This is a genomic window from Hymenobacter amundsenii (genome assembly GCF_002204745.1).
Classification (GTDB): Bacteria; Bacteroidota; Bacteroidia; order Cytophagales; family Hymenobacteraceae; genus Hymenobacter; species Hymenobacter amundsenii.
On record NZ_NIRR01000030.1, the window covers coordinates 1 to 50,774 of the forward strand.

At 61.0% G+C, this 50,774-nt stretch carries 44 protein-coding genes and 2 pseudogenes; 25 read left to right on the plus strand and 21 right to left on the minus strand.

Annotated features, from left to right (window positions below):
* Nucleotides 1-494 precede the first annotated feature (494 nt).
* The gene (locus CDA63_RS15295; RefSeq protein ID WP_165768328.1) at nt 495-2,981 is read left to right on the plus strand and encodes a T9SS type A sorting domain-containing protein; all 2,487 of its coding nucleotides are present in this window, start codon (nt 495-497) and stop codon (nt 2,979-2,981) included.
* Between the two features lie 357 nt (nt 2,982-3,338).
* Here CDA63_RS15295 and CDA63_RS15300 read toward each other — a convergent pair whose 3' ends face one another.
* A complete protein-coding gene (locus CDA63_RS15300; RefSeq protein WP_165768329.1) occupies nt 3,339-4,586 on the minus strand; it encodes an LTA synthase family protein in 1,248 nt (415 codons plus the stop codon).
* Nucleotides 4,559-5,203: an LTA synthase family protein gene (locus tag CDA63_RS20930; RefSeq protein WP_165768330.1), complete on the minus strand. Its 645-nt coding sequence runs from the start codon at nt 5,201-5,203 to the stop codon at nt 4,559-4,561. The genes CDA63_RS15300 and CDA63_RS20930 overlap by 28 nt, the downstream gene beginning before the upstream one ends.
* A gap of 281 nt (nt 5,204-5,484) precedes the next feature.
* Here CDA63_RS20930 and CDA63_RS15305 point away from each other — a divergent pair, with 281 nt between their 5' ends.
* Entirely contained in the window at nt 5,485-7,674 is a 2,190-nt protein-coding gene (locus CDA63_RS15305) for a glutamine synthetase III family protein (RefSeq protein WP_088465335.1), read from the plus strand.
* Between the two features lie 149 nt (nt 7,675-7,823).
* On the opposite strand, the gene CDA63_RS20565 is transcribed toward CDA63_RS15305, so the two are convergent.
* The 5 genes from CDA63_RS20565 to CDA63_RS15325 all read right to left on the minus strand — a co-directional run bounded on the left by CDA63_RS20565 (nt 7,824) and on the right by CDA63_RS15325 (nt 10,445).
* Nucleotides 7,824-8,252: a hypothetical protein gene (locus tag CDA63_RS20565; RefSeq protein WP_126546895.1), complete on the minus strand. Its 429-nt coding sequence runs from the start codon at nt 8,250-8,252 to the stop codon at nt 7,824-7,826.
* Between the two features lie 32 nt (nt 8,253-8,284).
* The gene (locus CDA63_RS15310) at nt 8,285-8,704 is read right to left on the minus strand and encodes an STAS/SEC14 domain-containing protein (protein ID WP_088465336.1); all 420 of its coding nucleotides are present in this window, start codon (nt 8,702-8,704) and stop codon (nt 8,285-8,287) included.
* 81 nt (nt 8,705-8,785) lie between these two features.
* Complete coding sequence (locus CDA63_RS15315) at nt 8,786-9,337, minus strand: hypothetical protein (RefSeq protein ID WP_088465337.1); 552 nt, start codon at nt 9,335-9,337, stop codon at nt 8,786-8,788.
* Nucleotides 9,338-9,461: 124 nt separating this feature from the next.
* Nucleotides 9,462-9,824: a hypothetical protein gene (locus CDA63_RS15320; protein ID WP_088465338.1), complete on the minus strand. Its 363-nt coding sequence runs from the start codon at nt 9,822-9,824 to the stop codon at nt 9,462-9,464.
* Nucleotides 9,825-9,944: 120 nt separating this feature from the next.
* A complete protein-coding gene (locus CDA63_RS15325; RefSeq protein WP_088465339.1) occupies nt 9,945-10,445 on the minus strand; it encodes a hypothetical protein in 501 nt (166 codons plus the stop codon).
* A gap of 156 nt (nt 10,446-10,601) precedes the next feature.
* Between CDA63_RS15325 and CDA63_RS15330 the strand changes: the two genes are divergently transcribed.
* Both CDA63_RS15330 and CDA63_RS15335 read left to right on the plus strand, forming a co-directional pair.
* On the plus strand, nt 10,602-11,576 hold the full coding sequence (locus CDA63_RS15330; protein ID WP_088465369.1) for an NAD(P)H-quinone oxidoreductase: 975 nt from the start codon (nt 10,602-10,604) through the stop codon (nt 11,574-11,576).
* Between the two features lie 108 nt (nt 11,577-11,684).
* Nucleotides 11,685-12,341, plus strand: coding sequence for an NAD(P)H-binding protein (locus CDA63_RS15335; protein WP_242434695.1), 657 nt, complete (start codon nt 11,685-11,687; stop codon nt 12,339-12,341).
* 27 nt (nt 12,342-12,368) lie between these two features.
* On the opposite strand, the pseudogene CDA63_RS21900 reads toward CDA63_RS15335, so the two are convergent.
* A pseudogene (locus CDA63_RS21900) lies at nt 12,369-13,564 on the minus strand (lactonase family protein).
* Nucleotides 13,565-13,755: 191 nt separating this feature from the next.
* On the opposite strand from CDA63_RS21900, the gene ispG reads away from it, so the two are divergent.
* Genes ispG through CDA63_RS15360 form a run of 3 tightly spaced genes read left to right on the plus strand, consistent with a single transcriptional unit; the run spans nt 13,756 to nt 17,083 of the window.
* The gene (ispG, locus tag CDA63_RS15350; protein ID WP_088465342.1) at nt 13,756-15,822 is read left to right on the plus strand and encodes a (E)-4-hydroxy-3-methylbut-2-enyl-diphosphate synthase; all 2,067 of its coding nucleotides are present in this window, start codon (nt 13,756-13,758) and stop codon (nt 15,820-15,822) included.
* Between the two features lie 21 nt (nt 15,823-15,843).
* Nucleotides 15,844-16,359: a hypothetical protein gene (locus CDA63_RS15355; protein ID WP_126546896.1), complete on the plus strand. Its 516-nt coding sequence runs from the start codon at nt 15,844-15,846 to the stop codon at nt 16,357-16,359.
* Nucleotides 16,360-16,417: 58 nt separating this feature from the next.
* Nucleotides 16,418-17,083 carry a Rossmann-fold NAD(P)-binding domain-containing protein gene (locus tag CDA63_RS15360; RefSeq protein ID WP_088465344.1) on the plus strand — a complete coding sequence of 222 codons (666 nt, stop codon included), beginning with the start codon at nt 16,418-16,420 and terminating at the stop codon, nt 17,081-17,083.
* Nucleotides 17,084-17,108: 25 nt separating this feature from the next.
* Here CDA63_RS15360 and CDA63_RS15365 read toward each other — a convergent pair whose 3' ends face one another.
* Complete coding sequence (locus tag CDA63_RS15365; protein ID WP_088465345.1) at nt 17,109-17,582, minus strand: nuclear transport factor 2 family protein; 474 nt, start codon at nt 17,580-17,582, stop codon at nt 17,109-17,111.
* A gap of 245 nt (nt 17,583-17,827) precedes the next feature.
* On the opposite strand from CDA63_RS15365, the gene CDA63_RS15370 reads away from it, so the two are divergent.
* The 4 genes from CDA63_RS15370 to CDA63_RS15380 all read left to right on the plus strand — a co-directional run bounded on the left by CDA63_RS15370 (nt 17,828) and on the right by CDA63_RS15380 (nt 21,253).
* A complete protein-coding gene (locus tag CDA63_RS15370; RefSeq protein WP_088465346.1) occupies nt 17,828-19,597 on the plus strand; it encodes an AMP-dependent synthetase/ligase in 1,770 nt (589 codons plus the stop codon).
* A 90-nt stretch (nt 19,598-19,687) separates the two neighbouring features.
* Complete coding sequence (locus tag CDA63_RS20935; RefSeq protein ID WP_165768331.1) at nt 19,688-19,861, plus strand: DUF6728 family protein; 174 nt, start codon at nt 19,688-19,690, stop codon at nt 19,859-19,861.
* A 193-nt stretch (nt 19,862-20,054) separates the two neighbouring features.
* Nucleotides 20,055-20,423, plus strand: coding sequence for an MmcQ/YjbR family DNA-binding protein (locus tag CDA63_RS15375; RefSeq protein ID WP_088465347.1), 369 nt, complete (start codon nt 20,055-20,057; stop codon nt 20,421-20,423).
* A gap of 59 nt (nt 20,424-20,482) precedes the next feature.
* Nucleotides 20,483-21,253 carry an HNH endonuclease gene (locus CDA63_RS15380; protein WP_088465348.1) on the plus strand — a complete coding sequence of 257 codons (771 nt, stop codon included), beginning with the start codon at nt 20,483-20,485 and terminating at the stop codon, nt 21,251-21,253.
* A gap of 120 nt (nt 21,254-21,373) precedes the next feature.
* On the opposite strand, the gene CDA63_RS15385 is transcribed toward CDA63_RS15380, so the two are convergent.
* The 3 genes from CDA63_RS15385 to CDA63_RS15395 all read right to left on the minus strand — a co-directional run bounded on the left by CDA63_RS15385 (nt 21,374) and on the right by CDA63_RS15395 (nt 26,086).
* On the minus strand, nt 21,374-24,379 hold the full coding sequence (locus tag CDA63_RS15385; RefSeq protein ID WP_088465349.1) for a leucine--tRNA ligase: 3,006 nt from the start codon (nt 24,377-24,379) through the stop codon (nt 21,374-21,376).
* 238 nt (nt 24,380-24,617) lie between these two features.
* Complete coding sequence (locus CDA63_RS15390) at nt 24,618-25,310, minus strand: spheroidene monooxygenase (RefSeq protein ID WP_242434696.1); 693 nt, start codon at nt 25,308-25,310, stop codon at nt 24,618-24,620.
* 260 nt (nt 25,311-25,570) lie between these two features.
* Nucleotides 25,571-26,086 (minus strand): pyridoxamine 5'-phosphate oxidase family protein, encoded by a 516-nt coding sequence (locus tag CDA63_RS15395; RefSeq protein ID WP_088465350.1) that lies wholly within the window; start codon nt 26,084-26,086, stop codon nt 25,571-25,573.
* A 155-nt stretch (nt 26,087-26,241) separates the two neighbouring features.
* Here CDA63_RS15395 and CDA63_RS15400 point away from each other — a divergent pair, with 155 nt between their 5' ends.
* The gene (locus tag CDA63_RS15400) at nt 26,242-26,841 is read left to right on the plus strand and encodes an acyl carrier protein phosphodiesterase (protein WP_088465351.1); all 600 of its coding nucleotides are present in this window, start codon (nt 26,242-26,244) and stop codon (nt 26,839-26,841) included.
* Between the two features lie 160 nt (nt 26,842-27,001).
* The gene (locus CDA63_RS15405; protein WP_088465352.1) at nt 27,002-27,559 is read left to right on the plus strand and encodes a hypothetical protein; all 558 of its coding nucleotides are present in this window, start codon (nt 27,002-27,004) and stop codon (nt 27,557-27,559) included.
* A gap of 286 nt (nt 27,560-27,845) precedes the next feature.
* On the opposite strand, the gene CDA63_RS15410 is transcribed toward CDA63_RS15405, so the two are convergent.
* On the minus strand, nt 27,846-29,915 hold the full coding sequence (locus CDA63_RS15410) for a HelD family protein (protein WP_242434697.1): 2,070 nt from the start codon (nt 29,913-29,915) through the stop codon (nt 27,846-27,848).
* 368 nt (nt 29,916-30,283) lie between these two features.
* Between CDA63_RS15410 and CDA63_RS15415 the strand changes: the two genes are divergently transcribed.
* Nucleotides 30,284-30,829 carry a suppressor of fused domain protein gene (locus CDA63_RS15415; protein WP_088465353.1) on the plus strand — a complete coding sequence of 182 codons (546 nt, stop codon included), beginning with the start codon at nt 30,284-30,286 and terminating at the stop codon, nt 30,827-30,829.
* 117 nt (nt 30,830-30,946) lie between these two features.
* On the opposite strand, the gene CDA63_RS15420 is transcribed toward CDA63_RS15415, so the two are convergent.
* On the minus strand, nt 30,947-31,462 hold the full coding sequence (locus tag CDA63_RS15420) for an FKBP-type peptidyl-prolyl cis-trans isomerase (protein ID WP_088465354.1): 516 nt from the start codon (nt 31,460-31,462) through the stop codon (nt 30,947-30,949).
* 210 nt (nt 31,463-31,672) lie between these two features.
* Between CDA63_RS15420 and CDA63_RS21415 the strand changes: the two genes are divergently transcribed.
* The 4 genes from CDA63_RS21415 to CDA63_RS15435 all read left to right on the plus strand — a co-directional run bounded on the left by CDA63_RS21415 (nt 31,673) and on the right by CDA63_RS15435 (nt 35,405).
* A complete protein-coding gene (locus CDA63_RS21415; RefSeq protein WP_242434698.1) occupies nt 31,673-31,987 on the plus strand; it encodes a hypothetical protein in 315 nt (104 codons plus the stop codon).
* 3 nt (nt 31,988-31,990) lie between these two features.
* A complete protein-coding gene (locus CDA63_RS21420) occupies nt 31,991-32,341 on the plus strand; it encodes a ferritin-like domain-containing protein (protein WP_262490669.1) in 351 nt (116 codons plus the stop codon).
* Nucleotides 32,342-32,447: 106 nt separating this feature from the next.
* Nucleotides 32,448-33,602 (plus strand): SMP-30/gluconolactonase/LRE family protein, encoded by a 1,155-nt coding sequence (locus CDA63_RS15430; RefSeq protein WP_088465355.1) that lies wholly within the window; start codon nt 32,448-32,450, stop codon nt 33,600-33,602.
* Between the two features lie 186 nt (nt 33,603-33,788).
* Nucleotides 33,789-35,405, plus strand: coding sequence for a catalase (locus tag CDA63_RS15435; RefSeq protein ID WP_088465356.1), 1,617 nt, complete (start codon nt 33,789-33,791; stop codon nt 35,403-35,405).
* Between the two features lie 90 nt (nt 35,406-35,495).
* Here the strand turns inward: CDA63_RS15435 and CDA63_RS15440 are convergent, their stop codons facing one another.
* Together CDA63_RS15440 and CDA63_RS15445 are read right to left on the minus strand one after the other, a co-directional pair.
* Nucleotides 35,496-37,481 carry an AAA domain-containing protein gene (locus CDA63_RS15440; RefSeq protein WP_088465373.1) on the minus strand — a complete coding sequence of 662 codons (1,986 nt, stop codon included), beginning with the start codon at nt 37,479-37,481 and terminating at the stop codon, nt 35,496-35,498.
* Nucleotides 37,482-37,731: 250 nt separating this feature from the next.
* Entirely contained in the window at nt 37,732-38,109 is a 378-nt protein-coding gene (locus tag CDA63_RS15445) for a hypothetical protein (RefSeq protein WP_126546897.1), read from the minus strand.
* A 343-nt stretch (nt 38,110-38,452) separates the two neighbouring features.
* On the opposite strand from CDA63_RS15445, the pseudogene mgrA reads away from it, so the two are divergent.
* Together mgrA and CDA63_RS15455 are read left to right on the plus strand one after the other, a co-directional pair.
* Nucleotides 38,453-39,441, plus strand: a pseudogene (mgrA, locus tag CDA63_RS15450) (L-glyceraldehyde 3-phosphate reductase).
* Between the two features lie 175 nt (nt 39,442-39,616).
* The gene (locus CDA63_RS15455) at nt 39,617-42,052 is read left to right on the plus strand and encodes a zinc-dependent metalloprotease (RefSeq protein ID WP_088465358.1); all 2,436 of its coding nucleotides are present in this window, start codon (nt 39,617-39,619) and stop codon (nt 42,050-42,052) included.
* Between the two features lie 74 nt (nt 42,053-42,126).
* On the opposite strand, the gene CDA63_RS15460 is transcribed toward CDA63_RS15455, so the two are convergent.
* The 5 genes from CDA63_RS15460 to CDA63_RS15480 form a co-directional block, all read right to left on the minus strand.
* The gene (locus tag CDA63_RS15460) at nt 42,127-43,617 is read right to left on the minus strand and encodes a sensor histidine kinase (protein WP_088465359.1); all 1,491 of its coding nucleotides are present in this window, start codon (nt 43,615-43,617) and stop codon (nt 42,127-42,129) included.
* Nucleotides 43,611-44,333, minus strand: coding sequence for a response regulator transcription factor (locus CDA63_RS15465; RefSeq protein WP_088465360.1), 723 nt, complete (start codon nt 44,331-44,333; stop codon nt 43,611-43,613). Before CDA63_RS15465 ends, CDA63_RS15460 begins: the two co-directional genes overlap by 7 nt.
* Nucleotides 44,334-44,591: 258 nt before the next feature.
* Nucleotides 44,592-45,446 carry a hypothetical protein gene (locus tag CDA63_RS15470; protein WP_206780464.1) on the minus strand — a complete coding sequence of 285 codons (855 nt, stop codon included), beginning with the start codon at nt 45,444-45,446 and terminating at the stop codon, nt 44,592-44,594.
* Nucleotides 45,446-45,928 (minus strand): DM13 domain-containing protein, encoded by a 483-nt coding sequence (locus tag CDA63_RS15475; RefSeq protein WP_088465362.1) that lies wholly within the window; start codon nt 45,926-45,928, stop codon nt 45,446-45,448. The genes CDA63_RS15470 and CDA63_RS15475 overlap by 1 nt, the downstream gene beginning before the upstream one ends.
* Nucleotides 45,929-46,112: 184 nt before the next feature.
* Entirely contained in the window at nt 46,113-46,487 is a 375-nt protein-coding gene (locus CDA63_RS15480; RefSeq protein WP_088465363.1) for a hypothetical protein, read from the minus strand.
* Between the two features lie 263 nt (nt 46,488-46,750).
* Between CDA63_RS15480 and CDA63_RS15485 the strand changes: the two genes are divergently transcribed.
* From CDA63_RS15485 to CDA63_RS15505, 5 genes are all read left to right on the plus strand, one after another.
* Entirely contained in the window at nt 46,751-47,101 is a 351-nt protein-coding gene (locus CDA63_RS15485; RefSeq protein ID WP_088465364.1) for an ArsR/SmtB family transcription factor, read from the plus strand.
* A 96-nt stretch (nt 47,102-47,197) separates the two neighbouring features.
* Nucleotides 47,198-47,659 (plus strand): DUF6428 family protein, encoded by a 462-nt coding sequence (locus CDA63_RS15490; protein WP_088465365.1) that lies wholly within the window; start codon nt 47,198-47,200, stop codon nt 47,657-47,659.
* Nucleotides 47,660-47,823: 164 nt separating this feature from the next.
* On the plus strand, nt 47,824-48,918 hold the full coding sequence (arsB, locus tag CDA63_RS15495; protein ID WP_088465366.1) for an ACR3 family arsenite efflux transporter: 1,095 nt from the start codon (nt 47,824-47,826) through the stop codon (nt 48,916-48,918).
* Nucleotides 48,919-49,094: 176 nt separating this feature from the next.
* Entirely contained in the window at nt 49,095-49,526 is a 432-nt protein-coding gene (locus CDA63_RS15500; protein ID WP_088465367.1) for an arsenate reductase ArsC, read from the plus strand.
* A gap of 5 nt (nt 49,527-49,531) precedes the next feature.
* Nucleotides 49,532-50,632 (plus strand): ArsO family NAD(P)H-dependent flavin-containing monooxygenase, encoded by a 1,101-nt coding sequence (locus CDA63_RS15505; RefSeq protein WP_088465368.1) that lies wholly within the window; start codon nt 49,532-49,534, stop codon nt 50,630-50,632.
* The last annotated feature ends 142 nt before the right edge of the window (nt 50,633-50,774 follow it).

A 50,774-nucleotide genomic window follows, 5' to 3' on the forward strand; every position in this document is an offset into this window, starting at 1 on the left:
GCGCACAACGGCCAGCCATGCCGCGTGGCTGCTGGTCGCCAACTTGACCATGACTTTACGCCGAGCTACAGCCCACTAATTCCCAAACATGCTCTTAGTGGTTCACGCTGTCTATTCCGGCCTGCTCTTTTGCGAGACGAGTGCTGCCCCACCTTACCCGCTAGTTAAGGCTTGTACCTGGCCCCTCACGGTTGCTCTCTAAGGAGGGGAGTTGGGCCATTGTTTTACACTGAATGGCCCTGCGAGATACTCGCAATAAGATTCTGGCCTGGCCCCTTAGCTATTTCTTTCCCGGTCCGGGGCTCCACAACTCAGGGATAGCTCCTGATTGTTCCCGGCAAGCTGCTCAGCAGCCCTCTGCTAAAGGATTCGATATCCATCAGAAGCCAACCTGTACCACCATGAAAACCATTTTCCACACCTTATCTGCCTTTCTGACGCTACAGTTTTCTGACACGGCTCGGCGGGCCTTGACCCTGTTAACCGCGTTGATTTTGCTTAACTCCCCAGCCTTCGCGCAATCAGTGCCTGCGGGGGTAGCGCCGGTACCCATTCCAGCTCCCACCCGAACCGGCACGACGGGCTTTGCTATTGACGGCGACTTAATTGCCTACTTCCCTTCCATTGGTGCTTCCATCTTTGGGGCCGCCGGGGACTGGTTACCTGCCGCGGACGGAAAAGGCGGCGTGCTCACCGCCAGCGGGGGAGTGCCTACCACCGCCGATCCGACCCGCGTTTTTCACTCCATCGATGCCTATGATAAAACCGACAAAAATTTCGCCGGTGGCAGCAAGATTGATTCCAATCCGAATGGGGTGGGGTGGGTAACGGGCGGCACCACCCCGTCCAAGGACGACATCAACAATGTCCTAGTCTATATTTCGGAAGCTACTAACGGAGACATCTGGGCTATCATGGGCGCGGACCGTAAAACGAAGGAGGGTAATAGCTTTATTGCCTTTCAGTTCCTGCAGAAAACCTTGACCCGCAACACGACCGGCAATACGGCCAAAGTGGGGTTCACCAGCGCAGGGGTTAATGGGGGACGTACGGTAGGTGATATTCAGGTTACTGCTGAATTTGTCAATGGGGGCACCACCCCCAACCTGTATTATGAGGAGTGGAAGCAGGTGGGCGTGAACGCCTACGACTGGGTTTCCATTAGCAACCCACCCGACGGCGCGGCATTTGGTCGCACCAATGGCGTCACCCTCACGGGACTGCCCTACGATGCCTTCAACGGCACTTCATATGAGCCCAACCTGTTTGCCGAGGTGGCCGTCAACATCACGGAAGTCTATAAAAATGTGGAGACTACCTGCGTGGGGAAGATCTCGACCTTGTGGGTCGTAACCAAATCCTCGCAGTCCTCCTCGGCCAACATGACCGATTTTGTGGACCCCATTCAGCTGGACCTTAAGCTTAATGTGACGGCGGACGCCGGGTTGGACAAAGCCATCTGTCAGGGTGGGTCCACCCAAATCGGGCCGGAAGTTGATGACGGTGCCGACTACACGTATTCCTGGTCCCCCGCTACGGGCTTGTCCTCGACCAGCGTGGCTCAGCCTACCGCCAGCCCCACCACGACCACTACCTATACTGTGAGCGTTACCAAAAAGGGGACTAGCTGCACGCAAACAGATGCGGTGAAGGTGACGGTAAACCCGAACCCGCTGGCCCCGGGCGTCGCCAATAAGACGGTCTGTGCCACGGCCGGCAGCTCCACCACCCTGGCGGCCCAGGTAACCCTGTCCGCTAATGCGAGTCTGGTGTTTACCGATGTCAATGGGGTTGTCCTAACCTCCCAGCCGACCACGCAGAGCACGGCCATAGCCGGCAAGTTCGTCTATTACGTGCGCCAGCAGCTCGGGGAATGCCTGAGCCCCGTCGCCAGCTTTTTCATTGAGGTAAATGCGACTCCCGATGCCCCGCAGGTAGCCAATGTTTCCTACTGCCAGAATGAGGCGGCCGTGGCGCTGACTGCCACAGGTACGGGGTTGAAGTGGTACACTTATAACGGCACCAGCTACACGCTACTGGGTGGTGCACCCACGCCCAGCACCAGCACAGTGGGAACCATCAGCTACTACGTCAGCCAGACGACCACGGGATGCGAAGGCCCCCGGGCCAAAATTGATGTAATCGTCAATGCCCTGCCCGCAGCGCCGGGCGTTGCCAACGTGACCTATTGCCAGAATGAGGCGGCCGTGGCGCTGACCGCCACAGGTACGGGGTTGAAGTGGTACACCTTGAGTGGTAGCACCTATACGCTACTGGAGGGCGGAGCGCCCACGCCCAGCACCAGCACAGTGGGAACCATCAGCTACTACGTCAGCCAGACGACCACGGGATGCGAAGGCCCCCGGGCCAAAATCGATGTAATCGTCAATGCCCTGCCCGCTGCTCCCCAGGTCCAGATTCTGCGGCCCGATCTGTGTACTACCTTGACTAGCTCGTTGGCCTTGGTGGTTACCAATGCAGAGAACGGGGTTACTTACACCTTAACGCAGCCCAACCTTTCGCCTCCTGCCACACCTCTGGAAGTAAAGGTTCCTTTGACGGGAACTCCCGAAGTGATCTTCCGGAATTTGGTGGCTGGTGGGGGCTACCACGTAACGGCCACGAAAGGCACCTGCACGTCTGGGGAGGCCAATTGCCCCGCGGCGCGCACCGCCGGGGAGTCCGTGAAGGCTGCTCAGACGTCGGCGGACCAACTGAGCAGCCTGCAGACGGCAGTGTATCCTAACCCCACGGGGCGGGAGGCGACGATCAACTTCCGCGTACCCAGTAGCGGGCGGGTAGTGATTCAGGTCTATAATTCCCTGGGCATGGTAGTAGATACTCTCTATGATGGTGTGGCACAAGCCGGGGAAAACCATTCCGTCGTATTTAACGGCAGCGCGTTGCCCAGTGGTACCTATATATATCGAGTCATCACCAGCGGTAAGACCCTGACAAATCGCATTAGCCTCTCCAAATAAGTCGGACCAGCCCGTAGTACCCCATTCCTGCTTTTTGCCAGGGAAGGGGTACTACGATGATTGGGTACGAGAACGTTGATCCCGAGCGGAGATGAAGTCAGAAGGAGGGACAGAAGAAGCCACTGGGAGTTTCTTAGCCAGTTAGATGAGGTGGTCTAGAGATGAGGGACAGAAGGAATACACGTCCTTATTCTGTCCCTCATCTCTAGGCCACCTCAGTTATTGCCCGTACCTGTATGCTTCCCGATTCGGAAGGCCAGTGAAAAGCAAAGAACATAACACACTAGCCTATTAAAGCGCCAGTCGAAAATGGGGCCCGGACCATTTATACCCCTGAGCTTCGCCCCGGCTGCTCCCTCACTTCCACAAAAAATCCCCAAACGATACCTGCTCGTACGCCTGCCCGAAGCGCAACTGCCGCCGGGAAACGGCCGAATCCTGCTCGATGACGCTGCGGGCCACGTTGTCGTAGGTGACGGTGCCGGCGGGCGTGGCGACGCCGAAGCCGTCGGTGAAGGAGTAGAAGGCCGCGCCGCCGGGCCAGGCGGGCGGGGCGGGGGCCAGCAGGTCGCGACTCCAGGGGAAGTTGGTGGCGGGTAGGTTCAACTGATGCAGGAGCGTGGCGGCCACGTCGGTCTGGGAGCCGTAGGTAAGCACCTGGCGGCCCTGGGCGGCGGGGGACAGGGCGCCGCCGGTGAGCAGGAGCGGAATCCGGAACTTGGCCGGGTCGTGGTTGGGCGAGTCGCCGGGCTGGGGGTGGCCGTGGTCGGCTACCAGCACCACTAGTGTGTTGGCCCACCAGGGCTGCTGGCGGGCCTGCTGCAGGAACTGGCCCAACACGTGGTCGGTATAGTACACCGAGTTGCGGAAGCGGCTGGCCTCGTCGGGGCCCGGGAAGCGGGGGCGCATGGGTACCTCGAAGGGCTCGTGGGAGCTGAGGGTGAAGGCCGTGACGAGGAACGGGGCCGGCTGCCGGGGCAACTCCTGGAGCATGCGCTGGAACAGCACGTGGTCGTGGGCGCCCCACTTGGCGTTCTGGTCCTGGGCCCGGAAGTCGGCCCGCTCGGTGAAGCGCTGGTAGCCGGCCGTGACGAGGTAGCTTTTCATGTTGGCGAAGGCCAGCTCGCCGCCGTGGTAGTAGGCCGTGGCGTAGCCCTGCCCGCGCAGTACCCGCGCCAGGTGGGACAGCTGCTCGGTTTTGCGCGGGTACTTGATAATGCTGGTGGTGGGCTGATTGGGGTAGCCCGAAAGCAGCGCCACGAGGCCCTTCTGGCTCCGGTCGCCGGCCGCGAATACGTTGCGGAAGGCCACGCCGGTCCGGCTCAGGCTGTCGAGGGTGGGCGTAACGCCCGGCTCGCCGCCCAAACGGCCCACCAACTTGCCGGTGAAGCTCTCCAGAATGATAAAAAGCACGTTGGGCTGGCGCAGCCCCGGGCGCAGCAGCCGAACTGTATCGGGGCCGCCCTTTTGGTAGAGGCTGGCGGTGAGGAGGGCGGCGGTGGTGTCGGGCAGAAACTGGTAGGGGTTTTTCGTGCTGGTTTCCAAGAAAAGCGAGTTGAGTACGTTCCAGGGCACATTTACGGCCGCGTGGTTGGCGTAGGGCACCCCCGAAAAGTATACGTCGCCCTGGTTGATGGGAATCTGCTGCAGGCCCCCCGCAAGGGCACCACCAGCAACGCCAGATACAGCAGCCCCACCAGCGCCGCCCGGCCCCGCCCGAAGGCCGGCGGCAACGCCGGCAGCCGGCCCACCAATCCTTTATAGAGGCCCCAGCCCACGCCCATCAGCCCCAGCCACAGGCCCAGCAGCAACCCCAGCACGCCCGATGAGGCCGAAGCCGCCGCCTCGCCGGGCGTGCTGAGGTATTGGAGCGGTGTGGCATCGAGCCGGAAGCCCCAGGGGCCGTAGAGGGCTAGGTCGGCCACCGTGAGCAGGGCCACCAAGGCCACCAACGCGCCGGTCAGGTAGCGCAGGGCTTTATCGAGCCCAAACCGGGGGCCAGCCAGGCTGCCCAGCCCGAATAACAGGAACGGGGCCAGACACAGGTAAGCGGCGGCCGAGGCATCGAGCCGTAGCCCGTAGCCGAAGATGCGCGGTATCGTGCCAGCCGGCAGCGCCAGGGTGCGCGGCAGGTAGTAAAGCAGAAACAGGGCCCGGGCCACCCCGAAATAAATCAGCCAGAACAAAAAGTAGCGCGGCTGAAACGCGAAGCGGTTTCTCACGGAGGCAAAGGTAGAAGCCCCGCCCCGAATAGCCGCCCGCACGGCCTGCGGCCTATGCTGCCATATTCAGATAGCAGGTGTAAAATTAAGGGGTACTCAACTTGGTTTTTATCATGATTTCGAATAACGAGGGCCCTGATAGAGTAGGTAAGGCGGGTAAAAGCACCTGTTTGTCGAAAAGCGGGTGTCAGATTGAAAGGGTCAAACGCATAATCCTGTTTTTGCTGCGTACCTTTGACCCATTAGTCACCCTTACTGTTTTCAACCCCTTCCTTTATATAATGGCCATCCTTCGTTTCAAAGCCCTTGAGCAGGTCGATCTGCGCCAGCCCCTGACGGTGGTAAACACCGGCGAGCGTCGTTCCGACAGCTTTGGCAAGAACGTGTTCAACCTCGACGCCATGCGCTCCAACATGCCCGGCGAGTATTTCAAAAAACTCCAGGCGGCCGTCAAGCAGGGCAACCCCGTGGAGCGTAATGTGGCCGACGCCGTGGCTTCGGCCATGAAAACCTGGGCCATGGCCAAGGGCGCCACCCACTATACCCACTGGTTCCAGCCCCTGACCGGCGCGACGGCCGAAAAGCACGACTCCTTCTTCGACCTCAACTCCGATGGTCGGCCGATTGAAAACTTCAAGGGTTCGGCCCTGGTGCAGCAGGAGCCCGACGCGTCGAGCTTCCCCAACGGCGGCATCCGCAACACCTTCGAGGCCCGCGGCTACACCGCCTGGGACCCCACGTCGCCCGCCTTCATCATTGAAACCGGCGGAGCCAAAACCCTATGCATTCCCACGATTTTCGTAGCCTACACCGGCGAGGCCCTCGACTACAAGGCCCCGTTGCTCAAGTCGCTGGGCGTGCTCGAAAAGGCCGCGCTCGACGTGTGTCACTTCTTCGATAAGGACGTGAGCCGGGTGAGCACCACGCTGGGCATCGAGCAGGAGTATTTCCTGGTTGACAAGGCCCTGTATGCCGCCCGCCCCGACCTGATGATGACCGGCCGCACCCTGTTCGGGCACTCCCCGGCCAAGGGCCAGCAGCTCGACGACCACTATTTCGGCTCCATTCCGGCCCGGGTCCATGCCTATATGCTCGACTACGAGGAGGAGGCTAACAAGCTCGGCATTCCGCTGCGCACCCGCCACAACGAGGTAGCGCCCCACCAGTTCGAGTGCGCCCCCACTTTCGAAGATGCCAACCTGGCCGTTGACCACAACCAGCTGCTCATGGACATCATGGCGCGGGTGGCCGACAAGCACAACTTCAAGGTGCTGCTCCACGAGAAGCCCTTCGCGGGCGTGAATGGCTCGGGCAAGCACAACAACTGGGCCCTGAGCACCGATACCGGCGTGAACCTGCTCGCTCCCGGCCGCCGGCCTAAGGAGAACCTGCAGTTCCTGACCTTTTTCATCACCACTATTAAAGCGGTACACCGCTACGCCGATTTGCTGCGTTCCAGCATCGCCTCGGCCAGCAACGACCACCGCCTCGGGGCCAACGAGGCCCCGCCGGCCATCATGTCGGTGTTCGTGGGTTCGATGCTCGATTCGGTGATGGACGAGCTGGAGCGCACCGCCAAGGTGCCGCTCGACAAGGGCGACAACATCTACCTCAAGCTGGGCATTGATAAGATTCCGGCCATTCTGCTCGACAACACCGACCGCAACCGTACCTCGCCCTTCGCCTTCACCGGCAACAAGTTCGAGTTCCGGGCCGTGGGCTCGTCGGCCAACTCCTCGTCGGCCATGACCACGCTCAACACCATCGTGGCCGATCAGCTCATCGACTTCAAGCAGTCGGTCGACCAGTTGATTGCCGATGGCAAGAAGAAGGAAGTGGCCATCGTGGACGTGCTGCGCGACTACGTTATCAGCTCGAAAGCCATCCGCTTCGAGGGCAACGGCTACTCCGACGAGTGGAAGCAGGAGGCCGAGCGCCGGGGCCTGAGCAACATCCCCACCACGCCCCAGGCCCTCGACGCGCTGGTCGCCGACGATGCGGCTGCCCTCTTCGAGCGTCACCACATCTACTCGCACGTCGAGTTGCATGCCCGCCACGAGATTCTGCTGGAGGATTACGTCAAGAAAATCCAGATTGAAGGCCGGGTAATGGGCGATTTGGCCGTCAACCACATCATCCCGACGGCCATTGCCTACCAGACCAAGCTCATCAACAACGTGCGCGGCCTGCGCGAGCTGGGCCTCGACGACGAGCACACCAACGTCACGGTCGACACTATTAAATCCATTTCGCGCCACGTGGCCATCATCAAGACCCAGGTGGAGGAGATGATTAATGCCCGCAAAGTGGCCAACAAAATCGACGGTACCCGCGAGCAGGCCCTGGCCTACTGCGACACCGTAAAAGTGCATTTCGACACCATTCGCCGCTCGGTAGATAAGCTGGAGCTGATGGTGGACGATGAGGACTGGCCCCTGGTAAAGTACCGCGAACTGTTGTTCCTGCACTAGTCCAGGGCCGGAGTCGGGCCGGAGTTGGGTGGGAATTTTTCTCCGCGCCCCGATCTTAGAAAAGCCGCATCCGGGTGGGTGCGGCTTTTTTGTGCCTGTGGGTAGTGCGTGTGGCGATTAAGGGTTCTTTTAGCAAAAAAAACCTTGTACTACTGCCGAATAAAATGGAAGAGAGTAATCGTATAACCGTCACTTTGAGCGGATGGTCTTGTATCTTGTAAAATCAGATCAGTTCCAGTCAATTTTATGATTTTTTGGCTGAACGGAATGTTAAAAGTGCTATTGGTAGGATACAGTGTTAATAACTCACCGTTCAGTTTGTAGTCGTAGGTATAAGTGATTAGGTCACGTATGACAAGGCTGGATGAAGTGAATACATAAAGCACTAAGTTGGTAACCGGGCGAAGACCGCTCTTGGAATTCTCGGTGCCATCCGCATCGTATTCATTGGTTTCCACATGTTTTTTCACCCAAGTTCCTGTTAAACCAACAGGAGGTTCCGGGTTATGCTTTTCACTGCAAGCTGTAAAAACTGTTAGCGATAATATGGCCAATAGCGCGTAGAAAGACCTAATCATGAGTGGAAGAATCAAGTGTAATTACGGCCTGCTTATTTCTTATCGCTCTGCGCCTGCCGCAGCCAGGCCGTGGCCTCTTCCAAATCCCCGAACATCTTCATCTGGAGCCGGTCGCCGATGCCGATGTGCATGGCCTCAGCCGAAATAGCGGCCAGCGACTCGGGGCTGACGACGTGAGCGAAGTGAGTAAGGCCCTGAGCTGAAGCCCGTGGGGCCCAGTCAGTAACAATCCACTCCACGGCATGGTCCCAGGGGCCGACGACCTGACGGTTATCGTTGAGTAGGTGGGGGCAGGCGTAGTCACGCAGGGGCGCGAGGCAGGTGTCGGCTCCGGCCACGATGCCGGCGTAGGTCTGGTAGCCGATCCAGTTATTGTACACCCACTCGTTGGCCGCATCGTAGGCGATGGTGAGGTAGACTTTGCCGAAGCCGTTGGTAAGTTCTTGGGTCATGAGGCGGGGAGGAGCGGGAGCTGGGGAAGGCGCAGCCGCTCAAAAATGCGGAAATAGTAGCAGCCCGCCAAACCCGCGCCGCTAAAGCAGCAGCAGAACCACCGTCACGATCCAGAGCAGGCCGCTGACCACGGCCGTGTTGAGGCGGGTTTCGGGCGCGAAGGGCAGCATTAGACCCACCCCGGCCACCACGAACAAGGCCAACGGAAATGCCGCCAGCGCCGAGCCATAGAGCCCGCCGCCGTAGGGGGCGAAGGGTGTGCGGCCCGCTACCACATCGGGGGCTTTGATGAAGCGCACCCGCCCCAGCAGCGGCGTTTGCCACACCGTGAGGCGGCGGGCGTTCTGCACCCGGTCGATGAACTGCGGGCGAATGCGGAAGCGAGTGTGGGGCGTGGTGATACGATACGCCATTTGGGGGTTGGCGAGCGTGCCACCCGCTGCTATGGGTTCCTGGCGCAGCAGCGGCTCGTCGCGGAACTCGCGGGCGGGCAGGGCCCAGTCGAGGCCCAGCACCAGGCAGAATACCACGGCCGCCCGGTTCAGCCAGCGTAGCCGGTGGGCGAGGCGGGCCAGCTGCGCCGCGCGTTCCTGCTGCCGCAGCCGGGCCAGCAGGCGCGGGTCGTGGTTCATGGGAGCGTAATGGTTAGGATTCAGTGGTCAATAATATACTGTCATTCTTCGACTGCGGCTGCTCCTTCGCTCAGAATGACGTTCTTCCCTAATCCCTAATCCCTAATCCCTAATCCCTAATCCATCACGCGAACGGAACCAGGGCGGCCAGCAGGGTGGTGGTGATGCGGTGCCACTGCGGGTAGGGCCAGAGGGCGCCGGGGGCGGTGCCGGCGTGGCCGATTTCGCGGCGGGCAGTGCTTACCCAACCCAGCAGCACGGCGCGGGTTGGCAGGGCCTGGGCCGAGTGCAGCGCGGCGGGCCAGTCGTAGAGCGGCCACGACTCCAGCAGGTATTCGGCCTGGTCGGCGATGCGCGCCAGGCGAGCGGGGGCGTAGGGGTCGGAGGAAGGCAAGTGGCGAACGGCCCGATACAGCTCACGCAGGGCCGTGCGGGCCGGTGGGAAGCGCGTAGGTTCGTTCGGGACCAGAGCAGAAGGTTGTTCCATGTGGGCCGACGTACGACCCGCTTTCCGGGCTCGGATTGCCTTTGGAGGCATAAAAAAAGTAAATAGTGAATAAAGGTTGAAGCGGGAATTTTCTCCCTTAAAACTGGGTTTAGAGCCCGTTTAGGCCGAAAGCTGCGGGGGGAGCGAGGTATCGTCGGGCAGCACTTCGGCCCCGGTGCCGTGGTCGGGAGCCAGGCGCTTCCAGGTAGCGGCTCGCAGCTCGTCGAGGCGTTGAAGCGTGTCCTGAACGGTGGCGTGCTGGCTGACTTTCTCGAACAGGCCCGACTTGTGGCCCGCTTTCAACAGTTGCTCTACCACCAGGGGCAGAATCCAGCCGACTACGTTGGAAGCCAGCGCCCCGCGTAGCCCTAAGCGTAACAATAACCGGGCCGCCATACGCTCCAGTAGCAGCGCCCGGGCCACGGGCAGGGCTTTGCCCACCACAAACTCGCGCACCAGCTCACCGTTGCCCTGCACCACCTCGGCCCGCAGCACGTCCTGCACCGCATCGAGGGCCGACTGGGCGGCTTTGCGGAACAGGCGGCCGGTCTGCCAGGCGGCGAGCTTGCTGGTTTGCCCGGCCGAGCGCAGAAAATTTGGCAGGCGAATAGGGTTTTTCATGGACACTGAAAGGCGAAAGGCGAGGCCGGGGGGTGGACGGATTAGGCTACCAGGCTCCGTCCGAGGCCTCACCGTACCCAAAGGGGCTGTTTGCTCGTAAAGCCCAGCTTACGTTCACCCGGGGCGGTGGTTGCCGGCCCCACCTTCGGTACTGCCATGAAAGCCATTGTTATCCGCCAGGCCGGCGGCCCCGACGTCCTCGATTACCGCACCCTGACCCGCCCCGAACCCGCCGCCCACCAGGTGCTGCTGCGCGTGGGCGCGGCCGGCGTTAATAGGCCCGATGTGCTGCTGCGGGCCGGTAGGTATGGCGGCGGCGGCGACGTGGCCGGGCTGGTACCGGGCCTCGAAGTGGCCGGCCACGTCGTGAGCTGTGGAGCCGAGGTAACGCGCTGGCACCCCGGCGACGCCGTGTGCGCCCTGCTCGCCGAGGGTGGCTACGCCGAATACGCCGTGGTGGATGCCCGCCATTGCCTGCCGGTGCCCGCGGGCCTGAGTTTGGTAGAAGCCGCCAGCCTGCCCGAAACAGCCTTTACGGTCTGGCATAACGTGTTTCAGCGGGGCGGCCTGCAACCCGGCGAAACGCTGCTGGTGCACGGAGGCAGCAGCGGTATCGGGGTACTGGCCGTGCAGCTGGCCCACGCCCTGGGTAGCCGGGTGGCCACCACGGCGGGCTCGGCTGACAAGTGCGCCGCCGTCGCCCGCCTCGGGGCCGATATCGTGGTCAACTACAAGGAGCAGGACTTTGAGGCCGTGTTGGCCGAAGCCGGTGGGGCCGACGTTATCCTGGACATGGTGGGGGGCGACTACACGCCCAAAAACCTGCGCCTGCTGCGCGACGACGGCCGACTGGTGTTCATCAACGCAATGCAAGGTGCCCAGGCCGAATTCAACGCCCTCGATGTGATGCGCCGCCGCCTTACCATCAGCGGCAGCACGCTACGGCCCCGCTCGGCCGAATTCAAGGCGGCGCTGGCCCTGGAAGTGGAGCGCCACATCTGGCCCGTAGTGGCCGCCGGCCAGCTCCAACCGGTGCTGGAGCGTACCTTCCCGCTGGCCGAAGCCGCCGCCGCCCATCGGCTGCTGGAAACCAGTACCCACATCGGGAAAATCGTGCTCACCGTGGCGTGAGGCTAAGCGGGACCGAACTGGCCCAACGAAAGCCGCACGGCCTCGTTAGCCTACTGGCTTATCCACGGTTGAGCTTTATTCCGCCGACTTTTTAACCTGCCCTATTCCATGTCCACCGCACTCCTGATCGGGGCCACTGGCCTCGTGGGCGACTACCTGCTGCGGCAGCTGTTGCTCGACGACCAATTCACCCACCTGAAAGTATTTACCCGCCGCCCCACCGGCTACCAGAATCCCAAGCTGGAAGAGCATATAGTTGATTTCGATCAACCCCGCGACTGGAACGAGGAACTGCGCGGCGACGTGCTGTTTTCCAGCCTCGGCACCACCCTGAGCCAGGCCGGCAGCCAGGATGCCCAGTACACCGTCGATTACACCTACCAGTTTCAGGCGGCGCAGGCAGCGGCCGAAAACGGGGTGCCCACCTACGTGCTGGTATCGTCGGCGGGGGCCGATGCTGAGTCGCTGATGTTCTACAGCCGCATGAAGGGCGAGCTGGAGCGCGACATCAAGCGGTTGCCGTTCCAGCGCATCCGCCTCATCCAGCCCGGTATTCTGGCCGGTCCCCGCACCAAGCAGCGGCTGGGCGAAAAAGTGGGCCTCTGGCTGGCCACGGCCGCCAGCACCATGCCCCTGCTGCACAGCTACCGCCCCATTCACGCCCGCACCGTAGCCCGCGCCATGCGCCACGCCGCTCTCGACGAAACCCCCGGCGTGCAGACCGACTCGCTCGAACAGGTTTTCACCCGCGCCGGAAAGGAGTGAGTGTTAAATGTAAACTGAACTTTCACCTCACCGAACCAAAAAATCGGGCACTACTCGCAGGCATACCGGCTTGGGTACCGAGGTAGCGTTGCCGGTCGCCGTAAGCAAACCGGTTTGCGGATCGACGAAGTACGTGACGATGGAATTGGAGTTCTGATTGGCCACCAGCAGTAGGCGGCCGTTGGGGCTGAGGGCGAAGTTGCGGGGCGTCTGGCCCTGGCTGCTCACGGTTTGCAGCAACGTCAGGTGGCCATTGCCGGGGGCTACGCCGAACACGGCGATGCTGTTGTGGCCGCGGTTGGAACTGTACACGAACCGGCCGTTGGGGGCCACGTGAATATCGGCAGCAGTGTTGGGAGCGGTGAAATCGGCCGGTAGCGCCGACAGCGTGTTGATTTCGGCGAACGTGCCGGCCAGGGCTTCGTAGCGCAGGGCCGTTACGGTCGAAGTCAGTTCGTTGGCCAGGTAGGCCCAGCGGCCGTTGGGGTGGAAGGCGAGGTGGCGCGGCCCCGCCCCAGGCTGGGCTGTGAAGGCTGGGGCGGCCAGCGGTTCCAACTGCCCCCGGGCCGCGTCGAGTCGGTAGCCCACCACTTGGTCGGTGCCCAAATCAACGGCGAAGGCAAACCGGCGGCCGGGTCGGGGATGATGCAATGGGCGTGGGGCTTTTCCTGCCGTTCCCGGTTCGGACCCGCGCCCCGGTGCGCATCGGTGGCGGTGGCCGGGCCCAGTTGCCCATCGGGGGCCAAGGGCAACAGAGCTACGCTGCCGCCGGTGTAGTTGGCCACCAGCGCGGCCCGGTTATCGGGGCTCAGGCTGACGTAGCAGGGGTCAGCCCCACCCGAGGCCTGGCGGCCCTGGGGCGTCAGTTGGCCCGTTTGCTGATTGATGCTGAAGGTGCTGACGAAACCGCTGGCCGCCCCCTCAAACTGGCCCACCTCGTTGGCGGCGTACAAGTGTTGGTGGCGGGCATCGAGGGTAATAAACGACGGATTGACCCCGGCCTTTTCGGCCCGCAGCTGGGTCAGGGTTCCGTCGGTACCCAGGCGGTAGAGGAAAATACTTTCGGCCTCCGCTTCGGCATAGGTGCTCACATACACCAGGCAATCGGGCCGGGAGGTGCTGGATGGGCGGCCCGCGCCGCAGCCGGCCAGCCAGGGCAAGCCAGCCAGGGCCAGGGTAACGAGTTGCAGGAAACGGCGGCGGGAGAAACCGGTAAGGGGCATAGAGCGAGCAGGAAAAGAAGCGAAATGGTGGTCAAGGTAAGTAGCCGGCCTCCGAAACAGGAAGTGGGGTCGGGAAAAGGGCCGGGTTTCCAGGGGCTCGTTGGCAGTTGCCAGCCGCTTGGCCGCTGCCCGGCAGCGCGTACCTTTGCCGCGTTGCGCAACTTTCGCCTTCCGCCCCCGGTTTTCTGTATATGAACACGACGTATTGCCCCAGCCTGACCGAATACAAGCGCCGCCTGAGCCGCGAGGTGAAGATTGGCGACCTGCCCATGGGCGGCCTTAACCCGATTCGGGTCCAGAGCATGACCACCGTCGACACCATGGATACGCTCGGCTCGGTGGAGCAGACGCTGCGCATGGTGGAAGCTGGCTGCGAGTACGTGCGCATCACGGCCCCCAGCGTAAAGGAGGCCCAGAACCTGCTCGAAATAAAAAAGGAACTGCGTAAGCGCGGCTGCACGGTGCCCCTGATTGCCGACATCCACTTCACGCCTAACGCCGCCGAGCTGGCCGCCCGCATCGTGGAGAAAGTGCGCGTGAACCCCGGCAACTACGCCGACAAGAAGAAATTCGACCTTATCGAGTACACTGACGCCAGCTACGCGGCCGAGGTAGACCGCATCCGCGAGCGGTTCCGGCCGTTGGTGCAAATCTGCAAGCAGTACGGCACGGCTATGCGCATCGGCACCAACCACGGCTCGCTCTCCGACCGGATTCTGAGCCGTTACGGCGATACGCCGCTGGGCATGGTGGAGTCGGCGCTGGAGTTTTTGCGCCTCTGCGAGGAGGAAAACTACTACAATGTGGTGCTGAGCATGAAGGCCAGCAACACCCAGGTAATGGTGCAGGCCTACCGCCTGCTGGTGCAGAAGCTCGACGCCGAAGGCCTGCAGCCCTACCCGCTGCACCTGGGCGTAACGGAAGCCGGCGAGGCCGAAGACGGCCGCATCAAGTCGGCCGTGGGCATCGGTACGTTGCTCGAAGACGGCCTCGGCGACACCGTGCGCGTGAGCCTCACCGAAGCCCCCGAAGCCGAAGCCCCGGTAGCCAAAGCCCTGATTGACCGCTACACCCATCGCGCCGAGCAAGCGGATCCTATTCCTGATTTAGCTGTTAGCTCAGAGCTGTTAGCTGATAGCTCTGAGCAAAACGAAGCTGATAGCCCAAATAGGAACGAAGCTAATAGCTCAAAAAATAGCCCAATCAATCCCTTCCAGTATCACCGCCGCGTAACGCGGGAGGTGCTCAACTTTGGGGGGCTGAACGTACCGCGGGTGGTGGTAGACTTCTCGCGTTTGCCGGGGCTGGAGTACGCCGATTTGCGGGCCGCCGGCCACCTGTATTCGGCGTTTCTGGATAAGTTTCAGATGAGTGATTTGGGGGCCGACTACCTGTACTCGGGCCAGCGCCCGGTGCCGTTTATGCTGCCCAACGGCCTGCGCGAACTAGTGGATTACAGCGCCTGGCTCGATGCCGGCCAGCGCCCCGAGCACTACCCCGTGCTCACGCAGGACGAATACGCCGCCGCCGGAGCCCGCCACCCCACGCTGAACTTCGTGTTTCAGAACCTGGCCTCGCTCACGCCGCCCACGCTGGCGCAGTTGCGCCAGGATGCCACGGCCGTTATCATCCTCTACACCGATAACGCCCACGCCATGCCCGAAATCCGCCGGGCTTTCTTCGAGTTGCTGAACCACGACGTGCCCAACCCGGTAGTCGTCAACCGCCAGTACCCGGCCCTCACGCCCGAACAAACCCAGCTCTACGCTGCCACCGACGTGGGCGGCCTGCTGCTCGACGGCCTTGGCGACGGCGTGGTGCTGAGCACCGAGCTGCTGCCCGAGCGCCCGAAAGCGGAGTGGCTCACGGTGCTCGACCAGCTCAATCAGCTCAGCTTCGGTATCCTCCAGGCGGCCCGCACGCGCATGAGCAAAACCGAATACATCAGCTGCCCCAGCTGCGGCCGCACCCTGTTCGATTTGCAGGAAACCACCGCCATGATCCGCCAGCGCACCGACCACCTCAAGGGTGTCAAAATCGGTATCATGGGCTGCATCGTGAACGGCCCCGGTGAAATGGCCGACGCCGACTACGGCTATGTGGGCGTGGGCAAGGGCAAAATCGCCCTCTATCGCGGCCAGGAAGTTATCAAGAAATCGGTGCCCGAAGCCCAGGCCGTCGACCAGCTCATCGACCTCATGCGCGAAGACGGCCGCTGGGTGGAAAAGGAGTTTCTGGAGGAGCCGGTAGCGGGGTAGGAGGTGATGAATATACCAATAATGGATGCCGAGAGCATGCGGCAGTCTTTGGCAGTGGCTGCCATCAATGTGCGTCAGCACTTCGAGCCACTGCGAAATGAGAATATAGAACTGCTCCACCGGGTCGGTTTATCAGAAGAAGCGCTACAGTTTTTCGAAGAGTTTTCCTTTGATAGGGATTTGGAAGTAGGCGAACTGCATTACGACCAAGCAAATTGCTTCAAGAAAAACCTAGATTGGGAAGATGCCTTTCAGCGGGCCCTGCGCACGGAATTACTGCTGGTAGGTAGTGGACCAAGTGGCGACCCAATTGCGGTAGATCTGCATGACTATCAGGTCGGCTACCTATTCCATGACTATTTCTGGGACGAAGAAAACGAAGAGCCGAGAAAGTTTTTCATCAAGATGAACTGCTCTTTAGGTCAGCTTTTCATGAACGCAATAACCATAGAAGGATATCCTATTGATGCATATGAAGCGGCTGCCTATACGGGGTCGGAATTCACAGGATATTGGAGCCCGGAGAATACAGACTAGCTAAACTGAAGTGAATCAGCCCTAAATCATTCTCGCCCCTCATCCGTCCCCTTACCCCATGAAACTACGCGTAATCATCACTGGGGCGACGGGCATGGTAGGAGAGGGCGTACTGCTGGAGTGCCTGAACAACCCCAATGTGGAGCAGGTGCTGTCCATCAGCCGCCGGCCCAGCGGGCATACCCACCCCAAGCTGCGGGAAATTCTGCACGAGAACTTCCTCGACCTCACGCCCATTGCCGACCAGCTGACGGGCTACAACGCCTGCTTCTTCTGCCTCGGCGTGTCGTCGGTGGGGCTGCAGGAGCCTGAGTACCGCCGCCTCACCTACGACCTCACCCTGCACTTCGCCCAAACGCTACTGGCCCGCAACGGCCCCGACCTCAAGTTTTGCTACGTGTCGGGCGCGGGTACCGATTCTTCGGAGCAAGGCCGCCAGATGTGGGCCCGGGTGAAGGGCGCAACCGAAAATGCGCTGCTGGCGCTGGGTTTTCGGGCGGCTTTCATGTTCCGGCCCGGCTTCTTGAAGCCCACGCCCGGCCAGCAACACGTGCTTTCGTATTACAAGTACCTGGGCTGGCTGTATCCGGTGGTGCGGGGGCTGGCGCCCCGCTACGCTTCTACGCTGGCCGAGCTGGGGCAGGCCATGCTGCACGTAACGCAACGCGGCTACGTGCGGCCGGTGCTGGAAGTGCCGGACATAGTGGCGGCGGCCAACGGATAAGGGCCCCGGCTGCAGCCAGCCCGCACTACTTACACTTGTCCTTGCGGCGGGTATCGATAACGTGGGCAATGCGCCAGCCGGCGGCCAGCTTCACCAGCTGAAACGAGTTGTAGCCGCAGTGGCTGAAGGTGGTGCCCCGGTAGAACTCGTAGGGCGTCCAGACGCTGGCCAGGTTGGCGTCAATCAACACCTGTTCGAACCGAATGCGCTCATCCCAAACCTCTTGGTGCGGCGTGCCCACGGCCCGCAAAAAGGCCGCCGGGCTCTCGGGGTGCACCGCGGGCGGGCCGGGGCCGTTGGTAATGGTGTGGAAAATGGCGCCCGGGGCCAGTGTAGCCCCCACGGCGGCGCTGTCGGCACGGCGCATACCGTCGAAGAACGCGCGGATGGTAGCCTGCACGGCGGCCGTTTCGGTGGACGGCGGGGGCGTGGTAGTCTGGGCCCGGGCTGCGAAAGTGGGAGCGAGCAGGGGGAGCAGCAGCAGCAGCAGCAGTTTCATGGCAGGGTGAGCAGGGGTTGGTAGGAGCGGGGGCGTGTGCTTTGGTTGGCGAAGTAAGGGTTCTTATTTCGGACTTCTACGGAACGGCTGGAGCTTCGCTTCGCTGTCGTGCGGTTTGTGCTATAGCCGTTCTGCATAAATCCTGTTATTATAGACGTAATTGCGCTGTTACGTTTTTCGGCTGCCGCTTGGCCTAGCCGCCTCGCAGTTCCCGATTCCGCCCGCCATTCACCATCCCACCCCGCATGACTCCCACCCGCACGTTCGATTTGCTTACCCGCCTGGTCGGTAATATGCCCGAGGCCGACCTGCTGGTGGAGAAAAAAGCCGGCCGCTGGCAACCGCTCAGCACCAGCCGGGTGCAGGAGCTGAGCAACCACGTAACGCTGGGCCTGCGCGCCCTCGGCCTCGGCCACGGCGACAAAATCGCCATCATTTCTCACAACTGTCCCGAGTGGGTGGTGGCCGATCTGGGCATTGCCCAGCTCGGGGCCGTGAGCGTGCCCATGTACCCCACCATCACGGTGGAAGACTATCGACACATTTTCCAGGATGCCGGGGTGCGGGCCGTGCTGGTGGCCGACGCCGACCTGCTGGTGCGGGTGCGGGCCGCCATGGAGGGCCTCGATCCGGCTCCCGAGTACGTGTTTTCCTTCGGTGAAGCACCGGGCGCCCGCTCGTTTCAGGAACTGCTCGATGCCGGGGCCGCCGCCGACCCGGCCCCGCTGGCCGACCTGCGGGCAGCCGTGCGCCCCGACGACTTGTTCACGCTCATCTATACGTCTGGCACCACCGGCCGGCCCAAGGGCGTGATGCTCAGCCACCGCAACATCGTGTTCAACTGCCAGAACCTAACCGGCCACCTGCCGCTGCCTCCCGGCCAGCGGGCCCTCAGCTTTCTGCCCTTGAGCCACATTTTCGAGCGCGTGGCCACCCACCTGTATATACAGCAGGGCTTCAGCATCTGGTACGCCGAAAGTGTGGAGCGCATTGCCGACAACCTGCGCGAGGTGCAGCCCCAAGTGTTCACGACCGTACCCCGCCTGCTCGAAAAAATCTATGATAAGATTGTGGCCACGGGCAATGAGCTGACCGGCGCGAAGCGAAAACTGTTCCTCTGGGCCCTGGACCTGGGCCTGCGCTACGACACCCAGCAGGACCAGGGGTTCCTATACAACGCCCAATTGAAGCTGGCCAACCGGCTCGTGTTTAGTAAGTGGCGGGCGGCGCTGGGTGGGCAAATACGCTACATTATCTGCGGCGGGGCAGCCCTACAGCCCCGGCTGGCGCGGGTGTTCTGGTCGGCCGGCGTGCGCGTGATGGAGGGCTACGGCATGACCGAAACCTCCCCCGTTATTGCGGCCTGCGAGCCGGTGCCTTCGGGCAACCTCATCGGGACGGTGGGGCCGGTGCTGCCGGGCGTGGAAGTCAAAATCGCGGCCGATGGTGAAATCCTGACCCGCTCGCCCTCCGTGATGCAGGGCTACTACAACCGCCCCGACCTCACGGCCGAGGCCATCGACGCCGAGGGCTGGCTGCACACCGGCGACATCGGGGAGATGGTGCAGGGGCGCTTTCTCAAAATCACGGACCGCAAGAAGGAGATGTTCAAGAACTCCAACGGCAAGTACGTGGCCCCCCAGCCGCTCGAATCGAAGCTCTCCGAATCGACGTTGGTGGAGCAGGTGATGGTGGTGGGCGAGGGCGAAAAGTACACGGCCGCGCTGGTGGTGCCGGCCTTCGGGCCCCTGCGGGCCTGGGCCGCCACCGAGGGCCTGCCCGCCGACCTCTCCGACGAGGATTTGGCCGCCCACCCCCAGGTGCAGGCGCTCTACGAAAAAGTAGTGGCCGACACCAACCCGAACTTTGCCAACTGGGAGCAGATCAAGAAAGTAGGCCTCGTGCCTTCGCTCTGGAGCGTAGAATCGGGCGAACTCACGCCCACGCTCAAGCTCAAACGCAAGGTTATCCGCGAGCACAACCAGCAGCGCCTCGAAGCCCTGTACCGGGGCTAACATACAAGCGGGCCGGCTTTTATCTGGTTTTAGCAAATCATTTTCCGGGGGCGGGTGTTATATTACCGAACCCGCAATTCCTTTTTCGCCATGCGCAAAGACCTGTTTAATCTCGGCCCCGTTTTCGGTTACTTCTTCCGCAAGCCCGACCCCAACCGGCCCGCCAACTTCAACCTGCGGACCATGCACTTCATCAATAAGCTGAGCCTGGCCATGTTTCTGGTTGGCTTTATGGTTCTGCTCTACCGCTGGTTTATCCGGTAGTTTTTGGCCGAAGTACCCTTCAAGCCCCAACGGGGCGACACGAACCGTTCGACTGGTGGTGTCGCCCCGTTGGGGTTTTATATTGTTACCCTTGCCAGGTTGCTCCCAAACTACCGCCCCTGCGGGACTGCCGGAAAGCTGGGAGCCTAGGGGCGCTCTGGTTACCTTCGCCTGACAACCGACAACTGAACCCATGCACATCGAAGAGTTCCGCGACTACTGCCTGCTGAAAGCCGGGGTAACCGAAGAAACGCCTTTCGGTCCCGATACATTGGTATTCAAGGTAAGTGGGAAGATTTTCGCCCTGACCAGCATCGAAACCTTTGCCAGCATCAACCTCAAGTGCGACCCCGAACGGGCCACAGAGTTGCGCGAGCAGCACGAGTACATATTACCCGGTTTCCATATGAACAAGCGGCACTGGAACACAATACTCATCGGCACGGGCATCCCCAGCGGGCAGCTGCGGCAGTTGATTGACCACTCCTACGAACTCGTGCGGGCCGCCTTGCCCCGGGCCACGCGGGCCGCGCTGGCGGCGCAGGAAGAGCCGGAGATATAACCCCCGACCGGGGTGGGCGTACACGGAGCATATCTTTTTAGCCTCCCTGCTTTCCGCTTATGCGCCTTACCAGCTCCCACGACGACATTGCTGCCAACATTAAAACCCTCGAAACCTACCTGCACGGCAACGATGCCGAGGCTCGGGAACTGGCCGTGGGGCTGCTCGAACGGGGCACCTATTTTATCGTGGCCGAGCTGAACGGAGCCATGCGCTTCTACCCCAGTTCCTTCGTGGGTTTCCAGGAGAATTCGGCCAAAAAACACCTCAAGAATGCCGGTAGCGGGGTGCGGGCCACCACTGGGGCCCTCGAAAAAACCATGCGGGCGCTACCCTTCGCCAGCGCCAAACTCAATGCGCTGTACCTGGAATACGCCCGCTCGGTGGGCATCGAGAACCCCAAGGAAAAACCGCCTTACGCCAAGGCCCGCCGCTTCTGGCTCACGCCTGGCAACAGCCTCAACCTAAGCCTGAGCGACTTCCCGAACGCGGCCAACGACCACCCGTATTTCCCGGAAGGCAACGCCGCCGCCCGCCTGCACCACCACCTCGACCGCCGCCGCAAAGCCACCGAGGCATCCCGCCACGCCTTCATTCACGAGCACGGCCACCTGTATTGCCAGGTCTGCAGCTTCGATTTTGAGAAAACCTACGGCACCACTGGCATCGATTACATCGAGTTTCACCACACCGTGCCACCGGCTGAAACCACCGATTCCTACAAGCCCAAAGCCGAGGAGTACGTCCTCGTCTGCGCCAACTGCCACCGCATGCTGGAGCGCCACCGCCCCTGGCTGACGCTGCCGGAGGTGAAGCAGGTGCTGGGCTAACGACGTAGGGGCGGGGCTTGACCCCGCCCGCCATTGAACGGTGTGGTTGGGCTGCACCGAACCAAACGTCATCGTTCAACGGCGGGCGGGGTCAAGCCCCGCCCCTACAGCGTTCTACTATTACACCACGATATTCACCATTCGGCCGGGCACTACGATGATCTTTTTGGCGGGCTTGCCTTCGGCGAAGCGCTCCAAAATGTCGGTAGCACGCACGGCGGCCTCGATTTCCTGGGGCGTGGTGGCGGCCGGGAACTGCAGCTGCTCGCGTACCTTGCCGTTGATGGCCACCGGGTAGTTCACCACGTCCTCGACCAGGAATTCCTCGCGGAACTCGGGGTAGGGGGCGTGGCTGATGGAGCCGGCCGCGTGGCCCAGCTGCTGCCAGAGCTCCTCGGCCAAATGGGGCGCGTAGGGTGAAATAAGCACCACCAGCGGCTCCAGAATGGCGCGCTTGTGGCAGTCGAGGGCCGTGAGCTCGTTCACCGTAATCATCAGGGCGCTGACGGTGGTGTTGAACGAGAACCGCTCAATGTCCTCTTCCACCTTGCGGATGGCCTTGTGCAGGGCCTTAAGCTCGGCGGGGGCGGCCGGTTCGTCGGTTACGGCGAAAGCGCCATCCTGCGGGTGGTAGAGACGCCAGAGCTTTTTCAGGAAGCCCGCCACGCCGCTCATGCCGTTGGTGTTCCAGGGCTTGAACTGCTCCAGCGGCCCCAGGAACATCTCGTACATCCGCAACGCATCGGCCCCGTAGCGCTCAATCAGCGTGTCGGGGTTCACCACGTTGTACTTCGACTTCGACATCTTCTCAACCTCCACGCCGACAGTATACGTGCCGTTGTCTTCGAGGATGAACTCAGCATTGGCGTACTCCTCGCGCCAGTTTTTGAAGGCTTCGATATCGAGCACGTCATTCTCCACGATGTTCACATCGACGTGGAGAGGGGTGACTGCTTGAACACCACTGGGCCCAATTTCTACAAGTGGATTTCTTCGATTAAAATCGGAAGCATAATTATCAATGAAATCCCTGATTTTGCTGATGGCTGCTTCATCAGCTGCTTCATATGCATCAAATGTATTCTTAGAGACAAAAATCACGGGAGGGAAATTCTTAGCAAGGTCGTGTCCTTCCTGTGCCTTTACTATCCAAGTGATGCTCATCCGATACACGAAGTTCGAGCGGCCCAGAATCATCCCCTGGTTGATGAGCTTCTGGAACGGTTCATTGGCCGTCACCAGCCCTAAATCTTTGAGGAACAAGTGCCAGAAGCGGGAGTAGAGCAGGTGGCCCGTAGCGTGCTCTGCACCACCAAGATATAGGTCCACATTCTGCCAGTAGGCTTCGGCTTCCTCGCTCACGAACCGCTCGGCGTTGTGCGGGTCCATGTAGCGCAGGTAGTACCAGCTGGAGCCGGCCCAGCCGGGCATGGTGCTCAGCTCGTAGGGGTACTTCCCCTTGTAAAGCCAGTCTTGAGCGCGGGCCAGGGGCGGCTCGCCGGTTTCGGTGGGCTTGTACTCGTCGATTTCCGGCAGCACCAGCGGCAAGTCGGCTTCGGCCACGCCGTAGGCTACGCCGTCCTTGTAGTAAATTGGGATGGGCTCGCCCCAGTAGCGCTGGCGGCCGAAGATGGCGTCGCGGATGCGGTACGTGATTTTGGGCTCGCCCACGCGGTTGGCCCGCAGGCGCAGGCGCAACTGTTCGGTGGCCTCATCGTAGGTGAGGCCCGTGATGAAGCCCGAGTTGATGTAGCGGCCCTCCTTGGTGGGGTCAGCCTGCTGGTCGAGGTGCTGCTGGCCGTCCAGAATCTGACGGATGGGCAGGCCGAAGTGGGTGGCGAAGAGCCAGTCGCGCTGGTCGCCGCTGGGCACGCCCATCACGGCACCGGTGCCGTAGCCGGCCAGCACGTAGTCGGCAGTCCAGACGGGCAGGAACTCCTGGGTGAACGGGTTCTGCACGTAGCAGCCCGTGGCCACGCCGCTGACAGATTTCACATCGGTCTGCCGCTCGCGCTCGGAGCGGTTGGTGGCCGTTTTCACGTAGGCCTGCAACTCGGAGTAGGTCTGCGACGCCTCGGGGGAGTAGTCGGCCTGGGCGGCGGCCCGCTCGCCCATGGCCAGCGTCAAGTCCAGCTCGGGGGCCAGCACCAGGAAGGTCACCCCGAAAATCGTATCCACGCGGGTTGTGAAGACCTCGATTTCCTCGGCCTGGGGCTTCATTTCGCCGTCAGCCGTCCGCAGGTACACCGGGAACCGTACGCTGGCCCCAATACTCTTGCCAATCCAGTTGCGCTGCATTTCCTTCACCGCGTCGGGCCAGTCGAGCGAGTCAAGGCCGCGCAGCAGGCGGTCGGCGTAGGCCGTGATGCGCAGATTCCACTGGGGCATCAGGCGGCGCTCCACGGGGAAGCCGCCGCGCTCCGAGAGGCCATCTTTTACTTCATCATTGGAGAGCACCGTGCCCAAACCGGGGCACCAGTTCACGTAAGTGTCTTGCTGGTAAGCCAGCCGGTAGGGATGCACGGCCTGCAAACGCTGTTTTTCGCTGAAGCTCTGCCACTGTCCGGCCGTAAAGTCGTGGCGTTCCTGCTCGTCGCCGGCCGCCCGGATGCCCGCGCTGCCGTTGCTGGCAAACTTGTCGAGCAACGTTTTCAGCGGCTCGGCGCGGTCAGTATCGAGGTTGTACCAGCTGTTGAACAGCTTAAGGAAAATCCACTGCGTCCACTTGTAGTAGGCCGGGTCGGAGGTGCGGATTTCGCGGCTCCAATCGTAGCTGAACCCCAGGGCCGAGAGCTGGCGGATGTAGGTGCTGATGTTCTGCTCGGTGGTGATGGCCGGGTGCTGGCCGGTCTGGATGGCGTACTGCTCGGCGGGCAGCCCGAACGAGTCGAAGCCCATGGGATGCAGCACGTTAAAGCCCCGCAGGCGCTTGTAGCGGGCCACGATATCGGAGGCAATGTAGCCTAGCGGGTGGCCCACGTGCAGCCCCGCCCCGCTGGGGTAAGGGAACATGTCGAGGGCGTAATATTTGGGCTTGTCGGAGGCGTTATCGGCCTGGAAAGTCTGGTGGTCTTTCCAGAAGTCTTGCCACTTCTTCTCAATATCCTGGGGATGGTAGCCGGGCATGGGCAGTCGGGGTACAGTGTAGAGGAACGGGCGAAATTACAGAAAAAGCCGCGGGAACAGACGATTTGGCCCCTCTACAAGCGGCAGTGAAGGCGGCCAAGAATAGTCGGGGTGCCGGTACGCACTTTAGGGTGTCATGCTGAGCGCAGCCGAAGCATCTCTGCCGCTTAGGCTGAGCCGTTGCTATGAAGCGGCAGAGATACTTCGGCTGCGCTCAGCATGACCGTTTCCACCTACGCTAAACTCCCAGCCCGTCCCAAACCCCCTCGGTACCCAGCACCCGGAACCGGGCGAACATTTCCTCCGCGTACCAGTCTTCCTGGCGCGTGAGGCGGATAACCTCCTTGTGCTTTTCGCTGCGGTAGGCGTACTCCTGCATGGCCTGGGCCGAATCCCAGAGGCTGACGGTGGCTTGGCGCACCACCGGCAACTCGCCCAGCCCGATGGCCGCCCGCACGCCTGGTGCGTCGGCAATGGTGGCACTTACCGGCGCCACGTAGCGCCAGAAGCGGGGCGTTTTCCGCAGCCGGATGGAAGCCCGGGTGAGCACCAGCACCGGCTCCCCGTCGGGAGCGGCGGTTTCGGTGGGTTCGGAGGCGTAATCGAATGGGTTCACGCCGTCCCAGAGGCCGTGGGCCTTGATGGGGGCCAGCCGGGCCGTCCAGATGGCGCTGGTGCGCTGCCGGTACTGCTGCCAGAGCGGGTGGGTGCCGAAGAAAGCTTCGGCTGCTTCCTCCGACTCCCAGACGGCCATGAAGCCGTAGCGGCGCAGGTTGGGCAAGGCCCCGAACCCACCCGCGCCGCTGCCCAGCAGCTTCTGGAACCGCAGCCCCGGCACTTGCTGCAAGGGCCGCTGGGCCGTAGCCATTTGGGCAAACCCCCAGCGCCGCTGGTCGGGCAAAAGCGTAATAATGGAGAGGGTCGTGAGCAAGGGCGGAGCGAACAGGAGGGAGGCGACAGCTAAAAACTAGAAAGCTAGTTCCCCTCCTTGGAAAGGAGGGGCTAGGGGTGGTTGAGGCTGCCAGAACGATAACCGAATTAGGGGTGGAAGTGCCGTTCAACGATTATCAACTACCCCTAGCTAGTCCTTATCCAAGGATAGGGAATACCTTTCTAGCCCTAGTTGCCACGCCAAAACAACAAAAAAGGGCCGGAACTGCTTCCGGCCCTTTCCTGAAAATAACGCAGCGCTTACTTCACATCTACTTTGGCGTGCTCGTTTACGTCGTCGGCGTCGCTCTTCTGGCCCGTGGCCACGGCCCGCACGTAGGCGTAAGCGCGGCTGAGCAGGCCGCTGGGCGAATCCCAGTACTCGCCTTTCTCGATGTCAACTTTCAGAATCATGATGCTCGGATCTTCCTTACCGTCGGGGAACCAGGCTTTCATGTCCTCGCTCCAGAGCTCGTTGATTTTGGCCTGGTCGCGGTAGGCGTTGCAACGGCCCGAAATGGACACGTACAGGTCGTCGGAAGGCGAGGAGAAGGCCAGGTTTACGTGGCTGTCTTTTTTCACCTCGTACACCTTAGCTGATTCCTTATCAGTAAGGAATAGCAATGAGCCGTCGGCTTCGGGCTTCTGGGTGGCCATCGGGCGGCTGCGCAACGACTGGTCCTCGTCGGCCGTGGTCGTGAGCATGCAGATATGGATGTCTTTTATTTTTTCGAGCAGTTTCTGGACGTCGTGGGTTACGGGCGTTTGGTTAGCCATGATAGGTCAGGGTTTGGGTAAACGATAGGGCAGGAGCGCCCTCACAGTGGCCAGAGTGGCCGTGGGCGCTGCAGTAAGTACGGCCGGGCCGGAGCCGGGGTTGTGCGGGGCGGGTGGGTTTCGCCGTACCTTCCGGCCGCTTCCGCTTCGCTGCTATGAACTTCCTGGCCCACCTGCTGCTCTCCGGCTCGCCCGCCGCTACCCCCAACTACGCCGATATCGTGGTGGGCAACTTCGCGGCCGAAGCCGTGCGGGGCCGGGCCGGCCTGCTGGCTTACCCCGAGGCCGTGCAGCGCGGTATTCGCCTGCACCGCTTCATCGACTCGTTTACCGATGCTCACCCGGTAGTGCGCCGCACCACCGCCCGCCTGCGGGCAGCCGGCCTGGGCAAGTGGGCCGGCGTGGTGTCCGATATGGGCTACGACCACCTGCTGGCCCGCGACTTCGCCCGCCACCATCCCGCCGAGCCGCTCCCGCAGTTTGCGCAGCGCCAGTACCAGTTGCTCCACCAGCGTCGCGCCGAGCTGCCCGAGCGCCTGCAGCACCTGCTGCATTACATGCGCCAGGGCGACTGGCTCAGCGGCTACGCCCACCCCGAAGGCCTGGAACAGGCTCTATTGGGCCTCAGCCGCCGTGTACCCGCCGGCGCCATCATGGCCACCGGCGCGGCCGCATTTCTGGCCGAATTGCCCGCGTACGAGGCCGATTTCGCGGAGTTCTGGCCGGAGTTGCGGGCGGGGGTGGAGGGAATCTAATGAGTGCCCTTCACTTTATAGGGAAGCCTACAAGCAAACCCCCGCCCAATTCTTCGCCCGAGTTCCTATCTTCAGCCCGCAGTAAACTTGTTTATCACCTCCCCGCCTGAACTGTCCGGTCTTTTGGGGATACTATAAAGGGCATTTTACTTCCTTAGCTATGAATAAGATACCATTTTGGGGTGTGGCGCTGTGCCTATTAGTGAGCTGCAAGAAAGAAGGCGTTGATTTACTACCGAAAGCCACCCAGGAGGGCAAAAACACGGCGGGCTTTCTGGCCGATGGCAAAGCCTTCACCCCGAATAAGGGCGGTGGGTTTGTGTCGGGGACAAATCCGGTGAATGGCTACCGCGAGAAAACTAAAATAGGAACCGTACTAGCTGTATCCTTTTCGGATCGTCGCGGTCAGCGGCAAGAGGGGCTGGGCATTCGTCTGCTAAACGTACGTCAGCCGGGTACATACGTGCTTGAGGAGCAACAGACCATTATTTTGGCCAACCAATCGCCTGGTTATCTGGTGTATTACAGTGACTTGATTGACCGGGAGGCCGTCTTCTATTCCGGGCCCGGTGATCCGGCGACGGTCACGATTACCCGGCTCGATACGATCAACAACATCGTTTCCGGCACCTTCGAGGCAGTTCCGCGCGAGAATGGCGGCTCCCGCACGGTGCAGATCACGAAGGGTCGGTTCGATGTAAAATACGACCGCAAATAATCCTGAATTTTTCCACGTCGTAATTTATCCCTGGCAAAGGGAGTAGATATTTTGAGCACATCACCCATCCAGTGCTCAAGCCGAAGTTTCATCTGCGGCACTAAGCAGCCTCCAGAATAAATTCAGCTGGGATATGCAGCGTCTGGTAGATCTTCTTTGCCAGCTTCATATTCAGGCTGGTTTTGCCGTTGAGCAGGTCGCTGAAGCGGCTGGCCGGGATGTCGAGTTTACCTTACCATACTCAGCATAATTGCCGGTAAACAGCAGATGAGAAATCCTGACCTTATCAGCCCGCCAAACACGCCGTCAGCTCGCCCGAATACGTGAGCGTGAGCTCGTGCATGGCCCGGGTGCAGGCCACGTAGAGCATGCTTTTATCGACTTCCGTTTTATAGTGGTGGGCGGAGGCGAAGGGCACGATAACCGCATCGAATTCCAGCCCCTTTGCTAAGTGGGCCGTGGTGATGATGGCGCCTTCCTTGAAGACCGTGGATTCCTCCGTGAGCAGGTACACATCCGGGGCTTGCAGTGCCTGGTACACCGCCTCGGCCTGCCGCAGGGTTTTGCAGATGATGCCCAGCGACTGATTACCGGAGCTATTGAACGCGGCCAGCAACTCCCCGATTTTGGCCAGCTCCTCGGTTTGGTTGGCGCAACGTAGCACGGCGGGGGCGGGGCCGTGCCGCTCCAGCGGAATGATGTGGGGATTGGGCGTGATGCGCTGGGCGAAGGCGGTAATCTCGACGGTGGAGCGGTAGCTGCGGTAGAGCTTCACGATGTCGGCCTGCGGGAAAACCCGCTCGATGGTTTCGGCCGACGAGGCGCTGTAGGGGTTCACCGTCTGGCTGACGTCGCCGAGGATAGTTTTGCGGCCCGGAAACAGGCGCGAGAGCACGGCGTACTGCACGGGCGTGTAGTCCTGCATTTCGTCCACCAGCAGGTGCTTCACGTGGTCGTAGGTGCTGATGCCCTCCAGGCGCAGGCGCAGGTAAATCAGGGCAAACACATCGGCATACTCTAGGTGCAGGCTGTGGTCGAGGCGCAATAGCTCGGGCCGCCCGATCCAGCAGTAGAAGTCTCGGTAGAGGTCGGCCACGTTGTTGAACCGGAACAGGCGGTTTAGCGCCTCCCCGACGGTGGATTTCTCCCGCCCGCTCAGCTTGCGGCCGGTGGCGTTGCGCACGTGGGCCCGTACGTCGTCGGCTACCAGCGCAAACCGCTTCAGCAGCGGCACCCGATGGTAGGCCCGGAGCTTGGTCTGCACGAAAGCGGCCGGTACCACGGTGGAGCCAATTCGCAGGTCCGAGAAGGTGAGGTAGTTGTTCTCGACGTGCAGCAGGTACTTGTTGAGCTGGCTGAGAAACTCGAACGACGATTTAAAGCGGATGCGCTCAATAAAGGCCGCGTCGTGCGCGTCGAGCAAGGCCGATACCTGCTCGAAGAAGGTCTGGAACGAGTATCGGCTGTCGAGCAAATCAGCCGCCAGTTCCTCCATGCCCAGCTCCGGAATGTGCTCCTCGCCCAGCTCGGGCAGCACGTTGGAGATGTAGTCGGCAAATACCTTGTTGGGCGAGATGATGAGAATGTCGTTGGCCCGGATGGTTTCGCGGTAGCGGTAGAGCAGAAAGGCAATCCGGTGCAGGGCAATCGACGTTTTGCCCGAGCCGGCTACCCCCTGAATCACCATCACCGAGGCCGTTTCGTTGCGGATAACGGCGTTCTGGTCGCGCTGAATGGTGGCGACGATGTTCTTGAGCTTGTCGTCCGACGACTTGGCCAGCTCCCGTTGCAGCACGTCGTCGTGGATGTTCACGTCGCTGTCGAGCATGAACTCCAGGCGGCCGTCGCGGATTTTATACTGCCGCTTGAGTTCAATCGCGCCTTGCTGCGGGCCGGCCGGGGTGGTGTAGGAGGCGGCTCCCAGCTCGAAATCGTAGAACATGGAGGCGATGGGCGCCCGCCAGTCGAAGATCAGGTTGCGGCGGCGCTGTTCATCGAAAAACGAATGCACCCCAATGTATATCGGAGCGGCGGCCTGCTTACGGGCCGCGAAATCGATGCGGCCAAAGTAGGGCGACTGGCCCAGCTTGAACAGCCGGCGCTTGCGGCCCACGGCGGCTTCGCCCGTAAAGGCCATCCGGTTAATGGACTGCCCGGCGGCCACCATATCGGCCTCATCCATGCCCGACTGGTGCTCGTGGATGTACTCCTTCTTCTCCCGCAACTCGTCGGAAAACTGCCGCACCGAATCATCGACCCGCCGAATGGCCAGCGTGAGCTGCTCTTTAATTTCTTCCAGGTACTCTTTTTCTTCTTGCAGCGTGGCGTTCATGGCGGGCAGTAGGTCGGGCATCATTAGCCCCAAAGGTCCGCGCAAATTCTGGCTTCCCGAAACGTGGGGGTGGTTATGGCGCGCGCCGGTCTGCGGCCTGTCGTGTGTCCGCCGGAATTGAGCTGGCGGTCGTGTTCTACTACTAGCGGTAGCTGACAATTATCTACTGGGGAAATGCTGGCTGCTGTTGCCACAAAATTTCTGGTGCAAATGATCGAATGGTGAGAGTAATATGAGGGGTAATTCTAGCAAGGGAGAGCAATGAAGTGAGTCTGATGGGTGACGTAATTCCCATACCGGATCTTGGAATAAGATTTATAGATATATGACCTACGAAGTGCTTATGGCAACGACCAATTGTTCATTCAGCCGATAAATCATAGTTTAGCATCATGAAAGTATATGAACATATGGAAATGTATTTGGGTAAAATCGCTCAAGGATGGAAACCAGAAGCAAGTACAATGGGCATTCAGGCTTCTATGTTCTTAGACACTCCCCATGATGAAGTCAATACCTATTCTACTTTAGGAATGAGCGACTTTAAACTTGATATAGGTGGAAAATATGTGAGGCAGGAATTGATTTTTGGTGCTAACAGATCAGTGCCAGCTGATGGTATAGTTTCCTTTTTAACAAGTTTTGCAGAAGGGGTAGTTAAAAGCAAAAGAGGCTTACTACGTGGTGAAGTAGTTTCCGGAAAAAAACTATTTACTGGCACCGAATGCACGGGAGTTTATTGCAGTAACCCAGTGTTTTGGGAAGACGAATTATCCTCTTTCGAGTTTTCAAATCCCCCGACTGTTTTTGTATGGCTTATGCCTATTTTGGAAAAGGAGGCTAATTATATAAATAAAAAAGGGTGGAGTGATTTTGAAGATTTACTTGAAAGTGTCGAATGTGATTTTTGGGATTTAAATAGAAAAAGCTGTGTTTAGGTTCGCAATTATATCGGTTTCACCCAACCCAGACCATTTAAAAATAAAGATTATCCTCAAAAATAAAAAGCGGGGCCGTAAGGCCCCGCTTCTCGTTTTCTGACAACTGACAAATAATTAGTGCTGGTGGCCACCTTCGCCGTGGACGTGGCCGTGGTCCGTTTCCTCAGCCGTGGCTTCGCGGACTTCGGCTACGGTGCCGTCGAAGTGCATGATCATGCCGGCCAGGGGGTGGTTGAAGTCCATTTTCACGGCCGAGTCGCCGATTTCGAGCACTTTGCCCTGCATGTGGTGACCCTGGTTGTCGGCCATGGGCAGGAAGTTGCCTACCTGCAGCATCTCGGCATCCAGCTGGCCGTCGATTTCGAAGACGTTCTTGGGGATTTCGACTACCGCCTGCTCGTCGTATTCGCCGTAGGCCTGCTCGGGGGTGAGGCTGAAGCTGAACGCGTCGCCGGCGTTTTTGCCGTCGAGCTGGCGTTCGAACTCCTCGGGCAACCCGCTCTGGCCGAACAGAAACACCATGGGCGCCTCGGTATCGGTCGATTCTACGAGTACTTTTTCCTGGTTTTCGTCGGTTACGCTCAGGTCGTAAGTGATGGTAACGACTTTATTGGGGCTGATCTGCGTCATGGAATTTCGGGGAAGAATGAAGGGCAAAAGTACTAATTGCTAGTTACGGAAATACTGGCAAAAAAGTGTCCAAAAGGGGGAAACAGACTCGCAAACCCGCTATTGCCACTCTGCAAAATTTGGGGATTTAAGGAAATTTACCAAGCTCCACTATAACCAAATACATTTTAATCTAGTTTTAATGGCTGTATAATTCAACTGATTCATTACATGTTATCTTGCTTTTCTAATACTTCTCCGGCAGTTACTTTTCGCTCCCTGCTTTGCGCCGGAGCCCTATGCGCCCTCACCACTTTTTCGGCCCAGGCCCAGCGTCGCGCCCGGCCCGCCGCCGATAATATGGGCACGACGCCCGTAAATACGGCTACCGCGCCACCCGCCCAAACTGGCCTCAACTACCGCAACCCCGCCGCCGACGACCGGATTCCGATGGAAGCCGCCAAGCGCGACGCCGTAGCGAAGGAAATGGAGGCTACGGTGGTGGAGCTGCTCGAACTCTACCACGATGCCAAGCAAAGCCACTGAAACCTGCGCGGCCCGCTCTACTACCAGCTCCACGAGGCCCTGCAGGGCTACGCCGAAACCTACCTGCACTACACCGATATCCTGGCCGAACGGTCCCTGCAAGTCGGCCGCCCCATTGATGGGCGCACGCCCGTGGTGGCCAGCCAGGCCAACCTGGACGCTTTTCCCGGCGGTTTCCTCGAAGACCGCCAGGTGCTCGACCTGATGAGCACCCGCGTAGACATCGTGGCCAAGCGGGTCCGCGAGCGGATTGAGCGGGTGGGTAAAATCGACGAAACGACGTCGAACCTGCTGCAGGAGTTGAGCTATGCCCTCGATAAGCAGGCGTGGCAGCTGCGGGCAACCCAGCAATAATTACTGTTGGCTAACGCAAAAAGAACGTCATGCCAAAGTTTGGCATGACGTTCTTTTTGCGGTGCATTTTGTTCGTTTCTTCTTCCTTTCTTTTACAGACTTCTTTATGAAACACCTGCTGCCCCTGGCGCTGAGTGCCGCCGCGCTGCTGGCCGGCTGCCAGTCGAACACCAACCCGGCCGAAACGGCCACCACGCCGCCGCCGACCGATACCACGGCCGCTGCCCCGGCCGATACCATGGGCGTGCCCGCCGGTTCCATCCCAACCATCGGGAGCCCGCAGCTGCTGTTCACGCTGCCCGACACCCACAACACCCCCGACGGCTTGGCCCTGGGCCCCGGTGGGCGCATTCTGCTCTCGGTGCCCAACATCGCCAACAACAGCTATCCGGCCTCTATCGTGGAAATCGTGGGCAACGAGTACAAGCCCTTCGCCAGCAACCTGCCCGTGGAGCCCACGACTAAAAAGGCCGCCCCGATGGACCTGGCGTTCGGACCCGACGGCCACGTGTACTACGCCGAAAATCAGTACGAAAACAGCAAGAAATACGTGTCGCGCCTCATGCGCATCAATATGCAGGGCGGGCGGCCAGGCAAAATTGAAACCGTGGTGGATAGCTTTGCGCTGGCCAACGGGGTGGTCTGGAAGGGCAACTTGCTCTACGTCACCGACAGCCAATGGGACCTGCCCGGCAACAATAAGGGCTCGGCCGTGCTGCGTTTCACGCTCGAGGAGCTCAAAGCAACCGGCGGGCCGCTGCACCTTCAGCCCAAAACCCGCGACCCGCACGTGCTGGCCATGTTCACGACCAACGTGAACGAAACCGGCGTGGATAACGGGGCCGACGGCATCGACTACGACAGCCAGGGTAACCTGTACACCGGCTCGTTCGGCGACGGGACGTTCTACAAAATGACCCTTAAGCCCGACGGCACCCTGGGCCGCCAGGAAGCCATGGCCCTGACCGGCGACAAAATTACCTGCATCGACGGCTTCGTGATTGACCGCGCCACCGACAAGGCCTACGTGACGGGTGCCCGCCAGAACGCCATTTTCGTGGTCGATCTGAAGACTAATAATGTTACGATCCTGGCCCAGAACCCCGATACCGACGGCGCGGGCGGCAAAATTGACCAGCCGGCCGAGGTACTGCTCAAGGGCAACCGGCTCTACATCAGCAACTACGACAACCCGGTGAAGCACTTCGTCAATACAAAGTCAGACGCGCCGCACACGGAATCGTATGTTGATTTGCAATAGGGGCATGTGGAGGCGCAAAATGCTCAGAACAAGTGGTGCTTCCGCTCAACTTATTGGTATGGTGCAGCGGCAGCTGAGCTTATTAACATGATGATAATGAAACTGCTGGTGAGTGTTTTGTCCGCTATCATCTGCTCCGTATCGGAGTTTTCCTTCCTTTTCACCCTTTCACTGTTACCCTGAATTATGGCTAAGTCTCCGCCGAAGTTCGAGACTCCGAACACCCCCCAGCCCGCCGACCTGACCACCGGCGACAAAATCACGACCGCCGCCGGCCGCCCCCTGTCCGACATCGAAAACTCGGTGACGGCCGGACCGCGCGGGCCGGTGTTGCAGGAAGATTATGTAGGCTTTGAGCGCCTGGCTCACTTCAACCGCGAGCGGGTGCCCGAGCGCGTAGTACACGCCAAAGGCGTGGGAGCCGAAGGTAAATTCACGGTTACCCACGACATTACGCAGTATACCCGCGCCAAGCTGTTCAGCAAAGTGGGCAATACCTGCGACATGATTTCGCGCTTCAGCACCGTGGCCGGCCACCAAGGCTCGCCCGATACCAACCGCGACCCGCGGGGCTTCTCGCTCAAGTTTTACACCGAGGACGGCAACTGGGACATGGTGGGCAACAACACGCCAGTGTTCTTTGTGAAGGACGGGCAGAAATTCCCCGACTTCATTCACTCGCAGAAGCGCGACCCGCACACCAACATGCGCAGCAAAACCGCCATGTGGGACTTCTGGAGCCTGATGCCCGAGAGCCTGCACCAAGTGCTGATTCTGATGAGCGACCGGGGCACGCCTTACGGCATCCGCCACATGCACGGCTACAGTTCGCACACGTATTCCATGATCAACAAGGATAACGTGCGCACGTGGGTGAAAATGCACTTTATCACCCAGCAGGGCATCAAGAACTTCACCGACGCCGAGGCGACGGAAATGGCTGGTCTGGACCCCGATTTCTCGGCCAACGACCTGATTAACGCCATTACGCAGGGCAACTTCCCGAAGTGGAAGATGTTCATCCAAACCATGCCCGAGGAGCAGGCCGCAACCTACAAGTGGAACTCGTTCGACGTGACCAAGGTGTGGCCCCACGCCGATTTCCCGCTCCAGGAAGTGGGGGAGTTTGAGTTGAACCGGGTGGCCGATAACTACTTCGCCTCCGTCGAGCAGGCCGCCTACTCGCCTTCCAACGTGGTAGACGGCATTAGCTGGTCGCCCGATAAGATGCTGCAAACCCGCATCCTGTCCTACGCCGACGCCCATCGCTACCGCATTGGGGCGAATTACGAGCAGCTGGAAGTGAACCGGCCCCGCTGCCCGTTCAATAACTACCAGCGCGACGGCCACATGGCCCAGGGCAAGAACGGCGGCCAGGGGCCGAACTACTTCCCCAACTCGTTCAGTGGCCCCACCGAAGACAAGAGCGTGAGTGAGTACGCCTATCCGATTGAGGCTACCAAAGCCGCCCGCTACGACCGCAACGCCCCCGGCGACGACGACCACTACACCCAGCCCGGCGACTTGTTCCGCCTCATGACGGAGAAGGCCCAAACCAACACCATCAAGAATACCGTGACCCACATGAGCGGCGTCGAGGGTCCGATGAAGGACGAAATCCTGCGTCGTCAAATCGGGCTCTGGTACAAGGTGGACAAGAAGCTCGGAGCCGGCATTGCCGCTGGTTTGGGCATAAAGATGGACGGCCTCGACGACGGCTACGATGCCAAGGAGTTCAAGCGCATGCACGACCTGTACGCCCCGCCCAAGCCCGTGGACAAGGAGCCGCACGGCGCGGAGTAACTTGTTAAAAGTGAACGTAAAAAGGTCCTTCCAGCACTGCTGGAAGGACCTTTTTTTGTGTTCTCGGGGTGAGGCGCACGCGGGCCCCTACTACTCCTCCAACTCCCAGGCCGTACGGTAGGCCCCGATGCTTTCCACGTACTCCAAAAAGGCCTTGTAGAACGGGTGGGCGCCCAAAGTGCTGGAGTCGCCGACGAGCAGGAGCTTGCGGCGGGCCCGGGTCATGCCCACGTTCATGCGGCGCACGTCCGAGAGGAAGCCGATTTCGGCCTGGGTGTTGCTGCGGGTGAGGCTAATGGCGATAATGTCGCGCTCCTGGCCCTGGAACGAGTCGACGGTGCCCACGCTCAGCATGCGGTGCTCCATGAGACCCACCAGCTCGTCGTTTTCCTCGATGGCGTCCTTGAGGTAGTTGATCTGGGCGCGATAGGGGGCAATTACGCCGATGGTGAGCAGATCGCCCTCATGGTCGGCGGGGTCGTAGGGTTCCAGCAGCTGGGCTAAGCGCCGGAGCAGCAGATCGGCTTCCTCGGGGTTGGCGGTGGATCGGCTTTCGGCAATCGTGAGCTCCTGGAAGCCGAAGCCGGCCGTGTCGAGGAACTCCACGGCCAGATCGGGGGCGAAGCGTGGGTCGTAGGCTGGCAGGTCGGCGTGGGCCACGGCGGGAGCAGCCACCAGGCGGCCCTCGTAGAACTGTTGGGAGCTGAACTCCATAATCAGCTCGTGCATGCGGTACTGCACTTCCAGCATCCGGGCCGTGTCGGGCTGGCGCTTGATGCACTTCTCGAACAGCGTTTCGCGCAGGCCGTCGCGGGCTGCTTTTTCACTTTTCACGGTGGGCGGCAGCTGCTGGTGGTCGCCGGCCAGCACGACGCGGTTGGCCTTGGAAATCGGAATCCAGGAGCCCGGCTCCAGGGCCTGGGCGGCCTCGTCGATGAACACGGTTTCGTAGGTGAGGTGGCGGATGGCGCGGTTGCTGGCGCCCACCAGCGTGCAGGTAATTACCTGCACTTGCTCCAGCAAGTCCTCGGTAATATAGCGCTCCAGCTGGTCCGATTCCTGGAGTAACTCGTGGGCCTGCTGTTTGAGCAACCGGCGCTGCTCACGCTCCTCCCAGCCGAAGTGTTTCTTGAACTTGCCGGCCGCTTCGCGGTACTGTTCAGCCGTTTGACGCAGGCTACGCAGCTCGGCGTAGCTCTTGTGACTCATGATCTGAGCATCGAGCGTGTGCTGGAGCAGCAGATCGGACACCCGCGACGGGTTGCCCATCCGAATGACGTTCACGCCGCGCTCGGCCAGCTTTTCGGTGAGCAGGTCCACGGCCGTATTGCTCGGGGCGCACACCAGCACCCGCCGCTCGCGCCGGATGGTTTCCAGGATGGCCTGCACCAGGGTGGTGGTTTTGCCGGTGCCGGGCGGGCCGTGGATAATGGCCACATCCTGGGCCGCCAGCACGTGGCGCACGGCGGCCAGCTGGCTCTCATTGAGGGGCGAAGGGTAGTAGAGCGTGGCCTCGGCTTCGGGCCGGAAGCGGGCCGGCCGGGCCCCCAGCAGCACGTCGCGCAGCTCGGCCAGGCGCGAGTCGTAGGCACCCATTACCTTGCCCAGGGCGTACTCCATCTCGCGGTAGCTTACCTCGTCGAAGGTCAGGTCAACACCCAGCTTGCCGTCTTCCACCCAGTCGGGTAGGTCCTCTTTGGTGGTGGCGAGCAGGATTTTGTTGCGCTTGACGCTGGTAACTACGCCGCTCAGCGTGGGCCGGTCGGAGCCCGAGCGGCCGGGAATATTGCCGAACAGCGCCGCGTTCTTGCCTACCTGAAACAGGTGTAACGCCCCCTGGCCACCCTGGCGTTCGAGCTCAATGACGAGCTTGCCGCCGAAGCCGATGTCTTCCTTCGTGATTTTAACCGGGTACCAGGTCAGGCCCCGCTTCTGGCGCTCGGCAATACTGGCTTGGGCGCTCTTAATTTTGAATTGCTCGTAGTCCTCCTGCTGCTCGAGCTTCATGAGGGCCTGCACCTTGCGCAGCTCCTTTTCGAGGGCGTAGGGTTCGGTATAAGTAGGTTGTTCAGCCAACAGATTCAGTTTTTGGGGTTCGTAGATAACAACGAAACCGGGCAAAAGGTGGCCGCAAGTTCGGGAGGAATTTAGGAAAGCGGCACCGTAGGCCGGTCAGTTGTAGCTGATGAGCTGAGTATAACACCGCTGGATTCTTCCGTCGGCCCCAAATATAAATAGGTAAGCAAAAGATCGGTCAAACGTGGAAAAGATGTTACGTAAGCCCGGCCCGCCGTCTTGATTGTCACTTACTTCGGCCAGCAGCATATTATTGTCCAGCCGCGAAAACACGATTACCGTGCAACCCTTTGCAGAACCACGATTTGTAGTTAAGCGGGCCGTTAAGGGTGAGAAGTAGGGTTTGTGAAAATGAGAAGTAGGGTTTGTGAAAAGTTGCTATTCCTAATTGGTACAAAGAATCCACTAACCGTCCCTCTTTTTGATAACCCTTGTAACCCCATAATGCCCCAAGGTCTTGGTTAAACCAAGTCAAATCCTTATGAACAATGCTATCAAATACGGCTACGTCTCGAAGATTAAATTCCATCCGGCAATGCTTACGGTCGCGCTTGATGTAGTTGAAAGCTGTTTCGTAAGCTTTTTTGGGAACCGGTAGATACTGGCTGCTACTCAGCAAGGGCATCATTGCCAGAAGGGAAAGCAGAAGTAGTCGCATAGTCGTAATCTGAACACTAACTGACGGGGTAAACTTCCGGGATGGGGTAATGAATGGCACCGTAAGACCCCACCAGCGTAGTCAGCACGTCCAGTTCATTAACTCCATCGTGCCGAGCCGTAGCCCCGAAGAGTTGTTCGATGCGGGGCGAGGCCGCCCGATAATCGGTTTCGGTGCGGAGGAATTTGCTGGTATTCGTATGGTGGCCACGCTGGTGTTGTCTGGTCCGGCAGGGGTACCGCCAGCGTAGTGCGGCCGAGAAAGTAGGTAAATTTACGCGAAGGACATCCTCACTGCTCGCTACCACCAACCAATGCCCTACCTCCCCAATCCCGCCCGCTACGCCGAAATGCCTTACCGCCGCTGCGGCCGCAGCGGGCTGAAATTGCCGGCCGTTTCGCTCGGCCTCTGGCACAACTTCGGCGACGTGGACGTGCTCGAGAACTTCCGCGCCATCCTGCACCGGGCCTTCGACAGCGGCGTGACGCATTTCGACTTGGCCAACAACTACGGCCCACCGCCCGGCTCGGCCGAAACCAACTTCGGGCGCATCCTAAAAGAGGATTTCCGCGGCTACCGCGACGAGCTGGTGATTTCGACCAAGGCCGGCTACGACATGTGGGCGGCCCCTACGGCGAGTGGGGCTCGCGCAAATACCTGCTCTCCAGCCTCGACCAGAGCCTGAAACGGATGCGCCTGGAGTACGTCGACATCTTCTACTCGCACCGTTTCGACCCCGATACGCCCCTCGAAGAAACGATGGGCGCGCTGGCCCAGGCCGTGCGCCAGGGCAAGGCGCTGTACGTGGGCATCAGCAACTACGAGCCCGCCGAAGCCGCCGAGGCCATCCGGTTGCTGCGCGAGTTGGGCACGCCCTGCCTGATTCATCAGCCTCGGTACTCGCTGTTCGAGCTCACCCCCGAAAACGGCCTGCTCGACCTGTTGGGTGCGGAAGGTGTGGGCTGCATTCCGTATTCGCCGCTGGCTCAGGGCCTGCTTACGGGCAAGTACCTGCATGGTATCCCCGACGATTCGCGGGTGGCCAAGGGAGTGGGTTTCCTCACTGAAGACAACCTCACTGAGGAGCGCCTGACCCAAGTTCGGGCGCTGAATGAACTGGCCCAGGAGCGCGGCCAGAGCCTGGCCCAGATGGCCCTGGCCTGGGTGCTGCGCGATGAGCGGGTAACCTCGGTGCTCATCGGGGCCAGCAAACCCGAGCAATTGACGGACTCGTTGCGCTGCCTGGAGCAGTTGGCGTTTAGCACGGACGAATTGGCGCGGATTGAGCAGGTGCTGAAGTAATTGGTTTTCTGCCGTAAAGGCCCGACGGTGGCTCCTGGCCCCGCTCCACTCCAGACTGGAGTGGAGCGGGGCCAGGAGCTGCTCGAAACCGAAGCGTGAGGCAACTGACCGGCCGGGTAGTGGATTTCCGTTTCTACCTTACCGCCGTGATCCACCCTTCAGCCATTTCCTGCGCATGCTAAAACGCTACTCGTTGCTGCTGAGCCTACTGCTGGTGCTTGTCCCCGGCCTGCGGGCCCAGACGCTGGCCGAAAAAACCAAAGGCTTCCAAAAAACGGCCGGTTTCTTTCCGTTTTACTGGGATGAGCAAGGGGGGCGGATTCTGCTCGAAATCGATAAGCTCGACCAGGAAATTCTCTACGTCAGCAGCCTGCCCAACGGGGTCGGCTCCAATGATATGGGCCTCGACCGGGGCCAGATCGGGCAGACGCGCATCGTGAAATTCGTGCGCAGCGGCCCTAAAATCCTGCTGCTCCAGCCCAACTACGACTACCGGGCCGTGAGCCCTAACCCCGACGAGCGCCAGTCGGTGGAGCAGGCCTTTGCCCAGTCGGTTATATGGGGTTTCAAGGCCGAGGCCCGCGAAGGCAACCGCGTGCTCATCGACCTGACGCCCTTTTTGCTGCGCGACTCCCATCAGCTCGGTGATAAGTTGGAGGAGCTCAAGCAGGGCAGCTACAAGGCCGAGGAAAGCCGTTCGGCCGTGTTTTTGCCCCATACCAAGGGCTTCCCGCAAAACTCCGAGTTCGAGGCCATCGTGACGCTGGTGGGTAAGGCCAAGGGTCGCGAAATCAGTTCGGTTACGCCCGACCCCAGCGCCCTGACGGTGCACCTGCATCACTCCTTTATTCAGTTGCCCGACGCCGGCTACCGGCCCCGCGCCTTCGACCCCCGGGCCGGCTACTATGCCAACGAGTTCCTCGACTACGCCACGCCCATCGATCAGCCCCTGGTGCAGCGCCAGCTCATGCGCCACCGCCTGCGCAAAAAAGACCCCGCGGCGGCCAGCAGCGAGGCTGTGGAGCCCATCGTGTACTACCTCGACCGGGGCGCGCCCGAGCCCGTGCGCGCGGCCCTGCTGGAAGGCGCCGCCTGGTGGAACCAGGCCTTTGAGGTCGCCGGCTACCGCAACGCGTTCCAGGTGAAGCTGTTGCCCGAGGGGGCTGACCCCATGGACATCCGCTACAACCTGATTCAGTGGGTGCATCGCTCCACCCGGGGCTGGTCGTACGGGGCCAGCATCGCCGACCCGCGCACCGGCGAAATCATCAAGGGCCAGGTGTCGCTGGGTTCGTTGCGGGTGCGCCAGGATTTCCTCATCGCCGAAGGCCTGCTCCAACCCTACGAGCCGGGGCAGCCCGTTAGCCCCGCCATGCTGCAGATGGCCGTGGCCCGCCTGCGCCAGCTGGCCGCCCATGAGGTGGGCCACACCCTGGGCCTCTACCACAATTACGCCGCCAGCACCCAGGAACGGGCTTCGGTGATGGATTACCCCATGCCCCGGATTCTACTCGGGGCCGATGGCCGCGTGGACCTAAGCCAAGCCTACGCCACCGGCATCGGCAGCTGGGACAAGCGGGCCATTCTCTACGGCTACCAGGATTTCGGGCCCGCCACCGATGAGGCGGCCGCCCTGCAGAGCATCATGCGCCAGACCCTGACCGAGGGCCACGCCTTTATGTCGGATGCCGATGCGCGGGCGCCTGGGGGCGCGCACCCTGCGGCCCACCTCTGGGATGATGGCCCCAACGCCGCCCGCGAGCTTAACCGGCTGATGGACGTGCGCCGCACGCTGCTCGATGGTTTCTCCGAAAAAGCCCTGGCCCCGGGGCGGCCCCTGGCCCAGCTCGAAGAGGTGCTGGTGCCCATCTACCTGCTGCAGCGCTACCAGGTAGAGGCGGCGGCCAAGCAAATCGGGGGGCTCTACTACACCTACGCCCTGAAGGGCGACGGGCAGACCATCACCCGGCTGTTGGAGCCGGCCGAGCAGTGGCAGGCTGTGGAGGCGCTGCTGCGCACGATTTCGCCCCAGGAGCTGGCGCTTTCGGAGGCGCTGCTGGCTAAGATTCCGCCCCGGCCCGTGAACTACGGCCGCAGCCGCGAAACCTTCCCGGCACGCACCGGCCTCACCTTCGACCCATTGGCCGCCGCCGAAACCGCGGCAACCACTACGCTGGAGTTTCTGCTGCACCCCGAACGGGCCGCCCGCCTCGAGCAGTACCACGCCCGCCACGCCGAGCAGCCCGGCCTGAGCGCGGTGCTCGATAAGCTGCTGGCTGCCACCTGGCGCGCCCGCCCCGAAACCGGCCCCGCGGGCGAGTTGCAGCGCCTTGTGCAGCAACTCGCGCTGCGGCAGCTGCTCACGCTGGCCGCCACCCCCACGGCTTCGATGGGCGTGCGGGCTATGGCCGCTTTGAAAGTGGAGGAGCTGAAAGACCAGCTGCAAAAGAGCCAGAAATCAGCCAAAAACGAAAGCCAGTGCGCTACGGCCCTATTCGCCCTACGCACTATCGGGGAGTTCGAGGAAAACCCCGAGAAGTTTCAGCCCGTGCCCGCCCTAACCATGCCCGACGGTGCCCCCATCGGCTCCGATGACTGCGGGGTTTGGTAGCGTGGCTGGCTGAAAAAACGGTATACCTTGCTAAGCATGCGGCTCCGTTATGTTGGTCTGACAATCTCGACTACTCAAGGCTCGTACACCGGCACCGAAAACGTAAAACACGCTCCCTGTCCCTGGGTGCTGCTCACGGTCAACTCACCGCCGTGCAGCTCCACGATTTTGCGGGCAATAGCCAGCCCCAGCCCCGACCCACCCCGCGACTTGCGGCGCACCTGGTCGGAGTGGTAGAACCGGTCGAAGAGGCGGGGTAGGTCGGGAGCGGCAATGCCTGGGCCGGTATCGCGCACCTGCAACGCGAGGCGGCCGGCGGTGGGGGTTACCTGTACGCTCACTGCGCCGCCGGCGGGGGTGTAGCGCAGGGCGTTGTCGAGCAGGTTTTGCAGCACCCGTTCGAGTAAGCCCACGTCGGCGTAGGCGAAGGGCAGGGCGGCGGGGGTGGGGTCAACCCGCAAGGTAACGGCTTGGGTTTGGGCACTGGGTTTGAGCTGCTGCACCACGTCGTGGACTAGCTCGGGGAGCGAAAAGGGCTCGGGCTGGGGCACCGTCTGGTGGGCTTCGAGCTTCGAGAGTTCAAAGAGCTCGGAGATCAAACGCTTAAGGCTGTGGGTGTTTTTGAGGATGGTTTCCAGGTACTGCTGCTGCTCGGCGGGGGCTAGCAAGTGCTGGCGGAGCAAGATGGTTTCGGTGTAGCCCTCAATGCTGGCCAGCGGGGTGCGCAAGTCGTGGGAAATGTTGGCCACCAGCTCGCGGCGCAGGGCATCGGTAGTGCGCAGCTCGTCGAGGGCCTGCTCGGTGCGGACCGACATGGCGTTGAAGGCCGTGGCCAGCTCGCTCAGTTCGTCGTTGGCCCCAATGCCGCGGGCCCGGGCCGAGTAGTCGCCGGCTTGCAGGCGGCGCACCACCGCCACTAGCCGCTGCACATCGCGGGTGAGAAGCGAAATCAGCAGTAGCCCCACCACCAGCACGCCCGCACCGGCCACCAGCAGCGTGCGCAGCAACACGCCCAGCAAGTGGTTCTGGCGCAGCGCAGCTGGTTCGGAAGAAGCGGCGGCGGGCCCGTCGAGGGTGATGTAGAGGTAGCAGTGCACCCCGCCGCCCCTATTGTGCAGCGGGGCCACCGAAAAGGGCCGGGGCCGGGCGGGATGGCGGGGGTCGGTGCCGTAGAGGGGCAGAGGCTGGCGGCCGGCCAGTAGGTCGTGCACCGGAGCCATGGCCACGGTGCGGGTCTGGATTTCGTTGGGCTGGGCGGAGGCGGCCAGCAGGTGCCCGTCAAGCCCAATGAGGTAGAGCTTGATGTTGGGGTTGATGACCATGGCCGCATGGAAGGTTTCGGCAATGGCGGTGGGCGCAATTTCGTTGGTGGCCGAGTCGATGCTGAGCACGTTGGCTATCGAGGCCGCCAAATCCAGGTTGCGGCGCTGCATGTTTTCGGCCAGGTAGTCATCGGCATTGCGCGAGATTAGCAGCAGATACACCCCGCTCACAGCCACCAGCAGGACCACGAACAGCAGCGAGAGGCGCAGCTGCAAGCTCCGGGGGCGGGGCCAGCTCAGCATACGGGCGCTTCGTCGGTGAGCTTATAGCCCACGCCCCACACGGTCAGCACGTAGGTGGGTTGGGCGGGGTCGGGCTCAATTTTGAGTCGCAGGCGGTTGATATGCGAGTTCACCGTGTGCTCGTAGCCCGAATAGGAGTAGCCCCACACCTGATCCAGCAACTCGGTGCGCGAGTAGGTGCGGCCGGGGTGGCGCATGAACTGGGCCAACAGCGCGAATTCCTTGGCCGTTAGCTCCACTGGCCGGCCGGCCACACTCACGCGGTGCAACTCGGTATCGAGCTCCAGCGCCCCGCAACGGAAGCGGATGGGCGCGGCGGCCCCGGCAAATCCGGGCTCTTTGTCGGGGGCCGAGCGGCGCAGGCGGGCTTTCACCCGGGCCAGCAGTTCGCGCACACTGAACGGCTTGGTCAGGTAGTCGTCGGCCCCCAGGTCCAGGGCCAGCACTTTATCAATTTCCTCGGCCTTGCTCGTGAGCATGAGAATGGGCGTGCTCACGCGCTGCTCCCGGATGCGGCGGCACACCTCAATGCCACTCAAACCGGGCAGCATAATATCGAGAATAATCACGTCAAACTCTCCCTCTGTGGCTTGGCGCAGCCCTTCCAGCCCATTGGTAGCCACCGTTGCACCACAGTCGATGTCGCGCAGATTCACCGCTACCAGCGCGGCAATGTCGGCGTCGTCCTCCACAATCAGGGCGTGTTTGGTGGGCATTTTTTTGAGCTGATAGCTAGTAGCTGTTGGCTATTAGCTCTTGGGGTAAAGTAACGTGGGGAAGCTGTTTGGAAAGTCAAAAAGAACACCATGCTGAGCGAAGTCGAAGCATCCCTACCGCTTCGTTGCAGTCACGGTTCAACGGAGCGGTAGAGATACTTCGACTGCGCTCAGCATGATGTTCTTTTCAACTTTCCAAACAGCTTCTATCAGAGTAACGAACATACGCAGGATAACCCGTAAGACGCAGTTCAAAACCTACTTCCACTCCCAGGCTACGCCCACCGTGAACTGGCTGCCGGCGTACACGTTGCGCAGCTTGCCGAAGCCGGTGGCCCAGTCGGCCGTAAGCCAAAGGTGGTCGATGGCGGCGTAGTTGGCCCCCAACGCGGCCGTGGAGTAAGCCACGCCCTCGCCAATGCCGATGCTGGCCAGCCGACCGGAACGCGGCGTTTGCACGTTGGCCAGCGTCCGAACCGTGCCTGTCAGCCAGATTTTGCGCAGCAGTAAATAACCCACTTGGGCGCTGTAGCTATACTGATTGGTGAAGCCTTTAGTGCGGGCGTTAAAACCCACATTTACGGTGCCATAAAGCTGCTCGAAGAAGCTGTGCGACAGGGCGGCGTGGGTCCAGACGTTAAACTCGCCGTCGCCAGTAGGTAGGACAATTACTATTTGCGAGTTGCTGGTGTTAGTGCCGCGGGCATCAGGGTTGCCGGTGGGCAGCTCGGCGGTTACGCTTACGGCCAGCGGCCAGGCCCCACGCAGCACCCCGTAGCGCAGCCCCAACTGCGCATCGCCGATGCCCTGCGTGGCCGTGGAGGCGCTGAACCTGGCCCGCCGGTAAGCCGGAAAATTCAGCACCGCTTCCAGATGATGGCCCAACCCCACTTCGGCGTATAGGCTGGCCACCTGCTGGGTGAAACGATTGGTGGTAATCTCCTGGCCCGCGAGCGTGTAATATTTGTTTGTATTGACGCTGGTGAGGCCGATTTTGGCGTAGGCCCCACCGGCGGGCCGAATCCAGCCACCACCAGCGTGAGCGGTGCCGCCCATACCCAGCAGCCCGCCCGCCAGCAGCAGCCCCACGCCAGTCCTGACAGCCGCCCGCACTATTTCAGCGGGGCCGCCCCGAAGTTAATGGAGGCAGTTTCGCAGTAGAACACCACGGTGGAGAACGACTCCAGCCCGCCCCGGTCGATGAGGAAAACCTGCCGGCCGTTCTTATTCACCAAGGCTACCACCTTCACGTTGGTAGCATCGGCCCGGCGCTGGGCTCCGATATTGGTGGCGTCTTTGGCTAAGTAAATGGTAACGGTGCCCGTGTGAAAGTCCGATACAAAATTATCGGCCAGCTGCACGAATTCGCGGTTGTCGGCGTCGCGCACGATGGTGAGCATCCCGGTGGTAGGCGTGCCGCTCTGGGGCGCAATGGTGCCGGTTTTAAGCGTGGTAAGGTTGCCGTTGGGCGTAACCGTGCCGGTGGTGGGGGTCTGCGGAGCCGGGTCGTTGTCGTTGCTGCTGGAGCAAGACGACAGTAGGCTAGGCGTACCCAGCAGGGCCACTAGTAAAAGGGGAAACAGTAGCTTTTTCATGCGTTCGGAGGAAATGGATGAGCAATGAGCTAAAGTTCGCCTCTACATCTCACGAAAGTATCACGAATGTGCTATATATCTGTGTTCTCTGCTTTCGGGAACTCCCTGGGCCAAGCCGCTAAATCCTCTCCTTGGAAAGGAGAGGATTTAGCCCTGGTTGCTGGTCTGCAACTTGATTTAGCTACTACTCGAAGAAGTCGGTGGGGTCGGCCTGGGCCAGATACTTGCTCAGAGCCCCCAAATCGGCAAACACGGGCTGCACCAGCGCCAGCAGCCGCGCCGTGGCGGCCGGCCCATCGGTGTAGGCCCGGAAAATCTCACCCGCTCCGGCCAGCTCCACATGGTCGAGCAGCTCGGGGTCGTGTTCCTCCAGAATGGTTTCGATGTGCTCGGCCCAGCTGGCCCCGCCGCCTCCAAACCCATACCGCTCGAACACCACGTAGTAATCGTCCATGTCCGAGAGGTCGACCAGCAGGCGCTGCTGCCGCTCGGGCGTCATCAGTTCCGGCGAAACCTGGGTGAGGATGAAGGGGTGAGTGTCGGGGGGCGTCGTGGGCATAGGGCCGCAAGGTACGGCGGGCAGGGTAGAGAGAGGCTTGTGGCAGTTTCGCAACCTGGTCCACCGTTTGCGAAACCACTATAGCTCCGCTCAATCTATACAGAAGTGTGTCAGTTTTTTTATGAAGGTAATCATCTGTTTTTCAATTGACAATAGAATTAATAACCTGAATGTGCTGCTGCTATGGCAACATTAAACAATTATGCCGTAAATATACGACATATCATGACGTATATTTACGACATAGTCATTCGCTTCTCTCTATGACCTACGCCAAAACCGCCGCTTTTACCGCCGACCAGCAGCAGCTGGCCCGCGTAGCCAAAGCCCTGGCCCACCCGGCGCGGGTGGCCATCATTCAGCTGCTGGCCAGCAAGCACACCTGCATCTCGGGCGATATTGCCGCCGAGCTGCCACTCTCGCGCACCACCGTTTTCCAGCACTTGCAGGAACTCAAAGCCCTGGACCTGATTCGTGGCGAAATTGACGGGCTCACGGTCTGCTACTGCCTCAATACCGAGCTGCTACTCCAGGTACAGCAGCAGTTCACCAGCTTCTTCACGGCCGCCACTACCGGCGCGGCCTGCGGCCCGGACGATGGCTGCGCATGTTAAGCATTGAGCTGATAGCTATTAGACTTCCTGTTCAATAACAGGTAGTTGCCTTAAAGAATACTGTAACAGACACTCAGCTTTTCAACCCCCTCAACCATGAATATTTCTGAAATGAAGCAGGCCCTGACGGGGCTCAGCGCGGTGAGTTTCCGCCTGCCCACCGGTGAGCAGTTGCCCCCGCACTTCCACGTCACGGAAGTGGGCCTGGTCAGCAAGCACTTTGTTGATTGCGGCGGGGTGGAGCGTCGCGAAACGGTGGCCAACTTCCAGCTCTGGGAAGCCGGCGACTACGACCACCGGCTGGCTCCCCAGAAATTCCTGCACATCCTCAACCTGTCGGACAAGATTCTGGGCAGTGAGGATTTAGCCATCGAAGTGGAGTATCAGCAGGCGACCATCGGCAAGTTCGGCCTCACCTTCGACGGCACCGATTTCTTGCTTACGGCCAAGCAAACCGCCTGCCTGGCCCAGGACGCCTGCGGCATCCCCGACGCTCAGCAAATAGCCCTGCCACAGCTGCAAATGGCTGCCTGCACGCCCAGCGGCGGGTGCTGCTAAGGCTGGCGTATTCGCTGTAGAGACGCGCCCCACTGCGGTTTGTCGTTGAACGATTACCGGCCAACGGGCAGCCGCGATAGGTCGCGGCGATACAGCCTATTCATTGCCGTAGAAATTCCTGCGACTTACTCTTCCTGCTTCATCTCGTCTTGCTTCATCTCGTCTTGACTTCGCACCCATCCACCCGGCCCGCCCCGGCCCCCGCCGTGCTGGCCGAAAAAAAGCTCTCGGGTCTTGACCGGGGCCTTACGCTCTGGATATTTCTGGCCATGCTGCTGGGCGTGGGCCTGGGATACTTCGTGCCCGGCTTCAACGACGCGGTAAACTACTTTTCGGTGGGCACCTTGAACGTACCGCTGGCCATTGGGCTGGTGCTGATGATGTACCCGCCACTGGCCAAAGTGAAGTACGAGCAGCTGCCCACCGTCTTCCGCAACACGCGCATTATCGGGCTCTCGCTGGTGCTGAACTGGGTGGTGGGGCCAGTGCTCATGTTCGGGTTGGCCATCTGGCTACTGCCCGATAAGCCCGAGTACATGATGGGCCTGATACTTATCGGAATTGCCCGCTGCATTGCCATGGTGCTGGTCTGGAACGACTTGGCCGACGGCAGCCGCGAGTACGCCGCCGGGCTGGTGGCGCTCAACTCCATCTTCCAGGTGCTGTTTTATGCGGTGCTGGCTTGGCTGTTTATCACGGTGCTGCCGCCGTATTTCGGGCTGCAGGGCTACGCCGTGAACATCGGCATCTGGGACATTGCCCAGAGCGTGCTAGTGTACCTGGGCATTCCGTTTGCGGCCGGGTTTCTGTCGCGCCTGGTGTTGCGCTGGCTTAAAGGCGACGCCTGGTACGAGCAGGTCTATATCCCGGCCATCAGCCCGATTACGCTGGTGGCCTTGCTGCTGACGATTGTAGTCATGTTCAGCCTCAAGGGCGAAACCATTGTGCAGGTGCCGCTGGATGTGCTGCGCATTGCCCTGCCGCTGGCGCTGTATTTCGGCATCATGTTCGTGGTCAGCTTTGCGGCCGGCAAGTGGCTGGGGGCCGGTTACGCCGAAAATGCCAGCATTGCCTTCACGGCCACCGGCAACAACTTCGAGCTGGCCATTGCCGTGGCCATCGGGGTGTTCGGCCTGAACTCGGGCCAGGCTTTCGCCGGCGTCATCGGCCCGCTGATTGAGGTGCCGGCCCTGATTGCGCTGGTTAACGTGGCTTTCTGGTTCCGCCGCCGCTGGTACGGTGGCAAAACGGCGGCGTAAGCAGTTCCCTTTAGGTTTACGCAGAACGGCTGTAGTGCGAAGATTCAGCTTGGCGTATCATTGAACAGAATTGTCCGGAAGTCAGCAACGACCCGCGAAGCCGGAGCTTAGCTTCGCTGTACTTCAGTTCGCGCTACAGCTTTTCACTTCTCATCTACCGCTTCTCACCATTGCTTATGGAAAGCAAGAAAAACGTACTGGTGCTCTGTACCGGCAACTCCTGCCGAAGCCAGCTGCTGCACGGCTACCTCGAACAAATTTTGGGCGAGCGGGCTGCCGTGTACAGCGCCGGCGTGGAAGTGCATGGCCTCAACCCCCGTGCCGTGCGCGTAATGGCCGAGGACGGCCTGGACATCAGCCACCACACCAGCAACCACGTGGACGAGTACGCGGCCGTGCCCTTCGACCACGTGCTGACCGTATGCGACCACGCCCAGGAGGTGTGCCCGGTGTTCCCATCCATGGCCCAGAAACGCCACCACAACTTCCCCGACCCTGCCAAAGCCACTGGCACCGAAGAAGAAATCAGCCAGCAGTTTCGCCAGGTGCGCGACCAGGTGAAGGCCTATGCCCACAATTTCGCGCGGACCGAATTCCCAACTGCCTAACGCCTATGGCCACCGTTTCTGCTGACTTTACCACCGATGTGCTCGTTATCGGGGCTGGCCAGAGCGGGCTGGCCGTGGGCTACTATTTGCGGCGGGCGGGCCTGAATTTCGTACTGCTCGACGACCAGGCGGCTCCCGGCGGGGCCTGGCCCCACGGCTGGAACTCGCTCCGGCTGTTCTCGCCGGCCGATGCCAGCTCCCTGCCCGGCTGGCTCATGCCCCGGCCATCCGCCAACGACAGCGGCTTCCCCACCCGCGACGCGGTAATTGACTACCTCACGCAGTACGAGCAGCGCTACGAACTACCGGTGCGCCGCCCCGTGCGCGTGGCCGCTGTGCGCCGGTCATCGTCGTTGTCGGGCAGTGTGGGCAGCTTCGTGGTAGAAACCGATGCCGGTACGTACCAGGCGCGGGCCGTGGTATGCGCAACGGGCAGTTGGCGCAACCCCATTGTGCCGCAATTCCCCGGCCAGGCCGATTTCGGCGGTGTGCAGCTGCACTCGGCCCAGTACAAGCAGGCGGCACCGTTTGCCGGGCAGCGGGTGCTGGTGGTGGGCAGCGGCAACTCCGGGGCCCAGGTGCTGGCCGAAGTCTCCCAGGTAGCCCGCACTACCTGGGTCACCCAGGAAGAACCCCGCTTCCTGCCCGACGACGTGGATGGCCGGGTACTCTTCACCCAGGCCACTCAGCGCTACAATGCCCAGGCCGGCGCGGCGGCAGCTCCGCCAGCCACGCTCGGCCACATCGTGATGGTGCCGCCCGTGAAGGAAGCCCGCGGCCGAGGCATGCTGGGGAGTGTACGGCCGTTCGTGCGGTTCACACAAACGGGTGTTGTGTGGGCGGATGGGCGCGAGGAAGCCGTGGATGCGGTTATCTGGTGCACCGGTTTCCGGCCTGCACTATCGTTTCTGGCCGGCCTGGGCGTACTGCATCCCAATGGCCGGGTGGCTACCGCAGGTGCCCGCGCCACCGCCGTGCCCGGCTTGTGGTTGGTAGGTTACGGCACCTGGACGGGTTTTGCCTCGGCCACACTCATCGGTGTGGGCCGCTCGGCCCGCGCTGCCGCCGACGAAATCAAGGCGTTCCTAGAGGCTGTTATGGTCTAGTAGTGTAATTTGGGGTATGGCACAGCAAAGAGGATACCCCAGCGACGTATTGGATGCGGAATGGACGTTTGTAGCACCCTATTTGGCCCTGGTGCGGGAAGAGGCGCCGCAACGCGAGCATGCGCTGCGCGACGTGTTCAAC

Excerpts from the sequence above, each read along its gene's own strand:
- CDA63_RS15370 (WP_088465346.1), top strand. The coding sequence starts at position 17,828 with ATGACTCCCACCCGCACGTTCGATTTGCTTACCCGCCTGGTCGGTAAT.
- CDA63_RS15385 (WP_088465349.1), bottom strand. The coding sequence starts at position 24,379 with ATGCCCGGCTACCATCCCCAGGATATTGAGAAGAAGTGGCAAGACTTC.
- CDA63_RS15465 (WP_088465360.1), bottom strand. The coding sequence starts at position 44,333 with ATGCCCACCAAACACGCCCTGATTGTGGAGGACGACGCCGACATTGCC.
- CDA63_RS15405 (WP_088465352.1), top strand. The coding sequence starts at position 27,002 with ATGAATAAGATACCATTTTGGGGTGTGGCGCTGTGCCTATTAGTGAGC.
- CDA63_RS15335 (WP_242434695.1), top strand. The coding sequence starts at position 11,685 with ATGTCCACCGCACTCCTGATCGGGGCCACTGGCCTCGTGGGCGACTAC.
- CDA63_RS15400 (WP_088465351.1), top strand. The coding sequence starts at position 26,242 with ATGAACTTCCTGGCCCACCTGCTGCTCTCCGGCTCGCCCGCCGCTACC.
- CDA63_RS15445 (WP_126546897.1), bottom strand. The coding sequence starts at position 38,109 with ATGATGCCCTTGCTGAGTAGCAGCCAGTATCTACCGGTTCCCAAAAAA.
- CDA63_RS15310 (WP_088465336.1), bottom strand. The coding sequence starts at position 8,704 with ATGACCCAAGAACTTACCAACGGCTTCGGCAAAGTCTACCTCACCATC.
- CDA63_RS15360 (WP_088465344.1), top strand. The coding sequence starts at position 16,418 with ATGAAACTACGCGTAATCATCACTGGGGCGACGGGCATGGTAGGAGAG.
- CDA63_RS15480 (WP_088465363.1), bottom strand. The coding sequence starts at position 46,487 with ATGCCCACGACGCCCCCCGACACTCACCCCTTCATCCTCACCCAGGTT.
- CDA63_RS15455 (WP_088465358.1), top strand. The coding sequence starts at position 39,617 with ATGCTAAAACGCTACTCGTTGCTGCTGAGCCTACTGCTGGTGCTTGTC.
- CDA63_RS15305 (WP_088465335.1), top strand. The coding sequence starts at position 5,485 with ATGGCCATCCTTCGTTTCAAAGCCCTTGAGCAGGTCGATCTGCGCCAG.
- CDA63_RS15430 (WP_088465355.1), top strand. The coding sequence starts at position 32,448 with ATGAAACACCTGCTGCCCCTGGCGCTGAGTGCCGCCGCGCTGCTGGCC.
- CDA63_RS15315 (WP_088465337.1), bottom strand. The coding sequence starts at position 9,337 with ATGAACCACGACCCGCGCCTGCTGGCCCGGCTGCGGCAGCAGGAACGC.
- CDA63_RS15420 (WP_088465354.1), bottom strand. The coding sequence starts at position 31,462 with ATGACGCAGATCAGCCCCAATAAAGTCGTTACCATCACTTACGACCTG.
- CDA63_RS15475 (WP_088465362.1), bottom strand. The coding sequence starts at position 45,928 with ATGAAAAAGCTACTGTTTCCCCTTTTACTAGTGGCCCTGCTGGGTACG.
- CDA63_RS15395 (WP_088465350.1), bottom strand. The coding sequence starts at position 26,086 with ATGGCTAACCAAACGCCCGTAACCCACGACGTCCAGAAACTGCTCGAA.
- CDA63_RS15415 (WP_088465353.1), top strand. The coding sequence starts at position 30,284 with ATGAAAGTATATGAACATATGGAAATGTATTTGGGTAAAATCGCTCAA.
- CDA63_RS15505 (WP_088465368.1), top strand. The coding sequence starts at position 49,532 with ATGGCCACCGTTTCTGCTGACTTTACCACCGATGTGCTCGTTATCGGG.
- CDA63_RS15380 (WP_088465348.1), top strand. The coding sequence starts at position 20,483 with ATGCGCCTTACCAGCTCCCACGACGACATTGCTGCCAACATTAAAACC.
- ispG (WP_088465342.1), top strand. The coding sequence starts at position 13,756 with ATGAACACGACGTATTGCCCCAGCCTGACCGAATACAAGCGCCGCCTG.
- CDA63_RS15435 (WP_088465356.1), top strand. The coding sequence starts at position 33,789 with ATGGCTAAGTCTCCGCCGAAGTTCGAGACTCCGAACACCCCCCAGCCC.
- CDA63_RS15365 (WP_088465345.1), bottom strand. The coding sequence starts at position 17,582 with ATGAAACTGCTGCTGCTGCTGCTGCTCCCCCTGCTCGCTCCCACTTTC.
- CDA63_RS15320 (WP_088465338.1), bottom strand. The coding sequence starts at position 9,824 with ATGGAACAACCTTCTGCTCTGGTCCCGAACGAACCTACGCGCTTCCCA.
- CDA63_RS15410 (WP_242434697.1), bottom strand. The coding sequence starts at position 29,915 with ATGATGCCCGACCTACTGCCCGCCATGAACGCCACGCTGCAAGAAGAA.
- CDA63_RS15500 (WP_088465367.1), top strand. The coding sequence starts at position 49,095 with ATGGAAAGCAAGAAAAACGTACTGGTGCTCTGTACCGGCAACTCCTGC.
- CDA63_RS20935 (WP_165768331.1), top strand. The coding sequence starts at position 19,688 with ATGCGCAAAGACCTGTTTAATCTCGGCCCCGTTTTCGGTTACTTCTTC.
- CDA63_RS15485 (WP_088465364.1), top strand. The coding sequence starts at position 46,751 with ATGACCTACGCCAAAACCGCCGCTTTTACCGCCGACCAGCAGCAGCTG.
- CDA63_RS15325 (WP_088465339.1), bottom strand. The coding sequence starts at position 10,445 with ATGAAAAACCCTATTCGCCTGCCAAATTTTCTGCGCTCGGCCGGGCAA.
- CDA63_RS21415 (WP_242434698.1), top strand. The coding sequence starts at position 31,673 with ATGTTATCTTGCTTTTCTAATACTTCTCCGGCAGTTACTTTTCGCTCC.
- CDA63_RS15460 (WP_088465359.1), bottom strand. The coding sequence starts at position 43,617 with ATGCTGAGCTGGCCCCGCCCCCGGAGCTTGCAGCTGCGCCTCTCGCTG.
- CDA63_RS15355 (WP_126546896.1), top strand. The coding sequence starts at position 15,844 with ATGGATGCCGAGAGCATGCGGCAGTCTTTGGCAGTGGCTGCCATCAAT.
- CDA63_RS15375 (WP_088465347.1), top strand. The coding sequence starts at position 20,055 with ATGCACATCGAAGAGTTCCGCGACTACTGCCTGCTGAAAGCCGGGGTA.
- CDA63_RS15330 (WP_088465369.1), top strand. The coding sequence starts at position 10,602 with ATGAAAGCCATTGTTATCCGCCAGGCCGGCGGCCCCGACGTCCTCGAT.
- CDA63_RS15490 (WP_088465365.1), top strand. The coding sequence starts at position 47,198 with ATGAATATTTCTGAAATGAAGCAGGCCCTGACGGGGCTCAGCGCGGTG.
- CDA63_RS20565 (WP_126546895.1), bottom strand. The coding sequence starts at position 8,252 with ATGATTAGGTCTTTCTACGCGCTATTGGCCATATTATCGCTAACAGTT.